Source organism: Dactylosporangium sp. NPDC050688 (assembly GCF_040654515.1).
Taxonomy (GTDB): Bacteria; Actinomycetota; Actinomycetes; order Mycobacteriales; family Micromonosporaceae; genus Dactylosporangium.
In genome coordinates this window covers 67,509-124,751 of the sequence record NZ_JBFAIC010000025.1, presented here as the reverse complement: position 1 = coordinate 124,751, position 57,243 = coordinate 67,509, and the positions used below count along the sequence as shown (strand labels likewise).

The 57,243-nt window shown below is 71.9% G+C and carries 49 protein-coding genes, 1 tRNA gene and 1 pseudogene (1 of these 51 cut by a window edge); 24 read left to right on the top strand and 27 right to left on the bottom strand.

Annotated elements, in window-relative coordinates:
• Together AB0H83_RS24160 and AB0H83_RS24155 are read right to left on the bottom strand one after the other, a co-directional pair.
• Positions 1-804 carry the 5' portion of an NADP-dependent malic enzyme gene (locus AB0H83_RS24160; protein ID WP_360098066.1) on the bottom strand. 315 nt of this gene lie to the left of the window's left edge, so 804 of the gene's 1,119 nt are visible here — the first part of the coding sequence; the start codon lies at positions 802-804; the stop codon falls past the left edge of the window.
• Positions 805-977: 173 nt separating this feature from the next.
• The gene (locus tag AB0H83_RS24155) at positions 978-1,292 is read right to left on the bottom strand and encodes a S24/S26 family peptidase (protein ID WP_360098063.1); all 315 of its coding nucleotides are present in this window, start codon (positions 1,290-1,292) and stop codon (positions 978-980) included.
• Between the two features lie 69 nt (positions 1,293-1,361).
• Between AB0H83_RS24155 and sodN the strand changes: the two genes are divergently transcribed.
• The 3 genes from sodN to AB0H83_RS24140 all read left to right on the top strand — a co-directional run bounded on the left by sodN (position 1,362) and on the right by AB0H83_RS24140 (position 2,980).
• Positions 1,362-1,766 carry a superoxide dismutase, Ni gene (sodN, locus tag AB0H83_RS24150; protein WP_033358451.1) on the top strand — a complete coding sequence of 135 codons (405 nt, stop codon included), beginning with the start codon at positions 1,362-1,364 and terminating at the stop codon, positions 1,764-1,766.
• 72 nt (positions 1,767-1,838) lie between these two features.
• Entirely contained in the window at positions 1,839-2,324 is a 486-nt protein-coding gene (locus AB0H83_RS24145; protein ID WP_360098012.1) for a GNAT family N-acetyltransferase, read from the top strand.
• Positions 2,325-2,548: 224 nt separating this feature from the next.
• Entirely contained in the window at positions 2,549-2,980 is a 432-nt protein-coding gene (locus AB0H83_RS24140) for an ATP-binding protein (RefSeq protein WP_360098009.1), read from the top strand.
• 151 nt (positions 2,981-3,131) lie between these two features.
• Here the strand turns inward: AB0H83_RS24140 and AB0H83_RS24135 are convergent, their stop codons facing one another.
• Both AB0H83_RS24135 and AB0H83_RS24130 read right to left on the bottom strand, forming a co-directional pair.
• Positions 3,132-3,872 carry an FCD domain-containing protein gene (locus AB0H83_RS24135; RefSeq protein WP_360098006.1) on the bottom strand — a complete coding sequence of 247 codons (741 nt, stop codon included), beginning with the start codon at positions 3,870-3,872 and terminating at the stop codon, positions 3,132-3,134.
• 364 nt (positions 3,873-4,236) lie between these two features.
• Positions 4,237-4,632 carry a hypothetical protein gene (locus AB0H83_RS24130; protein ID WP_360098003.1) on the bottom strand — a complete coding sequence of 132 codons (396 nt, stop codon included), beginning with the start codon at positions 4,630-4,632 and terminating at the stop codon, positions 4,237-4,239.
• A gap of 95 nt (positions 4,633-4,727) precedes the next feature.
• Between AB0H83_RS24130 and AB0H83_RS24125 the strand changes: the two genes are divergently transcribed.
• Together AB0H83_RS24125 and AB0H83_RS24120 are read left to right on the top strand one after the other, a co-directional pair.
• Complete coding sequence (locus tag AB0H83_RS24125; RefSeq protein WP_360098000.1) at positions 4,728-5,663, top strand: diacylglycerol kinase family protein; 936 nt, start codon at positions 4,728-4,730, stop codon at positions 5,661-5,663.
• Positions 5,664-6,044: 381 nt separating this feature from the next.
• Positions 6,045-6,302 (top strand): WhiB family transcriptional regulator, encoded by a 258-nt coding sequence (locus AB0H83_RS24120; protein ID WP_033358446.1) that lies wholly within the window; start codon positions 6,045-6,047, stop codon positions 6,300-6,302.
• Positions 6,303-6,414: 112 nt separating this feature from the next.
• Here the strand turns inward: AB0H83_RS24120 and AB0H83_RS24115 are convergent, their stop codons facing one another.
• From AB0H83_RS24115 to AB0H83_RS24095, 5 genes are all read right to left on the bottom strand, one after another.
• Entirely contained in the window at positions 6,415-6,846 is a 432-nt protein-coding gene (locus AB0H83_RS24115; RefSeq protein ID WP_360098060.1) for a zf-TFIIB domain-containing protein, read from the bottom strand.
• Between the two features lie 112 nt (positions 6,847-6,958).
• Complete coding sequence (locus AB0H83_RS24110) at positions 6,959-7,699, bottom strand: CbiX/SirB N-terminal domain-containing protein (RefSeq protein WP_360097996.1); 741 nt, start codon at positions 7,697-7,699, stop codon at positions 6,959-6,961.
• Between the two features lie 137 nt (positions 7,700-7,836).
• Positions 7,837-8,547, bottom strand: coding sequence for a phosphoadenylyl-sulfate reductase (locus AB0H83_RS24105; protein ID WP_360097993.1), 711 nt, complete (start codon positions 8,545-8,547; stop codon positions 7,837-7,839).
• A gap of 154 nt (positions 8,548-8,701) precedes the next feature.
• A complete protein-coding gene (locus AB0H83_RS24100) occupies positions 8,702-10,438 on the bottom strand; it encodes a nitrite/sulfite reductase (protein ID WP_360097990.1) in 1,737 nt (578 codons plus the stop codon).
• Between the two features lie 389 nt (positions 10,439-10,827).
• Complete coding sequence (locus AB0H83_RS24095; RefSeq protein WP_360097987.1) at positions 10,828-12,342, bottom strand: histidine kinase N-terminal domain-containing protein; 1,515 nt, start codon at positions 12,340-12,342, stop codon at positions 10,828-10,830.
• 22 nt (positions 12,343-12,364) lie between these two features.
• On the opposite strand from AB0H83_RS24095, the gene AB0H83_RS24090 reads away from it, so the two are divergent.
• Entirely contained in the window at positions 12,365-12,859 is a 495-nt protein-coding gene (locus AB0H83_RS24090) for a hypothetical protein (RefSeq protein ID WP_360097985.1), read from the top strand.
• On the opposite strand, the gene AB0H83_RS24085 is transcribed toward AB0H83_RS24090, so the two are convergent.
• Entirely contained in the window at positions 12,834-13,862 is a 1,029-nt protein-coding gene (locus tag AB0H83_RS24085; protein ID WP_360098057.1) for an SIS domain-containing protein, read from the bottom strand. The genes AB0H83_RS24090 and AB0H83_RS24085 overlap by 26 nt on opposite strands.
• A gap of 130 nt (positions 13,863-13,992) precedes the next feature.
• Positions 13,993-15,159, bottom strand: a pseudogene (locus AB0H83_RS24080) (MFS transporter); the annotation flags it as partial.
• A gap of 26 nt (positions 15,160-15,185) precedes the next feature.
• Between AB0H83_RS24080 and AB0H83_RS24075 the strand changes: the two are divergent.
• Positions 15,186-15,707 carry a helix-turn-helix domain-containing protein gene (locus tag AB0H83_RS24075; RefSeq protein WP_360097982.1) on the top strand — a complete coding sequence of 174 codons (522 nt, stop codon included), beginning with the start codon at positions 15,186-15,188 and terminating at the stop codon, positions 15,705-15,707.
• A gap of 3 nt (positions 15,708-15,710) precedes the next feature.
• On the opposite strand, the gene AB0H83_RS24070 is transcribed toward AB0H83_RS24075, so the two are convergent.
• The gene (locus AB0H83_RS24070) at positions 15,711-16,217 is read right to left on the bottom strand and encodes an N-acetyltransferase (protein WP_360098054.1); all 507 of its coding nucleotides are present in this window, start codon (positions 16,215-16,217) and stop codon (positions 15,711-15,713) included.
• Positions 16,218-16,219: 2 nt separating this feature from the next.
• Entirely contained in the window at positions 16,220-16,435 is a 216-nt protein-coding gene (locus AB0H83_RS24065; protein ID WP_360097979.1) for a biotin/lipoyl-binding carrier protein, read from the bottom strand.
• Between the two features lie 109 nt (positions 16,436-16,544).
• Here AB0H83_RS24065 and AB0H83_RS24060 point away from each other — a divergent pair, with 109 nt between their 5' ends.
• Positions 16,545-17,588 (top strand): MoxR family ATPase, encoded by a 1,044-nt coding sequence (locus tag AB0H83_RS24060; RefSeq protein ID WP_360098051.1) that lies wholly within the window; start codon positions 16,545-16,547, stop codon positions 17,586-17,588.
• A gap of 4 nt (positions 17,589-17,592) precedes the next feature.
• Positions 17,593-19,446 (top strand): hypothetical protein, encoded by a 1,854-nt coding sequence (locus AB0H83_RS24055; RefSeq protein ID WP_360097976.1) that lies wholly within the window; start codon positions 17,593-17,595, stop codon positions 19,444-19,446.
• Positions 19,447-19,575: 129 nt separating this feature from the next.
• Here the strand turns inward: AB0H83_RS24055 and rsrA are convergent, their stop codons facing one another.
• From rsrA to AB0H83_RS24030, 5 genes are all read right to left on the bottom strand, one after another.
• Positions 19,576-19,860: a mycothiol system anti-sigma-R factor gene (rsrA, locus tag AB0H83_RS24050; RefSeq protein ID WP_033358436.1), complete on the bottom strand. Its 285-nt coding sequence runs from the start codon at positions 19,858-19,860 to the stop codon at positions 19,576-19,578.
• A gap of 5 nt (positions 19,861-19,865) precedes the next feature.
• The gene (locus AB0H83_RS24045) at positions 19,866-20,666 is read right to left on the bottom strand and encodes a sigma-70 family RNA polymerase sigma factor (protein WP_360097972.1); all 801 of its coding nucleotides are present in this window, start codon (positions 20,664-20,666) and stop codon (positions 19,866-19,868) included.
• Between the two features lie 210 nt (positions 20,667-20,876).
• Positions 20,877-21,455 carry an alpha/beta family hydrolase gene (locus AB0H83_RS24040; RefSeq protein WP_360097969.1) on the bottom strand — a complete coding sequence of 193 codons (579 nt, stop codon included), beginning with the start codon at positions 21,453-21,455 and terminating at the stop codon, positions 20,877-20,879.
• Positions 21,456-21,754: 299 nt separating this feature from the next.
• The gene (locus tag AB0H83_RS24035) at positions 21,755-22,201 is read right to left on the bottom strand and encodes a WhiB family transcriptional regulator (RefSeq protein WP_360097966.1); all 447 of its coding nucleotides are present in this window, start codon (positions 22,199-22,201) and stop codon (positions 21,755-21,757) included.
• Positions 22,202-22,368: 167 nt separating this feature from the next.
• Entirely contained in the window at positions 22,369-23,088 is a 720-nt protein-coding gene (locus AB0H83_RS24030) for an SOS response-associated peptidase (protein ID WP_360097963.1), read from the bottom strand.
• A 90-nt stretch (positions 23,089-23,178) separates the two neighbouring features.
• Between AB0H83_RS24030 and aroA the strand changes: the two genes are divergently transcribed.
• A complete protein-coding gene (gene aroA / locus AB0H83_RS24025) occupies positions 23,179-24,489 on the top strand; it encodes a 3-phosphoshikimate 1-carboxyvinyltransferase (RefSeq protein WP_360097960.1) in 1,311 nt (436 codons plus the stop codon).
• Positions 24,441-25,526, top strand: a complete 1,086-nt coding sequence (rsgA, locus tag AB0H83_RS24020; protein WP_360097957.1) for a ribosome small subunit-dependent GTPase A — start codon at positions 24,441-24,443, stop codon at positions 25,524-25,526. Before aroA ends, rsgA begins: the two co-directional genes overlap by 49 nt.
• Here rsgA and AB0H83_RS24015 read toward each other — a convergent pair.
• A complete protein-coding gene (locus AB0H83_RS24015) occupies positions 25,523-26,101 on the bottom strand; it encodes a DUF2087 domain-containing protein (protein WP_360097954.1) in 579 nt (192 codons plus the stop codon). The two genes, rsgA and AB0H83_RS24015, sit on opposite strands and share 4 nt — an antisense overlap.
• A 52-nt stretch (positions 26,102-26,153) precedes the next feature.
• On the opposite strand from AB0H83_RS24015, the gene hisN reads away from it, so the two are divergent.
• From hisN to fabG, 8 genes are all read left to right on the top strand, one after another.
• Positions 26,154-26,972 (top strand): histidinol-phosphatase, encoded by an 819-nt coding sequence (gene hisN / locus AB0H83_RS24010; protein WP_360097951.1) that lies wholly within the window; start codon positions 26,154-26,156, stop codon positions 26,970-26,972.
• Positions 26,973-27,054: 82 nt separating this feature from the next.
• The gene (locus AB0H83_RS24005) at positions 27,055-27,933 is read left to right on the top strand and encodes a hypothetical protein (RefSeq protein ID WP_360098048.1); all 879 of its coding nucleotides are present in this window, start codon (positions 27,055-27,057) and stop codon (positions 27,931-27,933) included.
• Between the two features lie 299 nt (positions 27,934-28,232).
• On the top strand, positions 28,233-31,253 hold the full coding sequence (locus tag AB0H83_RS24000) for an EAL domain-containing protein (protein ID WP_360097948.1): 3,021 nt from the start codon (positions 28,233-28,235) through the stop codon (positions 31,251-31,253).
• A 109-nt stretch (positions 31,254-31,362) separates the two neighbouring features.
• Positions 31,363-32,607, top strand: a complete 1,245-nt coding sequence (locus tag AB0H83_RS23995; protein WP_360097945.1) for a pyridoxal phosphate-dependent aminotransferase family protein — start codon at positions 31,363-31,365, stop codon at positions 32,605-32,607.
• The gene (locus AB0H83_RS23990; protein ID WP_360097942.1) at positions 32,607-33,869 is read left to right on the top strand and encodes an MFS transporter; all 1,263 of its coding nucleotides are present in this window, start codon (positions 32,607-32,609) and stop codon (positions 33,867-33,869) included. Before AB0H83_RS23995 ends, AB0H83_RS23990 begins: the two co-directional genes overlap by 1 nt.
• Entirely contained in the window at positions 33,866-34,249 is a 384-nt protein-coding gene (locus AB0H83_RS23985) for a nuclear transport factor 2 family protein (protein ID WP_360097939.1), read from the top strand. Before AB0H83_RS23990 ends, AB0H83_RS23985 begins: the two co-directional genes overlap by 4 nt.
• A gap of 30 nt (positions 34,250-34,279) precedes the next feature.
• On the top strand, positions 34,280-35,440 hold the full coding sequence (locus AB0H83_RS23980) for a thiolase family protein (protein ID WP_360098045.1): 1,161 nt from the start codon (positions 34,280-34,282) through the stop codon (positions 35,438-35,440).
• Positions 35,441-35,448: 8 nt separating this feature from the next.
• A complete protein-coding gene (gene fabG / locus AB0H83_RS23975; RefSeq protein ID WP_360097936.1) occupies positions 35,449-36,186 on the top strand; it encodes a 3-oxoacyl-ACP reductase FabG in 738 nt (245 codons plus the stop codon).
• Positions 36,187-36,222: 36 nt separating this feature from the next.
• Here the strand turns inward: fabG and AB0H83_RS23970 are convergent, their stop codons facing one another.
• On the bottom strand, positions 36,223-36,909 hold the full coding sequence (locus AB0H83_RS23970) for a DNA starvation/stationary phase protection protein (protein WP_360097933.1): 687 nt from the start codon (positions 36,907-36,909) through the stop codon (positions 36,223-36,225).
• A 102-nt stretch (positions 36,910-37,011) separates the two neighbouring features.
• On the opposite strand from AB0H83_RS23970, the gene AB0H83_RS23965 reads away from it, so the two are divergent.
• Positions 37,012-37,881, top strand: a complete 870-nt coding sequence (locus AB0H83_RS23965; RefSeq protein ID WP_360097930.1) for a hypothetical protein — start codon at positions 37,012-37,014, stop codon at positions 37,879-37,881.
• Between the two features lie 18 nt (positions 37,882-37,899).
• Here AB0H83_RS23965 and AB0H83_RS23960 read toward each other — a convergent pair whose 3' ends face one another.
• Entirely contained in the window at positions 37,900-40,257 is a 2,358-nt protein-coding gene (locus tag AB0H83_RS23960; protein WP_360097927.1) for a tetratricopeptide repeat protein, read from the bottom strand.
• A 13-nt stretch (positions 40,258-40,270) separates the two neighbouring features.
• The gene (locus tag AB0H83_RS23955) at positions 40,271-40,420 is read right to left on the bottom strand and encodes a hypothetical protein (RefSeq protein ID WP_360097924.1); all 150 of its coding nucleotides are present in this window, start codon (positions 40,418-40,420) and stop codon (positions 40,271-40,273) included.
• Between the two features lie 126 nt (positions 40,421-40,546).
• Here AB0H83_RS23955 and AB0H83_RS23950 point away from each other — a divergent pair, with 126 nt between their 5' ends.
• Positions 40,547-41,827, top strand: coding sequence for an adenosylmethionine--8-amino-7-oxononanoate transaminase (locus AB0H83_RS23950; RefSeq protein ID WP_360097921.1), 1,281 nt, complete (start codon positions 40,547-40,549; stop codon positions 41,825-41,827).
• Positions 41,828-41,843: 16 nt separating this feature from the next.
• On the opposite strand, the gene AB0H83_RS23945 is transcribed toward AB0H83_RS23950, so the two are convergent.
• Entirely contained in the window at positions 41,844-43,211 is a 1,368-nt protein-coding gene (locus tag AB0H83_RS23945) for a glycosyl hydrolase family 18 protein (protein ID WP_360097918.1), read from the bottom strand.
• 237 nt (positions 43,212-43,448) lie between these two features.
• Between AB0H83_RS23945 and AB0H83_RS23940 the strand changes: the two genes are divergently transcribed.
• Positions 43,449-46,094, top strand: coding sequence for a ricin-type beta-trefoil lectin domain protein (locus AB0H83_RS23940; RefSeq protein WP_360097915.1), 2,646 nt, complete (start codon positions 43,449-43,451; stop codon positions 46,092-46,094).
• A 368-nt stretch (positions 46,095-46,462) separates the two neighbouring features.
• A complete protein-coding gene (locus AB0H83_RS23935; RefSeq protein ID WP_360097912.1) occupies positions 46,463-49,729 on the top strand; it encodes a GH92 family glycosyl hydrolase in 3,267 nt (1,088 codons plus the stop codon).
• A 70-nt stretch (positions 49,730-49,799) separates the two neighbouring features.
• Here the strand turns inward: AB0H83_RS23935 and AB0H83_RS23930 are convergent, their stop codons facing one another.
• The 4 genes from AB0H83_RS23930 to AB0H83_RS23915 form a co-directional block, all read right to left on the bottom strand.
• Positions 49,800-50,516: a sporulation protein gene (locus AB0H83_RS23930; protein ID WP_360097909.1), complete on the bottom strand. Its 717-nt coding sequence runs from the start codon at positions 50,514-50,516 to the stop codon at positions 49,800-49,802.
• Positions 50,517-51,218: 702 nt separating this feature from the next.
• Positions 51,219-51,292, bottom strand: a tRNA-Met gene (locus AB0H83_RS23925).
• A 141-nt stretch (positions 51,293-51,433) separates the two neighbouring features.
• Positions 51,434-54,421 carry a UPF0182 family protein gene (locus AB0H83_RS23920; protein WP_360097906.1) on the bottom strand — a complete coding sequence of 996 codons (2,988 nt, stop codon included), beginning with the start codon at positions 54,419-54,421 and terminating at the stop codon, positions 51,434-51,436.
• Between the two features lie 49 nt (positions 54,422-54,470).
• Complete coding sequence (locus AB0H83_RS23915; RefSeq protein WP_360097903.1) at positions 54,471-55,496, bottom strand: PDZ domain-containing protein; 1,026 nt, start codon at positions 55,494-55,496, stop codon at positions 54,471-54,473.
• A 56-nt stretch (positions 55,497-55,552) separates the two neighbouring features.
• On the opposite strand from AB0H83_RS23915, the gene AB0H83_RS23910 reads away from it, so the two are divergent.
• Positions 55,553-57,016: a zinc-dependent metalloprotease gene (locus AB0H83_RS23910; RefSeq protein WP_360097900.1), complete on the top strand. Its 1,464-nt coding sequence runs from the start codon at positions 55,553-55,555 to the stop codon at positions 57,014-57,016.
• Positions 57,017-57,243: the final 227 nt, after the last annotated feature.

Below are 57,243 nucleotides of genomic sequence, written 5' to 3'. Positions count from 1 at the left end.
GGCCAGGGCGAAGATCGCCCCGCCGGGTGACATGCCGGCGAGGGCCGCCTCGCCGATGGTGCCGCCGGAGACGCCGATGAGGACGTCGGCGCCGCGCAGGGCGCTGGCGATGTCGCCGGTGATCCCGCCGGCGTTGGTGGTCGCGGCGAGCGCGGCCTTCTCCGGGTTGAGGTCGGTGCGCCCGGTGTGCAGGCAGCCGCGGGAGTCGAGGACCACGATCTCACCGGCGTCGGCTCCGCCGCTGATCAGCATCTTGGTGACGGCGACTCCGGCGGCGCCGGCGCCGCTGACGACGATGCGCAGGTCGCGCAGGTCACGGCCGAGGACGCGGGCGGCGTTGCGCAGCGCGGCGAGCACGACGATCGCGGTGCCGTGCTGGTCGTCGTGGAACACGGGGATCGGCAGGGTCGCCTCGAGCCGGCGTTCGATGTCGAAGCAGCGCGGGGCGGAGATGTCCTCCAGGTTGATCCCGCCGAAGGACGGTGCGAGGGCGGTGACGATCGCGACGATCTCGTCCGGGTCTTGAGTGTCGAGACAGATCGGCACTGCGTCCACCCCGCCGAACTGCTTGAAGAGGACAGCCTTGCCCTCCATGACCGGCATCGCGGCGCGCGGGCCGATGTTGCCCAGTCCGAGCACGGCGGACCCGTCGGTGACGACGGCGACCGCGCGGCCGACCCACGTCAGCTGGTGGACCAGCGACTCGTCGTCGGCGATGGCCTCGCAGACCTGGGCCACACCAGGCGTATACGCCAGGGCGAGGTCCTCGCGGGTGGCGAGCGGGACGCTGGACTGGACGGACATCTTGCCGCCCTGATGCAGGTCGAACACTGGCCCTTCAAGGGCGTGATTGGTCACGGGTGCAGACACGGGGGCTCCTTTGCCACGTCTGACAATGCTGGTGTTTCCGCGGAGCGCACGGGTGGTGAAGCGCTCATGATGCGATTCAGCGGGGGTGACCCGGTATCCGCATCACCTTACGCCGGGTTGCGCCGCAACCGCACCGGTTGTGGCCACCATCGAAATGTCACACGTCCGATGATGTCGGCGGTACCGTACGTGGCCGAATCATCCGATCCGAAGGGATTGTCGCCGGTCAGCCACCATCCGTCGCCGTCGGCCCGGGCCACGCGCTTCACCACCAGCAGACCCGGCCGGCTGCGGAAACACCCGACGACGACGTCGCCGGCACGGGCCGTACCGGCGCGGCGGACAAAAATCCGATCACCGTGGCGCAGCGTCGGCGCCATCGAAGGCCCGTGCACGAGTGCGGTGAACCACGGCAGGCGCATGAAATCCCCGGACTTGGATAGGAGTAGGGTCAGCACTGAGGATCATCGCAAATCACCCTGGAGGGTTCGATGCGACTGTCGCGGCTATTCACCCCGCGCACCGTGGTGAGCGCCCACTGCGACCTGCCGTGTGGTGTCTACGACCCGGCGCAGGCCCGTATTGAGGCCGAGTCCGTCAAGGCAATCAGCGAGAAGTACCAGGCCAGCAGCGACCCCGAGTTCCGCACCCGGGCCCTGCTGATCAAGGAACAGCGTGCCGAACTGGTCAAGCACCACCTGTGGGTGCTGTGGACCGACTACTTCAAGCCGCCGCACTTCGAGAAGTACCCGGAGCTGCACAACCTCTTCAACGAGGCGACGAAGCTCGCGGGTGCCTCCGGCGCCAAGGGTTCGGTCGACCCGGCCGTCGCCGAGAAGCTGCTGGCGAAGATCGACGAGATCGCGAAGATCTTCTGGGAGACCAAGCAGGCCTGACCTGCAGCTGACAGGTTCGCCCCCCACACCGCACACGCGGGTGGGGGGCGTTTCTTTATCGGAGGTACATAGATGAGCGTCGAGATCCACCCGGCCACGGACGAGGACGTGCCGGCGATCGTCGCGATGGTGTACGAGCTCGCCGAGTTCGAGAAGGCCGTCGAGGAGTGCCATCTGACGCCGGAGCAGCTGCGCACGGCGCTGTTCGCCCCGGCGCCGTCGGTGTTCTGCCACGTCGCTCGCGCCGGCGGGGAGACCGTCGGGATGGCCCTGTGGTTCCGGACGTTCTCCACCTGGGAGGGCGTGCACGGGGTGTACCTCGAGGACCTGTACGTCCGGCCGGCGGCCCGCGGCACCGGGGCCGGGAAGGCGCTCGTGGCGGCGCTCGCGCGGATCTGCGTGGAGTCGGGGTACCCGCGGCTGGAGTGGTCGGTGCTGGACTGGAACCCCGCGCGCGGCTTCTACGAGTCGCTGGGGGCGCGGCACAAGTCGGACTGGCTGCCGTACCGGCTCTCGGGCGACGCACTGACGGCCCTGGCAGGCACGACACCGGCGTGACTTCCCCTGCGGCAGGTGCTGTTTCGGGGTCGGCCGACGCTGTTCCGGGGGCAGTCGGCGCGGCCGTCGCGGCGGGCTCTGCTGCGCCGCCGCGTACGGCACCGCGGCGGGGGCCGGGGGACCCCCACAGGACTCGTGGACGTCCGCCGCCGGGCCCACGGTCGTGTCCGCCGCGCCGGGGCGTGCGGAGACGTCGTAGAGTCGCGGGCAAGGGGGTTCATCGCGTGACTCAGGTCGTTTCGAAGAGGTCAGGCGCAGACGGCGACGACGTCGTCCTGCTGGCCGTCCCGGCGTCGCCCGCCTACCTGGGGGTGCTGCGCACCGCGACGGCGGGTCTGGCCGCGCGGCTGCAGTTCACCCTCGACGAGATCGAAGACCTGCGCATCGCCGTCGACGAGGCCTGCGCGATGCTGCTCGCCGTGGCCAGCGAGACCCCTCAGCTGGGCGACACCGTCGAGCTGGCGTGCCGGTTCACGGTCACCGCCGACGCGTTGACGGTCGAGACGTCGGTCCCGCTGGGCTCCCCCAACGAGCGCCTCCCCGGCGGCGAGTCCTTCGCCTGGCAGGTCCTCAGCGCCCTGGCCGACGAGGTCTCCGCAACCGTCGACGGCCTCCAGGCAATCATCCGCCTCACCAAACGCCGCCCGAAGTCGTAGATACTACTGAGAGCGACCGCTTCGAACATCAACTTGCACCGCTGGTCTAGGGTGCGAATGAGGCAGCACGCCAGCACCGGGCAGCCCGTCGTAAGACAGCCCGCTCCACGCCGCTACAGCCGGGGCTTGCGGGCGAAGGTGGCAGCGGGACTTACAGCGGGCGTTCCTTGAGCGCCGCCACGCCGGGCACCGGAGGGCGGACGTGATGCGGCGGCACCTCGGCCGGGCGGACGTTGTCGATGTGGCCGCGGGCGATCTCCATGGCGAGCTCGATGTCCTGGTCGTGGATCGCGGCGAGCAGGGCGCGGTGGTCGCGGTCGATCAGCCGCCACATCGGCGGCGGGGCGTTGTGGGCGGCGGCCTTGCGGTCGCTGACGGTGTAGAGCGGCTGCACGACCAGGCAGAGCAGGGTGTTGCCGGAGGCGGCGGCGACCGCGAGGTGGAACGCGGCGTGGGCGGCGAGGCGCTCGTCGAGGCTCGCGGAGTCCGGGTCGAACATGGCGGCTTCGAGCTCGCGCAGGTGGTGGGGCTCGCGGCGGGCGGCGGCCAGGCCGGCGGCGGGGACCTCGAGCATCCGGCGGACCTCGAGGAAGTCGTCGCCTTTGACGGCGCCGCTGGCGAGCAGGAGGCCGACGCCGTCGGTGAGGGAGTCGCCGAGCGTGCGGGCGTCGGGCTCGGCGACGAAGCTGCCGCCGTTGACGCCGCGGGTGGTGACGATCAGGTGCTGGCTGCTGAGCAGGCGCAGGGCCTCGCGGACGGTGGAGCGGCTCAGGCCTGACTGCTCGCACAACTGCGGCTCGGTCGGCAGTCGTGCGCCCGGCTGGAGCTGGCCGGACATGATCTCGACGCGGAGCCGGTCAGCGAGGACCTGGTAGGCGGGTGCGACCGTCACGACAAATCAGCGTATGCCACACCGGCCACCAGCGGGACCTGCAATGCCGCCCCCACTCCTACATTTTGTCGGAGCTCACTGGATCTCAGGCGTCCGGCGGTATGCCGGAATCGGTGGATGCCGAACGGTGCGCGATTTGTCCGGGTTCAGCGACGCCCAGCGTCGGGCGATTCGTCCGGGTCCGGCCATATGCCAGACGATATGCCAGACGACGAGGGGCTCGTCAGGTTCAGACGTGGGATTCGTCAGGTTCAGCAGTACCGCTTCAGCAGTACCGCGCGTCGTCCGTTTTGTCCGGTCCGGGCCGAACACCGAGCGGACCCCGGACCCCGGACCGCGGGCCGCAGACGCGGACCGCCGGCACTCAGCGGATCCCGAGCGCGATACGCGTCGACGGGGCGAAGAGCAGGATCGCGCCGGCGAGGCCGAGGGCGAACAGCGGGGCGCCGATCAGCGGCTGGCCGTGGGTGAGCATCGTCCAGCCGATCGGCATCTGCAGCATCTGGGCGACGATGCCGGGGCCGCGGGCCCACCGGCGGCGGCGGTGCAGCGCGACCGCGACGGACAGGAACAGCAGGGTCATGAGCGCCAGATAGCCGGTCGTGGACAGAGCGATCTCGGCGGCCGTCCACTCGCCGGTGACGTCGTAGTACACGAACAGCAGCGTCAGCAGGGCGAGCCCGGCGCCCTCCAGGAACAGCAGCCGCACCGCCCATCGCAGGGTCGCCGGCGCCTGCTCGGGTGCTACCGTGCCGCCCACCTGGCATTCCCTTCTCCGCCGACCGCCCGCTGGCGCAGGACTCCGTATCCCGCGCGCCAACCTTATCGCGCTGGCGAGCGGGTACAGTGCCGCCCATGCGAGCCCTCCTGGTCGTCAACCCGAACGCGACGACCACCACCGAGCGCGGCCGGGACATCCTGGTGCGGGCGTTGCGCAGCCAGGTCGACCTGGAAGTGGCGTACACGCAGCGCAAAGGCCACGGGGTCGAGCTGGCGCGTGACGCCGCGCGGGACGGGTTCGACCTGGTCGTGACGCTCGGCGGGGACGGCACCGTCAATGAGGCGGTGAACGGGCTGATGACGTTCGACGCCGGCGCGGCGGCGGGGCGGGCGCAGGAGCGGCCGGCCCTGGCCGTGGTCCCGGGCGGTTCGACGAACGTGTTCGCCCGCGCGTTGGGGCTGCCGAGCGACTGGGCCGAGGGCACCGGCGCGATCCTGGAGGCGCTGCGGGACCGGCGGGAGCGCATCATCGGCCTCGGCCGCGCCGACGACCGGTATTTCACGTTCTGTGCGGGCATGGGGCTGGACGCGGAGGTCGTCAGGCGCGTGGACCAGGCCCGGCGCAAGGGTTCGACGTCGACGCCGTGGCTGTATTTCCGTTCGATCGCGCAGCAGTACGTGAAGACGAACCGCCGAGTGCCGCTGCTCACGCTCGAGCTGCCGGGCGAACCGGCCAGGTCCGGGCTAACGTGGATGCTGGTGCAGAACACTGCACCGTGGACCTACATCGGCGAGCGGCCGGTGGATCCGAATCCGCGCGCCTCGTTCGACACGGGGCTCGACGTGCTGGGCCTGCTGCAGATGCAGGTCGGGAGCACGGCCCGGACGATGGCCCAGCTGGTGCGGGGCGTCGACCCCAAGGGCCGGCAGGTGCTGCGGATGCACGATCTCGCCGGGTTCACGCTCACTGCCGCCAAACCGATCGCTTTCCAGGTCGACGGGGAGTACCTCGGGGAGCGCGACAAGCTGGATTTCGCGTCCGTGCCGGGGGCGTTACGCGTAGTGTGTTGAGTCACCCCCCGGCGCTGTACACCGAAGGGGGAGAAAGTTGCAGAGAGTCGCGACGGAGACACCGCGACCGCATCCCCGAAACCCCTCCGGTCGTTGAGCGAACCGTACTACATTGGTAACTGACTGTTGCGATTCAGGGTCCCCAACCACGATAAAATTGGACAAACAACGCGTGAGCTTGCTCACCGACTTGGATTTTCTTGGTTTGGACCCCTTGACATCGCGGTAGTTCGTGAAAGCATTCACAAGCGAAACGAACACTGAGCGTTGCCCGCAGGCGCGTTACGGATCTTCAGGCTCCGCCTAGCCGAGACGTTACGCGAGATGCATATAGGGAATCATCAACAACGATCCGCGAAAACAACAAGGAGTGTTGCCGCCATGTCGGACTGGCGCCACCATGCCCTCTGCCGCGACGAGGACCCGGAGCTGTTCTTCCCCATCGGGACTTCCGGCCCCGCGTTGCTGCAGGTCGAGCAGGCGAAGGCAGTCTGCCAGCGCTGCTCCGTGACCAGTGACTGCCTGCAATGGGCACTCGACTCGGGTCAGGACGCAGGCGTCTGGGGCGGAATGAGCGAAGACGAGCGTCGCTTGATGAAGCGTCGCGGTGGACTCCGGGTCCGCGCTCACTCCGCATAGCCTTGCCATAACTGCACCAAGACAAAGCACAGACGAAGCGCGAAGCAAAGCGCAGACGCAGACGAAAACGCCCCGGCCGACGCGGCCGGGGCGTTTCGCACGCCTGCGCGCTTCAGTCGAACAGTTCCTCGAAGAGGCTGCCCCGGTGATGCTTCTTGCGCCGCTTGTGATGGCCGTAATGACCGTAGTGACCGTGCTGCTGCGGGTAATGCGACTGGCCGTACGCGGGTTGGCCGTAGCCCGGTTGCTGACCGTACGGTTGCTGACCGTAGGCGGGCTGCTGCGGGTACGCCTGTGTGGCGCCGGGCGGCGGATAGCCCTGCGGCGATCCCGGCGGCGGGAACCCGGGCGTGCCGGGAGGGACACCGGGGGCACCCGGCTGTGGAGCACGCCCACCGCGCCAGGCGTTCTCCGCGTCGACGAGCTTCTCCAGCTCACCGCGATCGAGGAAGATTCCACGGCACTCCAGGCACTGGTCCACCGTGACACCGCTGCGCTCGTACTGCCGCATCTCACCGCGGCACTTCGGGCATGTCATCTGCATACGTCCACCGTAACCGCCGCCATCCACGACGGCGCTCAGGCCGTCGCCTCCGCTGCGCTCCAGCGCCATCCTGAGCCCATGATTCGCAGCCCTCCGCTCCGCTCCGGCCCGCTCATGCGGCGAGATCGACCGTCTCCGGTGCGACCCGGCCGGCCCTGACCACGACGAGCCGGGCCAGGTCCAGGGCCCGTCCAAGCGGCGGCGCGGCCGGCTCCAGCGCGCCCGCGGACACGGCGGAGGCGACGGCGGCCTCGTGGAGCCTGCCGGTGGCCAGGAAGTACGAGGAGATCGCGATCCGGGAGCAGCCCTGGGCGCGCAGGGCGGCCACCGCGACGGCGCCGGTGACCGGCGAGCCGGAGGCGAACGCGGCCCGGCACGGCAGCCCCAGCTGCTGCCCGAGCGCCGCGGCGGCCAGGTCGACGGTGCGCCTGGCCAGGTCGTCGCGGGTACCGGCGGCGACCATGACGACGCCGTCCGGCTCGACGGCCGGCAGCTGGCGGCGCAGCCCGGCGATGAGCAGGGGATCCACGGCACCGCCGACTGGTCCGAGCACGTCGGTGGTGCGCACTCGCATGGTCAGGCCGTCGGTGTACGCGCGGGCGATGACCGCCGGCAGGTCGACGCGGCCGTGGAACGCGGACGTGAGCAGCAGCGGTACCACGACCGCCGAACGGTGCCCGAGCCGCTGCATGTCGAACAGGACCGCGTCGGGGCGGGGTCCCGCGTGGTCGAGGTAGGAGGTCCGCACGTCCAGCCCGGGGCGCTGGGCCGCGACCGCGCGGGCGAGGGCCCTCGTCGAGGCCGCCGCCCGCGGGTCCGCGGACCCGTGCGCCACCAGCAGAACAGCTGTCATGCCGTCACCTCCGCTGCGCTGCGGCGCCGCCCTGACAGAAGCCTGCGCTCACGATGCCCAGCCCTCCGCTGCGCTGCGGGCTGCCCTGACAAAACCTGCGCGCCCGATGACCAGCCCTCCGCTGCGCTGCGGGCTGGTCATCCGGTGTGCAGGCCGCACTCAGTCTTGTCGAACATCGGCCAGCGCCCGCCGCGCGGGTCGCCGCCGGGAGGGGTCCGCCGGGTGCACGGCCAGCAGCCGACGGACGCGTAGCCCTGCCGCATGAGGGCGTTGACCGGCACGTTCCAGCGGGAGATGTACGCGTCGACGTCGGCCTGCGTCCACTGCGCCAGCGGCGACACCTTGAACTTGCCGCGGGCCTGCTCGAAGCTCACGATCGGCGTGTTGGCGCGGCTGGGCGACTCGTCGCGGCGCAGGCCGGCGGCCCACGCGTCGTAGTCATCCAAGGCCCGCTCCAGCGGCTCGATCTTGCGCAGGAAGCAGCACTCGTCGGGGTCGCGGGCGTAGAGCCGGGGCCCGAACTCGGCGTCCTGCTCGGCGACGGTCTGCCGCGGGCGGATCGAGCGGACGGTCACCGGCAGGGTCCGCTGCACGACCTCGCGGACCCGCAGCGTCTCGGCGAAGTGCAGGCCCGTGTCGAGGAAGATGACCGGCACTCCGGGCACCACCTTCGACACGACGTGGGCGAGGACGGCGTCGGCGAACGAGCTGGTCACACAGAACCGGTCGCCGAACTCGCCGGCGGCCCACTCCACGATCTTGTCGGCGGTCTTGCCCTCCAGTTGGGCCGACGCCTCCTTGGCCAGGGCGATGGACTCTTCTCGGGTACGTGCAACGGCTGTGCTCATCGCTTCGCCTCCAACAGGTGTGCCGCGAGCCCCAGGAATTTCAGTGCGAAGACCCGTGCGCAGCTGCGGCACTCCCATGCGCCGTGGGTCTCTTCGTGTGGCCGTAGGTCCTCGTCGCCGCAGTACGGGCAGTACAACGGGGCCATCCGTTCGCTCATCGGAGTTGCTCCTCCGGTGCTCGCATGACCCAGTGGGCGAAGGACTCGCCGGACGAGCGCCCGGCCAGGTAGTGGTTGGTGACCCGCTCGACGTAGGCGGGCAGGTCCGCGGCGGGGGTCTTCAGGCCGCGCAGCTTGCGCCCGAATCCCGCGTGCTGATCGGCGGCCATGCCGAGGCCGCCGCCGAGGTGGATCTGGAAGCCCTCGACCATGTCGCCGGTGGCGTCGTCGCGCACGAGCATGCCCTTGAGGCCGATGTCGGCGACCTGGGTGCGGGCGCACGCGTTCGGGCATCCGTTGAGGTGGATGGAGATGTCGGCGTCGAGCTCGGCGACCTTCGCCTCCAGGTGCTCGACGAGCTCGGCGGCGCGGGCCTTGGTCTCCACGATCGCGAGCTTGCAGAACTCGATGCCGGTGCACGCCATCGTGCTGCGCCGCCAGTTGGACGGCCGGGCCTGCAGGCCGACGTCCTGCAGGCCCCGGACGACGGCCTCGGTGTCCGCCTCGGCGATGTCCAGCACGATGATCTTCTGGTACGGGGTGAGCCGCACCCGGTCGCTGCCGTGCCGCTCGGCGAGGTCGGCGACCTGCGCGAGCTGGGTGCCGGAGCTGCGGCCGGCGACGGGCGCGGCGCCGATGAAGTACTTGCCGTCCCACTGCTTGTGCACGCCGATGTGGTCGATCGGCTTCTCCGGCAGGTCCGGGGCCGGGCCGTCGATGAGGGTGCGCTTGAGGTACTCGGTCTCCAGGACCTCGCGGAAGCGCTGCACGCCCCAGTCGGCGACGAGGAACTTGAGCCGGGCGCGGGTGCGCAGCCGGCGGTAGCCGTAGTCGCGGAAGATCTGGATGACGCCGTGCCACACGTCGACGACCTCGTGCAGCGGCACCCACACGCCGACGCGCTGGGCGAGCATCGGGTTGGTCGACAGGCCGCCGCCGACCCACAGGTCGAAGCCGGGGCCGTGCTCCGGGTGGATGACACCGACGAAGGAGACGTCGTTCGCCTCGTACGGGGTGTCCGGCAGCCAGGAGATCGAGGTCTTGAACTTGCGGGGCAGGTTGGACAGCGACGGGTCGCCGACGTACTTCGCGGTGATCTCGGTGATCGCCTCGGTGGGGTCGAGGACCTCGCTCTCGGCGACGCCGGCGATGGGGCTGCCGAGCACGACGCGCGGGGTGTCGCCGCAGGCCTCGGTGGTCGACAGGCCGACCGCCTCCAGCTCCTGCCAGATCTGCGGGACGTCCTCGACGCGGATCCAGTGCAGCTGGATGTTCTGCCGGTCGGTGATGTCGGCAGTGTCCCGGCCGAAGCGGGTGGAGATCGACGCGATGGTGCGCAGCTGCGCCAGGTTCAGCTGGCCGCCGTCGCTGCGGATGCGCAGCATGAAGTACTTGTCGTCGAGCTCCTCGGGTTCGAGGATCGCGGTGCGGCCGCCGTCGATGCCGGGGCGGCGCTGCGTGTACAGGCCGAACCAGCGGAACCGGCCCCGCAGGTCGGCGGGGTCGATCGAGTCGAAGCCGCCGTGCGCGTAGATCGACTCGATGCGGGCCCGGACGTTGAGGGGGTTGTCGTCCTTCTTGCTGCGCTCGTTGGGGTTGAGCGGCTCGCGGTGACCGAGCGCCCACTGCCCCTCGCCGCGAGGGCGCCCACCGGCTCCGGTCCGTGCACCGCCGCGGGCGGCGGGACGGGGAGCGGGTGCGGCGTTTGCTGCCGGGACGGTGTTCACCGTCATGTCGGCGTCCTCTCAGGGTTGAGAGCACGCGAACCGGCGCCGGCCTATCGCGGAAGATGCGCGATGGATGACGTCAATGTCATGGAAAATCCGGCGCGAAGTCGCGCGCCCGGGAAAAGATTACGGGCGGCGTTCAGCAAGCCGGACACATGGCGCTGCGCACGCGACCGTAGTCGACGTGTCGGCGGCTGACGAGCCGCAGAGAAGCAGCGTGCATAAGGTGCAGTGTTCCACGCCGACCGGTCCTTACGCCACGTCGGCGTGAGGGTTGTCTCAAACCTGCGTCACCAGGACGTAACAAAAATACGACTCAGCCGATAGGAAAAGCAGAGGGCTGCTACCTGGTTCGGAGCGGTGCGTTACCGCACGGTCCCACAGTGCGGTAGATTTCAGCGTTTCGCCAGCGGGACGACCATCACGGCCTCGGTGCCGCCCTCGGCGCGGGTGCGCAGCTCGATCGTGCCGCGCAGCTCCCCCGTGGCGAGGGTCCGCACGATCTGCAGCCCGAGCCGTTCGCTGTTGTCCAGGTCGAACGTGTCGGGCAGGCCCCGGCCGTTGTCGGCGACGGTCACGTGCAGCTGCTTGCGGAAGCGGTGCACGGACACGATGACCTCGGGCGCGCCGGTGCGCTCCCCGCCCTCGTACGCCGGCTCGAACGCGTGCTCGACGGCGTTCTGCAGCAGTTCGTTGAGCACCATGACCAGCGGCGTGGCGATCTCCGCGGGCAGCACCCCGAAGTCGCCCTCGCGGCGCAGCGCCACCACGAAGTCTGACGCGCCGACCTCCACGGCGGCCGCGGCGACCCGGTCCACGATGCCGTCGAACTCGACCGCCTCGTCCGCGGTGTCCGAGGCCGACATCGACAGCGTCTCGTGGACCAGCGCGATCGAGGCGACGCGGCGCACCGACTCCTCCAGCGCGTGCCGGGCGGCCGGGACCCCGACCCGCCGGGCCTGCAGCCGCAGCAGCGCGGCGACGGTCTGCAGGTTGTTCTTGACCCGGTGGTGGATCTCGCGGATCGTGGCGTCCTTCGTCATGAGCTGCCGGTCGCGGCGGCGCACCTCGGTGATGTCGCGGACCAGGACCAGCGCGCCGATCGGCACGCCCGCCGGCATCAGCGGCAGCGCCCGCATGAGCACGGTCGCGCCGCGCGCCTCCAGCTCCTTGCGGGCCGGCGCGTCGCCGCGCAGCGCGGAGTGGACCCGGTCGGTGGCGTCCTTGCCCTCCAGGGGGTCGTCGACGAGCCGGCCGGTGATCTCGGCGAGGCTCTCCCCCACCAGGTGCGCGGCGAGCCCGAGCCGCCGGTACGCCGACTGCGCGTTGGGGCTGGCGTAGGTGACCTTGCCGGACGCGTCGAGACGGACCAGGCCGTCGCCGATGCGCGGGGCGCTGGTGGTCTCCCCCGGGTGCCGCGGCGGCGGGAACGTGCCGTCGGCGATCATCTGGGCCAGGTCGTCGGCGGTGGTCAGGTAGTTGAGCTCCAGCTGCGCCGGGGTCCGGGCGGTGCTGAGGTTGGTGTCGCGGCCGACGACGGCGATGACCTGCGACTCGCCACGCCGGCGGACCGGGATCGCCTCGTGGCGGGCGGGCATGTCGCCGTACCAGACGGGGTCGCCCTCGCGCCAGATCCGCCCCTGCGACCGCACGATGGCCAGGTGCGCCACCTCGGGGCCGCCGGAGATCCGGCCGACCTGGTCGTCCTGGTACGCGGTCGGCGCGGTGGTCGGGCGGACCTGCGCGACGCACAAGAACTCGCCGCGGTCCGCGATCGGCACCCACATGAGCAGGTCGGCGAAGGACAGGTCGGACACGATCTGCCAGTCGCCGGCGAGGCGGTGCAGGTGCTCGATGTCCTCGGGGACGAGGGAGGTGTGCTCTTCGACGAGGTCACGCAGGGTCGACACCGCTACAGACTAAGGTGGGCCGGTGCGCCGCCTGCTGGTTCCCCTCGCTGTCGTGTTGTCGCTCGGCGGGTGCGGGTGGCTGGGCCGCTCCGGTGAGACGAGCAAACCCGACGGTTTCCTGCTGCACGGTTACGCGAGCGTGGCGGGTGCCGCGGCGGGGATCCCGGGCACGCCGTGCCTGGCGCCGGCGTCCGCGCCGGACATCGTCGCCGGCGCGCCGGTGAAGGCGGCCGACGCCGGCGGCAAGGTGATCGCCGTGACGACGCTCGCCTCGGGGGTGCTGGCCGCGGCGCCCGACGGGTACCGCTGCAACTTCGCCTTCGAGCTGCTGAACCTGTCCGGGAGCCGGCCGGTGTACCAGATCGTGGTCGCCGAGCGGCCCCCGGTGTCGTTCGAGACGCGGGCCCTGCGCGAGGGCCGGCCCGCGGTCGTCGACATCCCCGCCGTCACGGCGTCACCGTCTGCGGGGTCGCCGTCCGCGGGGTCGCCGTCTACAGCGTCGCCGTCACCTTCTTGAGGCCGCGCGGCGCGTCGGGGTTCTCGCCGCGGTGCAGGGCGAGGGCGAGGGCGAGGCGCTGCAGCGGCAGGATGTCCAGCAGCGGCGCGTAGCGCTCGTCGACGTCGGGGGTCTGCACCCAGCCGGCGGCGCCGTCGACCGCGGACGGGCCGAAGACGACCACGTCGGCGCGGCGCTCGCCGAGGCGGCCGACGACGTCGCGCATCGAGGTGCCGGCGGGGCCGCCACCGACGACGGCCAGGACGGGAACGTCCGGGTCGGCCATGGCCAGGGGCCCGTGCAGCAGGTCGGCGCCGGAGAACGCGAGGCCGGCCACGTAGGAGGTCTCCATGAGCTTGAGCGCGGTCTCCCGGGCGGTCGGGTACGCGTAGCCGCGGCCGGTCGTGACGATCCGGTCGGCGAAGCGGTACCGCGCGGCGAGGTCCACTGCGCCGGTGTCGGCGAGGACGCGGGTCGCGTGCTCGGGCAGCTTGCGCAGCTCGGCGAGCTCCTCGGCGGGCAGGGTGCCGCCGCCCTTGACGCTCTCGACGAGCATGAGCAGCGCGAGCAGCTCGGCGGTGTAGGTCTTGGTGGCCGCGACGGCGACCTCGTGCCCGGCGACGACGTCGACGTGCAGCTCGGCGACCTGGGCGAGGGGCGACCCGGCGTTGTTGGTGACGGCGAGAGTGTGCGCGCCCTGCTCGCCGGCGACGCGCAGGACCTCGTGCAGGTCGGGTGAGCCGCCGCTCTGGCTGACCCCGACGACGAGCGTGTCGCGCAGGTCGGGGCGGGCGCCGTAGATCGTCATCGCCGACGGCGACGCGAGGCCGGCGGGGATGCCGAGGCGGATCTCGGTGAGGTACGCCGCGTACAGCGCGGCGTGGTCGGAGGTGCCCCGCGCCGTGAAGATCACGTTGCGCGGCTGCCACTGCGCGATCTGCGCGGCGACGGCGGCGATCGTGTCGGCCTGCTCGTCGACGAGCCTCGCGAACACCGCCGGCTGCTCGGCGATGTCCGCCTGCATTCCGGCACCGGGCTGCTCGGTCACGGCTGTCTCCCTTGCGTCGTCTGGTGCGCGTTACTGCTCAAATCTTCGCAGCTTCGCGCACCAGACGCCAGTTTTGCGGGCAAGTTCGCGCATGCGGTGCGCGAAACTACCCTTCCTGCGCAACGAGCGTGCTTTCCGCACGTTCCTGCGCCGTCTCGGGGCCGCCGCGCAGGGCCACCTCGCGGATGAAGACCGCCAGCAGCGGCACCACGACCGTCGCCGCGACCGCCCACAGGAACACGCTGGACGTCGCGCCGGCGATCGAGTCGACGACCGCGGTGCGCACCTGCGCCGGCAGCGCGCCGAGCGTCTCGGGGCCGATGGTGGCGCCGCCGCCACCGCCGGAGAGCTGGTCCGCCGCCTGCGGGCCGACCTTGGCCGCGAGCAGGTCGTGCAGCCGGTGGTTGAAGATCGCGCCGAACGCCGACACGCCGAACGCGCCGCCGATCGAGCGCGCGAACGTCGCGGTGCTGCTGGCCACCCCGAGGTCCTTGAGCTCGACGCTGTTCTGCGCGATCAGCATCGACGTCTGCATCAGGAAGCCCATACCCAGGCCGAGGACGGTCATGTAGACGCCGGACTCGAGCTTCGAGGTGCCGGAGTCCAGCCGCGACAGCAGGACCATCGCCAGGATCATGACGAGCCCGCCGATGACCGGGTAGATCCGGTACTTCCCGGTCTTGGTGATCATCCGGCCGACCAGCAGCGAGGTCACCAGCAGGCCGCCCATCATCGGCAGCAGGAGCAGGCCGGAGTTGGTCGCCGAGGCGCCCTGCACGATCTGCTGGTACAGCGGCAGGAACGTGATCGCACCGAACATCGCGAACCCGACCAGGAAGCCGACGCCGGAGACCAGCGAGAAGTTGCGGTTGCGGAAGATGCCCAGCGGCAGGATCGGCTCCTGGTGGCGGCGCTCCACGAGGACGAACGCGGCGAGTGCGACCACGGCGAGCGCGGCCAGGCCGAGGATCTGCGCGGAGCCCCAGGCGTACTGGTTGCCGCCCCACGTGGTGATCAGGACCAGCGCGGTCACGCCGGCCGACAACAGCGCCGCGCCGAGCCAGTCGATGCGGTGCTCGGTGCGCCGCTTCGGCAGGTCGAGCCGCAGCGCGAGCAGCGCCAGGGCGGCGCCGCCGAGCGGCAGGTTGACGAAGAACGCCCAGCGCCAGTCGGCGTGGTCGGTGATGAAGCCGCCGACGAGGGGGCCGCCGACCATCGCGACCGCCATGACCGCGGCGAACTGGCCCTGGTACCGGCCGCGCTCGCGGGGCGGCGCACATCCAGCGGGTCGCGCTGGAGATGTTCATCGAGGACGGCTACGACAAGACGTCCCTGCGGGAGATCGCGGAGCGGCTCGGCGTCACCAAGGCCGCGCTCTACTACCACTTCCCGACCAAGGACGACATCGTCAAGAGCCTCATCGAGCAGCGCATCGCGGCCGTTGACGCGCTCATGGAGTGGGCCGAGGCGCAGCCGCGCACGGAGGAGACCCGCATCGAGTTCGTGCGGCGCTACTCGGTCCTGCACGACGTGGCGAAGCACGAGCACGTGATCCGCTTCTTCGAGCGCAACCAGACGCTCATCAACACCCTGGCCGCCGGCAAGCTCATGAAGGACCAGATGGAGCGGGTCTTCCGCTTCCTGATGGTCCCCGAGGAGTCCACCGTCCAGCAGCTGCGCCGCGCGATGGCGATCTTCACCGTGCACGCGGGCCACTTCGTGCTGCGCGGCCGCGACGACCTCACCGCCCAGGAGCGCCGCGACGCGACCCTGGTCGTCGCGGAGGACCTGATGCGGCTGGCCGCCGCCGGCGGGGAGTGACGCTCAGGTCGCGGTGGTCGGCAGCTTCAGCCGCAGGCCGAGCAGGTTGACGCCCGGCGCCGGCGTCCAGTCCAGGGCCGGCTCGCGGACGAAGCCGAAGCGCTCGTAGAGCGCGAACGCGGCGGCGTTGCGCTCCCGCGAACAGATCACCAGCGACCCGCAGCCCAGCACGGTCGCCCGCGCCGCGCAGGCGCGCACCAGCGCACCGGCCACGCCGCGCCGCTGCGCGGCCGGGTCGACGGCCAGCATCCGGAACTCCGCCTCCCCCGGCCTGGACAGCTCCGCATACCGGGTGCCGGGCAGCACGAACGCGACGGCGCCCAGCACGGCCGGGCCGTCGGCGGCCACCAGCAGCTCGGCGTGCTCGGCGCGGGTCGCCACGTCGGCGAGCAGCTCGCCGTAGCCGTGGTCCTCGTCGAGCTGGCCGTCGGCGCGGTACGCCGCCACGGTCAGCCGGGCCACCTCGGCGAAGTCGGCCGGCTCCGCGCGGCGGACGATCGGCGTCGTCAGGCTCACCCGATCACGGCGATGAGGTCGCCCTCCTGCACGACGTCGCCCTCGTTGACGGCGATCCGGCTCACGGTGCCGTCGGACTCGGCGATGACGGGGATCTCCATCTTCATCGACTCGAGGATGACCAGCGTGTCACCCTCGCTGACCTCGGCACCGACCTCGGTGGTGATCTTCCAGACGTTGGCCACCATCTCGGCGCGGATCTCGTCGGACATCCCGGTCTCCTTTGACGTCGGACTGCGCTTGGCAGCATATCGGTGGGAAACCCGCTCGCGCGCGGCCATGCGGCGAACGCATCATGGCCGCGTGGAATCGACCGTCACGGTGACCCCGGCGACCCTGCCAGGCGTGCTGCTGCACGTCGCGGTGGTGCGCCCCGTGTTCGTGTGGGGTCAGCCCGGCATCGGCAAAAGCTCCCTGGTCAAGCAGTTCGCGGCGGCGCTGGGCCTGGACTGCGTCACCCTCATCGGCACCCAGCTCGCCCCCGAGGACCTCATCGGCGTGCCCGAGCTGCGCGACGGCCGCAGCCGCTTCGCGCCGCCGGAGTCGATCGCCCGCGACGAGCCCTACTGCCTGTTCCTCGACGAGCTCAACTCCGCCTCCCCCGAGGTGCAGAAGGCGTTCTACTCCCTCATCCTCGACCGGCGCATCGGCGCGTACGAGCTGCCCGCCGGGTCGATCGTCATCGGCGCCGGCAACCGCGCCTCCGACAACGCCCTCGCCCGGCCGATGGCCTCCGCGCTGCTCAACCGGCTCATCCACGTCCACCTGCGGGCCAGCGCCGACGACTGGCTGCTGTGGGCCGTGGGCGCCGGCCTGCACGCCCACGTCACCGGATACCTCACGCAGCGCCCCGACCACCTGTGGTCGAAGCCGCCGAAGACCGAGGAGCCGTTCTCCACCCCGCGGTCGTGGCACATGCTGTCCGACGCCCTGCACTCCTTCGGCGACGACGCCGACGAGGACGTCCTGCGGGTCCTCACCGCGGGCACCCTGACCCCGTCGCACGCGTCGGCGTTCTGCGCGTACGTGAAGACCGTCCGGCACCGCTACGGCCTGGACGCCATCGTCCGGGGCGACGCTTCGTGGCCCCGCGACCCGACGGACCGCGACCTGCTGTACTTCTTCGCCGAGGCGTTCCGGGCCCGGCTCGTCAAGGACCTGCCCGCCGGCCGCGAGCACGCCTCGCCGTCGGTGCGTCGGTTCGCGGTACGGGCCAAGGGGCTGCTCGTCGAGCTCGCCGAGATCTCCCTGGAGTGCGCGCAGCTGGTCATCGCCGCCGACGAGGACGGCATGCCGGTGCTGCCGGCGTGGTTCCTGGTCGAGGTGACCCGGGACCTGCCCCGCCTCGTCGCCGCCCGGACCTGACCCGATGGCCGCCAAGGGCAGGGCCAGGACCGACCCGCGGTTGGAGACCGCCCAGCACGCGTGGTCGGCGGTCGCCGGCAACCCGATGTTCCGGGCCCTCACCTACGACCCGACCGGCGTCGACTGGCGCGAGCTGCGGATGGCCTGGGCGGAGGACACGCCGCTGATCCGGGCCCGCGGCCACGCCCGGGTCCGCGCCGACGGCACCGTGACCGTCAACAAGCACTCGCCGCTGGAGCTCGACGAGTGGGTGTGGGTGTTCGCGCACTGCGCGCTGCACCTGGGCTTCGGCCACCTCGACGAGCCGGGCGCCCGGGTCGACACCGAGCTCGCCGTCGCCCGGTGCGTGGTCGTCGCCCGGTTCCAGCGGGAGCTGCGGCTCGGCCGGGCCCCGGTACCGCTGCCGGACCTGCCCACGGCGCCGGAGGAGCAGCTCGCCGAGCGCTGGCGGGTCTCCGGCATCCCCGACGGCCTGGCCGGCTGCTGCGCCGGCGGGACCGACGCCGACACCGACCCCGCGCCCGTCGAGCCGCGGCGGCCGTCCTGGCGGCCACGCACGGCCACGACCACCGGCGCACCGGCGGCCACCGGGCCGATGAGCTGGCCCGACCGGCTCGCGCTGGGCCTCGGGCAGGCCGCGGCGGCCGCGGTCGACGAGGCCGGCGCGCTGCGGCAGACCGACCGCGGCGGCCGCAAGCCCGACGAGCGGTGGGAGCCGGCCCGGCGGTGGTTCGTGTCGTCGTACCCGCTGCTGGCCGGGCTCGCCGCCGGGTTCACCATCGTCAGCGACGTCGCCGTGGCCCGCGACCTGTCGATCACCATCGCCGCCGTCGACGCGGGCGCCGCCGAGATCTACGTCAACCCGCTCGCCCCGCTCACCGCCGACGAGCGCCGGTTCGTCATCGCCCACGAGATGCTGCACGCCGCGCTGCGCCACGCCGACCGCGTCGCGCACCGCGACCCGTACCTGTGGAACGTCGCCACCGACTACGTCATCAACGGCTGGCTCGTCGAGATGGCCGTCGGCGACCTGCCGGAGGGCGCCCTCTACGACCCGCAGTTCAAGGACGCGGGCGCCGAGGAGGTGTACGACCGCATCGCCACCGACCTGCGCCGGCTGCGGCGGCTCGGCACCCTGCGCGGCCGCGGCCTCGGCGACGTGCTCTGCGACGCCCGGCACCCGCACCGGGGCACCGAGCTCGACGAGTACTACCGCCGCGCCCTCGCCACGGGCCTCGCCTTCCACGAGTCGCACGGCCGCGGCCTGCTGCCGGCCGGCCTGGTCCAGGAGATCCGGGCGCTGGACCACCCGCCGCTGCCGTGGGACGCGCAGCTCGCCCGCTGGTTCGAGGAGCACGTCCGCGGCCCGGCGCCGCGCCGCTCCTACGCGCGCCCGTCCCGCCGGCAGAGCTCCACCCCGGACATCCCCCGGCCCGGGTGGCTGTGGCCGGAGGAGGAGGTCGAGCGGGCCACCTTCGGCGTCGTGCTGGACACCTCCGGCTCCATGGACCGCACCCTGCTCGGCAAGGCCCTCGGCGCGATCGCCTCCTACGCCACCGCCCGCGACGTGCCGGCCGCCCGGGTGGTGTTCTGCGACGCGGCCGCGTACGACGCCGGCTACCTGCCCGTCGCCGACATCGCCGGCCGGGTCAGGATCAAGGGCCGCGGAGGCACGGTGCTGCAGCCCGGGGTCCGCCTGCTGGAGCGCGCCCCGGACTTCCCGGCCGGCGCCCCGATCCTGGTCATCACCGACGGCTACTGCGACACGGTGCGGGTACGCCGCGAGCACGCCTTCCTCGTCCCGGACGCCGCCCGCCTGCCGTTCACCCCGCGCGGCCCGGTGTTCCGCCTCCGCTGACCCCGAACCGGCCGGCCGCCCGGTTCGGCGGCGGTGCCGGGGCAGCCCCCATCGCCGTGGCGGCGGGCATTCGTGCCGTCATGGGCGATGAGTGTGGGGCAGAGGCGCTCCGGGCCGCGGTGCGGCGGCTCAGTCGGTGCGGAGCTCCCGGGCCTCGGCGTTGACGACCAGCTCGGAAAGCTTCAGCCGCAGGCGGTCCTTGAGCTCGGCGGGTGCCAGCTCCGAACCGCAGCAGCGGGCGACGAGCGCCTTGACCTCCTGCTCGATGCCGAACTCGCGCAGGCACGGCGAGCACTCGTCGAGGTGGTCGCGGATCAGCGACCGGCGGTCGTCGGCGCACTCCAGGTCGAGATAGAGATACACCTCGGCGAGGACGTCACTGCAGTCTGTCTCGTGCGGGTCTCCACAGCTCATCGATCTCAGACCTCGCTCGGCTCAGCGGACGGGGTGCGGGTGAATCCCCGATCGGCAGCATAGGTCTCGAGCGAGCGCCGCAGGTTGCGCCGGCCGCGGTGCAGGCGGGACATCACAGTGCCGATGGGCGTGTTCATGATGTCGGCGATCTCCTTGTAGGAGAAGCCCTCGACGTCGGCGAGGTAGACGGCGAGCCGGAACTCCTCCGGCAGCGACTGCAACGCCTCCTTGACGTCGGAGTCGGGCAGCCGGTCCAGGGCCTCGGTCTCCGCGGAGCGCAGACCGCTGGACGTGTGCGACTCGGCCTCGGCGAGCTGCCAGTCGGTGATCTCCTCGGTCGGCGCCTGCACCGGCTGACGCTGGCGACGACGGTAGGAATTGATGTACGTGTTGGTGAGGATGCGGTAGAGCCAGGCCTTCAGGTTCGTGCCCGTCTCGAACTGGTGGAACGCCGCATACGCCTTGAGGAACGTCTCCTGGACAAGGTCCTCGGCGTCGGCCGGGTTGCGCGTCATGCGCAGGGCCGCCGCATACAGCTGATCGATGAAGGGCAACGCGTCGTGCTCGAACCGGATGCGCTGCTGCACCGCGCTCTCGCTACTGACCACTCGTGCGACTCCAACCCTCGACCGTCCTGCCGAGGATACGCCGAGTTGCTGAGCGACTTCAGAGTTTGTGGCGCCCGTCAACCGCTCGCGGGTGATCGGTTGCCAGGACGGGTCGGGCTCCGCGTCGGTCGCCGCCGGCCACGACGGGCTGAACAGCAACTCGCGGACGCGCTGGTCCTCGCGCTCAAGGATGGCCACGAACTTCCCTCCACAGGCGACGCCTCCGCAGCGTCGCACGGTCTGTGTAACAACCGCGCCGGCCCGGCAATTCCTACCCGCCTGCCCCGGCGGCCGGCCATTTGGATCAGGACCGGCCGGCCGCCGGGAACAGGAAGGGCCTGGGAGGTTGCGGAGCGACGTCGGTCCGCGGTGTGGAGGTGTGCCCGAATTGCGCCGGTCACACCCGGTTCAACGAGCGACTCCGGCGGTGGTGACGAAGGCCACCGCGAGCTGCGCGAGCAACTGCGGCGCCTTCGACAGGCTGTGGGTCTCGCCGGGCAGCACCTCGACGTGGACCGTCGGTGACGGCTCGGGCACGCCGAAGGCGTCCCGGTCGCCGTTGAGCACCAGCGTCGGTACACCGGTGCGCAGCTCATCCGACCGGGTGACCTCGGGCCGGCCCGGCGGGTGCAGCGGGAAGGCGAGCGCCAGGACCCGTCCGGCGCCGGCCTCGACCGCGGTGCGGCAGGCGACCCTGGCACCGCTGGAGCGGCCGCCGACGACCAGCGTGTCGATCGCCACCCGGCGGCGCAGCTCGGCGACGACGGCGAGCCAGGCGGCGTCGAGCTGCCTGGCGGGTGCGGGCGGGCGGCGGGCCCCGGCGACCCGGTAGGGCTGGGTCACCATCGCCACCCCGGCGCCCGCGGCGAGCACGGCGGCGCGGACCGCCACCAGGTCCACGGCGTCGACGTCACCGCCGGCGCCGTGGCCCAGGACGAGCAGTGTCCCGGTGTAGCCGGCGGGCACGTCCAGGGAGTAACGCGCCACCCCGAAGGGGGTGTCGAGCTCCTGCCCGGCGACTGAACGCTTCGCCCGCGAACGACTCCGCCGCCCGCCGGAACGACCAACGGAGCCGGCAGCGGCAGCGGAAAGACCAGTGGCACCACCGGCCGAACCGCCGACCGGATCACCCGCGGAACCGCCGACGGAACCGGCAGCGGCAACGGCCGGGCCACCGGCGGCGGGACCGCCGGCAGCCACGTTCGTGAAACCACCGGCGGGCACGCCGGCGGCACTGCCGGCGACGCCGCTGGTGGAACGGCTGGAACGACTGGTGGAGCGGCCGGTCAGCTGGCCGCGCCCACCGGATCCCTCCGGTCGGTGCGCCCGACCCGCTGGATCGGCAGCAGTGGCAGGCACGCCACCGGGCCCATCCGGTGCTCGGGTCCCGGCGTCGCGCCGGTCAGGCTGGGACTGGGCACGTCGCTGCGCCATGCGACGAGCATCGCACGCCGCTCACGCGGCGTGGTGGCTCCCCACACCCCGTGGCAGTCGCCGACCTCCAACGCCCAGGCCAGGCATGCGCCTTGGACGTCACAGGTGCGGCACAACGCGACGGCAGCGTCAGCAGGCTCGCTCGGGGCCGGAAAGAACGTCTCCGGATCAACGGTCTGGCATGCGCCGCGGGTCCGCCAGGCATCATCGCCCTGTTGCTCGCGAACAGCGCGCAACAGACGCGGATCGCGCTTGGCGGCAGCGACCTCATGCGGGCGTGGCATCCTCGCCCGGGTCATACACCCACCTCCCCCGTGGGTCAAACGAACACTAGGCAGGAAAACGTCGGGATGCCCCCATCCGACATTGACCTACCGGCGCTGTGTTCTATCGCACAAACACCTGCAAATACAAGAGTTTTCACGCCGATCGAAGAATTCTGCCGGGGATGAAATGGACGTAAAGCCTAAAAGAGGGTCAGATCGATCGGCTCTACGTCGCCCGGACGCAGGGCCGGCGCCGGCACGCGGTCGAGCAAGTCACGGCCGTCGTTGCGGACGTCACCCACCCGCGCGCCGACCGGCCGCAGCTCCAGCCGCGCGACGTGCTCCGACGGCGTCGGGGCGAGCAGCCGCTCATCGACGGGCGCCTCCAGCCACTCCTCCCACCTCGACGGCGGCAGCACCAGCGGCATGCGGTCGTGAATGAGCGCCAGATCGTCGACGGCGGGCGCGGTGATGATGCTGCAGGTGAGCACGCGACCCTCACCTTTGCCCCAGACGGTCCAGATCCCGGCGAACACGCACGGCTCCTCGTCGCCGAACGTCATGAAATACGCCTGCTTCGTCCTGCCCTCGCCGCGGACCCACTCGAACCAGCCGTCCGCGGGGACCAGGCAGCGCCGCTTCGCGAACGACTGCGCGAACGCCTTGGAGTCCGCGACCGTCTCCGCCCGGGCGTTGATCATGCGGGCGCCACCCTTGAGGTCGGGCGCCCACGACGGCACCAGGCCCCAGCGCGCCGAGCTCAGCACCCGGCCGCCGGCGGACTGGGACAGGCGCACCACCGGGACCTGGTCCGTGGGGGCGACGTTGTAGTCAGGCTCGAGCCCGTCCGTCTCGTCGGCGGCCTCGAAGAGCGCGCTCAGGTCAACGTTGCTGCGGGATGTCGCATACCGACCACACATGCTCAATACGGTACCGACGCGCACTGTGACTCCGCGAACGCTGCATCGTCAACGGTCGCTACGTAACGGCACGACCCGCACACTGAACGTGTGCCGAACCTGACCGCCCCCGCACACCTGCCGTGGACCGCGCCGACCGCCCCGGGACCGGTCACGGCCACCGTGCGGCTCCCGGGCTCGAAGTCGATGACCGCCAGAGCGCTGGTCCTCGGTGCGCTGTCGCTCGGCGCCAGCACCCTGCGCGGGCCGCTGCGGGCCCGCGACACCGAGCTCATGGCGGCCGGCCTGCGGGCCATGGGCTGCCACGTGTCCACGCCCGACGACAACCTGTGGGTGGTGCGGCCCCGCCCGCTGTGCGGCCCCGCCCGCATCGACGTCGGCGGCGCCGGCTCGGTGCTGCGCTTCCTGCCGCCGCTCGCCGCCCTCGCCGACGGTCCGGTCGGGTTCGACGGTGACCGGCGCAGCCGCACGCGGCCGATGGCGCCGCTGGTCGGCGCGCTGCGCAGCCTCGGTGCCCGAGTCGAGTACGGCACCGGACTGCCGCTGACCGTGCACGGCATCGGGCGCCTCGCCGGGGGCGAGGTGACCATGGACGCGTCCGCGTCCAGCCAGCTGGTCTCGGGGCTGCTGCTCGCGGCGCCCGAGTTCGACCGGGGGGCCGTCGTGCGCCACGCCGGGCCGCCGGTGCCGCGCGCACCCCACCTGCGCATGACGGTGCAGATGCTGCGCGCCGCCGGGGCCGGCATCGACGACGGCCGCCCCGACGTCTGGGTGGTCGAGCCGGGCCGGCTCACCGGCCGCGCCTGGGACATCGAGCCGGACCTGCCGGCGGCCGCGCCGTTCCTAGCCGCGGCCCTGGTCACCGGCGGCACGGTGACCGTCGCCGGCTGGCCGCGCTCCGGCATGCAGCCCGGCGAGCGGCTGCTGGAGCTGCTGGGGCGGATGGGCGGCGTGCCCACGCTCACCCGGCACGGGCTCGTGATGCGCGGCACCGGCACCGTGCACGGCATCACCGCCGACCTGACCGACGCGGCCGAGCTCATCCCGGTGCTGGCCGCGCTCGCCGCGGTCGCGGACTCCCCGTCGCACCTGCACGGCATCGCGCACCTCGGCGGTCACGAGACCGACCGGATCGCCGCACTGCTCACCGCGCTCACCGCGCTCGGCGCCGACGTCGCCAAGGACCACGACGGCCTGCGGATCCGGCCCCGCCCGCTGCGCGGCACCACGGTCGCCACCCACGACGACCACCGCCTGGCCCACGCCGCCGCCGTCCTCGGGCTCGCCGTCGACGGGGTCCGCCTCGACGACGTGACATGCACCGCGAAGACACTGCCGGACTTTCCCCGGCTATGGTCAACGATGGTGCACGGTTCGGCTTCCTTTGGAGGGCAAGACTGACGCGCAAGCGCGAGTACGACGAGGACGACGTCCGGGTCCGCCCGAGCCGGTCCTCGCGACCTCGCACGCGCACTCGCCCCAAGCACAGCGACGCGGTCCTCGGGTTCGTCGTCGCGGTCGACCGCGGCCGGTACACCTGCCACGTGGCCGGCACGGACGCCGTCGTCACCGCCATGCGGGCCCGTGAGCTGGGCCGCCACGGCGTCGTCGTCGGCGACAACGTCCAGATCGTCGGCGACGTCACCGGCCGGCCCGACACCCTCGCCCGCATCGTGCGCATCGACGAGCGCAGGTCGGTCCTGACGCGCACCGCCGACGACGAGGAAGGCAGCACCGAGGGCCGCTTCGAGCGGGTCGTCGTCGCCAACGCCGAGCAGCTCGTCATCGTCAACTCGCTGCACGACCCGCCGCCGCGGACCGGCTTCATCGACCGCTGCCTCGTCGCGGCGTACGACGCCGAGATCGAGCCCCTGCTCTGCCTCACCAAGGGCGACCTGGCGGTCCCTGCGGCCGTGCTCGACTACTACTCCGAACTCGACCTGCCGCACGTGCTGTGCCGCCCCGACGAGCCCATCGACGACCTGGTCGCCGCGCTGCGCGGCCGGGTCTCGGTGATGATCGGGCACTCCGGCGTCGGCAAGTCCACCCTCGTCAACCGGCTCGTCCCGGGCACCGACCGGGCCGTCGGCGTGGTCAGCGCCGTCGGTAAGGGCCGGCACACGTCCACCAGCGCTGTGGCGCTGCGCCTGCCGGCCGACAGCGGCGACGATCCCGGCTGGATCATCGACACGCCCGGCGTCCGGTCGTTCGGCCTGGCACACGTGTCGGCGGACAGCCTGCTGCACGGATTCCCCGACCTGGTCGAGGCGTCGACGCGGTGCGCGCCCAACTGCGATCACACCGGCGCCGGCGGCGAGTGCGGGCTGGACAAGCTGGTCGCCGAGGGGGGCGCGGACGCGCGCCGGCTCGCGTCGTTCCGGCGGCTGCTCGCCTCGAAGGAAGGCACCCTCGACCCGCAGGACGAGGGCGGGTCCTAGACGGTGACCGGGCCGCCGGTGCGCCAGTAGGTGCCGTCGGCGCGGGAGAGCAGGTCGCTGTCGACGAGGTACCGGCGCAGTGCGGCGTAGTCGTCGTGCCACGCCCGCAGGACGGCGTTGACCTCGCGCTCGGGGTACCGGACGCCGGGCTCGAACGAGGACGCGATGTGCTCCAGCACGACCTGGCGCTTGCCGTGGGCGGCCGGCAGGTGGGTGAGGCGGCCGTCGACGACGAACGTGCGCAGGATCTGGTCGCGCTGACGGTCGGGGTCCATCGGCTCGGCCGGCGCCGGCGCGGCGGCATGGGCGCGCACGGAGTCCTTGAAGACCTCGACGTCGGCGCGCAGGGCGCCGTCGGTGAGGGCGAGCAGGCCGCCCTGCTGCAGCCGGGCGACCGCGGCGGCCACGGTGCGGGCCGGCAGGCCCGTCACGGACTCGATCCCGGTGAGGCCCGAGGCGCCGAGCACGACGGCGGCGTAGACCCGGAGCCGGTCCTCCTCGGCGAGCAGGCCGCACAGCGCGGCGGGCGAGGCAGCGGGCGAGGCGGCGGGCGAGGCGGCGGGCGAGGCGGTCACAAACGGCGACAGTACTGCCAGAAGATGGCGATCGTCGGCTAAGTTTCCGCGCATGGCGCGCTACGCGGACGACCTGGCCCTCGCTCATCTGCTTGCCGACACCGCGGACGCGATCGCCGTTCCCCGGTTCCGGGCCCAGGACCTGCACGTGTCGACGAAGCCCGACCTGACGCCGGTGACGGAGGCCGACACGGCGGTGGAGAAGGCGCTGCGGGCCACCCTGCAGCGGGCCAGGCCGCGCGACGGGGTGCTGGGCGAGGAGTACGGCGCGACCGAGGCCGCCGCCGGCCCCGGGACGCGGCAGTGGGTGATCGACCCGATCGACGGCACGAAGAACTACGTCCGTGGGGTACCCATCTGGGCGACGCTGATCGCGTTGATGGAGGGCGCCCAGCCGGTGGTCGGGCTGGTGTCGGCGCCGGCGCTCGGGCGGCGGTGGTGGGGCGCGCTCGGTCACGGTGCGTACGCGGGACGGCACACGGCGGCCGCGACGCCGATCCGGGTGAGCGGGGTCGACCGGCTCGCCGACGCGAGCTTCTGCTACTCCTCGCTCGGCGGCTGGGAGGAGGCCGGGCGGCTCAACGCCATCCTCGACCTGACCCGCCGGACCTGGCGGCAGCGGGCGTACGGCGACTTCTACGGGTACATGCTGCTCGCCGAGGGCGCCGTGGACATCATGGTCGAGCCGGAGCTGTCGCTGTGGGACCTGGCCGCGCTGGTGCCGATCGTCACCGAGGCCGGGGGCACGTTCACGGACCTGCAGGGGCATCCGGGGCCGGGCGGCGGGAGCGCGATCGCTACGAACGGTCACCTCCATGAGGACGTTCTCACCCGGTTGGGCAACCCCAGGCTGTCTGGTTTGTCAGGATAAACCGAATGGTCCACATGCCACTGCTCCGAACCGGGTCTATCCTCTCCGGGTGGCATCATGGAGTTGGTTCTTCCTCGGCGCGATGATCGCCGCCTATGGGGTGGCCAACCTGCTGCAGTCCGTCGCCGCCGCCCGCACCGACCTGCACCACGGGTTCCACCCGATGCTGCTGCTGCGACTGGGCCGGCACAGGTCCTACCTGGTCGGCGTCGCCTGCCAGTTCGGCGGCTTCGCGCTGGCCTTCTTCGCCCGGCGCGACCTGCCGCTGTTCCTGGTCCAGTCGGCGATGGCCGCCGGGCTCGGCGTCACCGCCCTGCTCGGGGTGCTGATCCTCAAGTGGCGGCTGCCACGGACCGAGCTCGCGCTGCTGGTGCTGCTCGCCTTCGGGCTCGCCGCGCTGGTCCTGGCCGCGAAGCCGGCACCGTCGCGGCAGCTCGGCACTGCCGGGGTCGCCGGCCTCATCGCCGCGCTCGGCGCCATCGCGGTCGTCGGGTTCTTCGCCGGCCGCCTGCACGGGGCACCGGGCTCCGTGGCGCTCGGCGCGCTGTCCGGCGTGGCGTTCGGCGCGGCGGCGGTCGCGTCGCGCCCCCTCGCCTCGGCCGACAACCTCGGCCAGTTCTTCACCGACCCGCTGTCCTACCTGCTCATCGCCCATTCGCTGGTCGGCCAGCTGCTGCTGGGCCTGGCGATGCAGCGCGGCTCGACCACCGCCGCGGTCGCCGCCATGGACGCGGCCGGCGCCGTGCCCGCCGCCCTGATCGGCCTGCTGTTCCTCGGCGACGGGGTGTGGCCGGGCCGGGAGTGGCTGGTGGCGGCCGGCTTCGTGATCACGCTCGGCAGCGTGATCGGGCTGAGCTTCTACGCCGAGCCGCAGCACCACCACCAGATCACCCGCGAGGCGAAGACCCTCGTGCTCCGGGGCGGCGTCGCCGTCAGCGCCCGCCGGCCCGCCGGCCGCTGAAACCCACCCTGCCCACCCGCCGCTGAACCCGGCCGGCCCGCCGGCCGCTGAACCCGGCCGGCCCGCCCGCCGCTGAGCCCGGCTGGCCCGCCGTACACCGGCGGCCGCAACCGCATCGCCAGACGCATCTCGCCACAGGGGTCACTCCTGCGACCGCGCCGAGCGGTGTCAGCCGTTCGGCGGCACCGTCCGGCAACTCAGCCGACCCGACCCGCACCCCGGTATTCGTTCAGACCTCCACCGCGCGACCGATCTGTCAGACGTAGAGGTCGGTGACGGTGAGCGGGATGGAGGCGGACTTGCTGACACGCACGATCAGCGCCTGGTTCGCGGCCTGGATGGCGCTGCTCACCGTGGCGTTCTACCTCTGGCCGGGCCAGCACATGCTCTGGTGGGGCGCGATCGGCCTGTCCAGCGTGTGCGGGGTGCTCGTCGGCGTGCTGGTGCACCGGCCACGGCGGCGCTGGCCGTGGCTGCTGCTGACCGCCGGCCTGTTCGCGTTCGGCGCCGGCGACTTCCTGTACAACCTGCTCACCGACGGGTTCGGGATGACCAACCCGTTCCCGTCGGTCTCCGACGTGCTGTACCTGGCGATGTACCCCCTCGTCGCGGGCGGCCTGCTCGGCTTCATCCGGTCCCGGACCGGCCGCAACGACCGCGACAGCCTGCTGGACGCCGCGACGCTGACCATCGGCCTGGCGCTGCTGTCGTGGATCTTCCTGATCGACCCGTACGTGCGCAGCACCGAGCTGACGCTCGTGCAGAAGCTGGTCTCCATCGCGTACCCCCTCGGCGACGTGCTGACCCTGGCGGTGTTCGCGCGGCTGATCACCGGCGGCGGGCGCCGCAGCCTGTCGATCATGATCCTCGGCGGCGGCACTGCCGGCCTGCTCGTCGCCGACGTCGTGTACGGGCTGATCCAGCTCAACGGCGCCTGGGAGGTCGGCGGCGCCACCGACCTCGGCTGGGTGCTCTGCTACGGGGCGTGGGCCGCGGCGGCGCTGCACCCGTCGATGGTGGAGCTCACCGAGCCGGCCAGGTCGCAGGCCGCCGACGTCGGGGTGCGCCGCATCGCGTTGCTCGGCGGCGCGTCGCTGATCGCGCCCGGCGTGCTGCTGGTCGAGGCGAGCCTCGGCACGGTGCGCGACGCGGCCGTCATCGCCGTCATGTCCGGTCTCATGTTCGTGCTCGTCCTCGCCCGCCTCGCCGGGGTGATGGGCAACCACCGCCAGTCGATGGCCCGCGAGCGGGAGCTGCGCGAGGCCACGACCACGCTGGTGTCGGCCGCCGACGCCGACGAGACCCTCGCGGCCGTGCGGCGCGCGGTGGACCGGCTGCTGCCGGCCGGCGTGGCGCACACGGTCGTGCTGGTGCGGTCCGAGCGGGTCGACGATCCGGGGCTGGTCCGGGTGTCCGGGCTCGACCCGGAGGTGCGGGAGCTGCTGCGCGGGTACAGCTCGGCGCTGCGCCACCCGATGGGCGTCGAGCGCGACATGCTCTACGTCGGCGCGCCGACCGAGGCGCTGCAGGTGCTGCAGCCGACGTTCGAGGTGCTCGCGTCGCAGGCGGCGATGGCCCTGGAGCGCATGACGCTGACCGACGAGGTCAACCGGCGCAACAGCGAGGCCTACTTCCGGACCCTCATCCACAACACGTCCGACGTGATCCTCATCGTCGACGAGCACGACGTGATCCAGTACGCGAGCCCGTCGGCCGGCACGGTCTTCGGCGACGAGCGGCTCGCCGGGTACGAGCTGTGGGAGTTCGTCGCCGCCGACGAGCGGCCCCGCCTCGCCGAGCTGCTCACCCAGGTCCGCGGCGGGCTGCACGCGCACAACCAGATGGACCTGCGCGCCGAGCGCGTCGACGGCGCCGGGTTGCTGGTCGAGGTCGACTGCCGCGACCTGCGCGACGACCAGACCGTCGGCGGCCTGGTGCTCACCGTGCGGGACGTGACCGAGCGCCGCCGGCTGGAGGAGCAGCTGATCCGCCAGGCGTTCCACGACGCGCTGACGGGCCTGGCCAACCGGGTGCTGTTCCAGGACCGGGTGGAGCAGGCGGTGGCCCGGGCCAAGCGCGACGCGCACCTGGACATGCATCTGGCCCGGGGGCTGGTCGGGGTCCTGTTCATCGACCTGGACGACTTCAAGATCGTCAACGACACGCTCGGCCACGCGGTCGGCGACGCGCTGCTGATCGCGGTCGGCGAGCGGATCACCGCCGCGCTGAGCGACACCGACACGGTCGCCCGCCTCGGCGGCGACGAGTTCGCCGCGCTGATCGAGGCCGACTCGATGGCGGCGCTGGAGCTGGCCGCGGAGCGGATCATCCTCGCGCTCGCCGAGCCGTTCGAGATCGCCGGCCAGGACGTCAACGGCATCTCCAGCGTCGGGCTGTCCACCACCGTCGACGCCAGCTCCGCCGAGGAGCTGCTGCGCCAGGCCGACCTCGCGCTGTACGTGGCGAAGGGCGCCGGCAAGGGCCAGTGGCGGCGGTACCAGTCCGACCTGCACACGGCGGTGCTGGAGCGACTTGAGCTGCGCGCCGCGCTCGACCAGGCGGTCAAGGAGCAGCAGTTCGTCCTGCAGTACCAGCCGATCGTGGACCTGGAGACCGGCTCGCTGCTGGGCTTCGAGGCGCTCGTGCGGTGGAACCACCCGACCAGGGGCATGATCGCGCCCGGCCACTTCATCGAGGTGGCCGAGGAGAGCGGCCTCATCGTGCCGATGGGGCGGATGGTGCTGCAGCAGGCGCTGAACACCGTCGGGCGCTGGCAGCGCTCCACGGCGCCGGGTGCGCTGCGGTACATCAGCGTCAACGTCTCGGTCAGGCAGTTCCGCACCCCCGGCTTCGTCGAGGAGGTCCGGCAGCTGCTGCGGGCCTCCGGCGTGGAGCCCGGCACGCTGCTGCTGGAGATCACCGAGAGCCTCCTGCTGCGCAACGACGAGCAGGTCAGGGCCGACTTCGACGAGCTGCGCGCGATGGGGGTCCGGCTCGCCATCGACGACTTCGGCACCGGGTACTCGTCGCTGTCGTACCTGCAGCACATGCCGATCGACGTACTCAAGATCGACAAGTCGTTCATCGACGGAATGCTGGAGTCCAAGCAGCAGCGGGCGGTCATCACCGCCATCGTCACCCTCGCCCAGACGCTCGACCTCACGGTCGTCGCCGAGGGCGTCGAGGAGCCCGCGCAGGCCGCGGCGCTGCGCGAGACGGGCTGCCCGTACGGCCAGGGCTACCTCTTCGCGCGGCCGCTGTCCGAGCCGGACGCCTTCGCCATGATCCCCAAAGCGGCGCCCTTCGCCGCGATGGCCTGAATCACCCAACCGGACCGCAACCCGGACGGAACCGCAGCGGCTCCGCGCGTCCATCGCAATGGAATGCACCACCCTTCGAGGAAAGGCACCAGGAATGACCGTCAGCCCGATGCACAGCGCCAAGGCCAGCTACATCCGCCGTGACGGGCGGTGGGCCGACCTGGAGCGCCTGCGCACGAGCAGCCCGATGTACGACGCGACGATCGAGGAGATCGCCGGCCGGCGCATCCGGGTCGGCCGGCACTGGCTGTCGGACTTCGCCTCCTGCAACTACCTCGGCTTCGACCTCGAGCCGGAGATCATGGACGCGGTCGACCCGTACCTGCGCACCTGGGGCACCCACCCCAGCTGGTCGCGGCTGCTGGGCAACCCGAAGCCGTACATCGAGATCGAGGAGCGCCTCACCGAGCTGCTCGGCGCCCCCGACACCCTGCTGCTGCCGACGATCACCCACATCCACATGTCGGTGATCCCGATCCTGGCCGGTCAGGGCACGATCTTCCTGGACTCGCAGTCGCACAAGACCATCTACGACGGCGCCATGTACGCCAAGGGCCTCGGCGCGACCGTCGTCCGGTTCCGCGCCAACGACCCGGAGCACCTCGAGGAGCTGCTGAAGGCCGCGCCGGCCGGCGGCGCCCGGCTGGTCGCCATGGACGGCGTCAACTCCATGACCGGCCTCGCCCCCGACCTGGCCCGCTTCGCCCAGGTCTGCCGCGAGAACGACGCGCTGCTCTACGTCGACGAGGCGCACGGCTTCGGCGTCATCGGCGAGCGCACCCCGGACGAGACCTCGCCCTACGGCTCGCGCGGCAACGCGATCGTCCGGTACGCCGGCGAGACCTACGACAACATCGTGCTGGTCGGCGGCTTCTCCAAGGCGTACTCGTCGCTGATGGCGTTCCTGGCGCTGCCGACCTGGCTGAAGAACCACCTCAAGGTCGCCGCCCCGCCGTACCTGTACTCGGGCCCGTCGCCGACGGCGTCGCTCGCCACCGTCATGGCCGGCCTGGACGTGAACGAGAAGCGCGGCGACGAGATCCGCGGCGAGCTGTACCGCAAGACGATGAAGGTGCTCGACCACGTGCGCGCCCTCGGCCTGTACACGCCGAACACCGGCACCACCCCGATCATCGAGCTGCCGCTGGCCGAGGGCCAGGACATCCAGCAGGTCGGGCAGTTCCTGTGGGACCGCGGCATCTACGTCACCCTGGCCGCCTACCCGCTGGTCCCCCGCGACCAGGTCGGCTTCCGCGTCCAGGTGACCGCGGCCAACACGGACGAGGAGCTCGACCAGCTCAACGCGGTCCTGTCGGAGCTCGCCGACCGGCAGCAGCTGCGCGACGCCGCCTGATGGCGAGGCACCGCGCCCCGCGCTCGCTCCCGGGCCTGCTCGTCCCCCTCCGGCAGCGGGACTTCCGCCTGCTGTGGACGGGGATGAGCAGCTCGCTGATCGGCGACGGCATCCTGCTCGTCGCGCTGGCCTGGCAGGTGTACGCGCTGTCCGGCGCGCCCGCGGCGATGTCGGTCGTCGGCTTCGCCCTGTCGCTGCCCCAGGTCGCCACGCTGCTGTTCGGCGGGGTGGTCAGCGACCGGTTCGACCGGCGCAAGATCATGCTCTGCACCGACCTGGTGCGGGGCGCGGTGCTCACCGTCCTGACCGTGCTCAGCCTGACCGGCGTGGTCCAGGTGTGGCACATCGTGGCGCTCGTGGCCGTCTACGGCGCCGCCTCCGGCTTCTTCGGCCCGGCGTTCGACTCGATCGTGCCGCAGCTGGTGCCGGAGGAGGACCTGGTCCAGGCGAACGCGCTGGACCAGGTCGTGCGGCCGGCGGCGCTGCAGATGGCCGGGCCCTCGATCGGCGGCATCCTGATCGCGATCGGGGGTAGCGGGTTGGCGTTCGCGGTCGACGCGGCCACGTTCGCGGCGTCGGCGACCTGCCTGTGGCTGATGCGGCCCGTGATCCGCGAGCAGGACGACGAGGCGGCCGGGTCGGTCTGGGAGGAGTTCAAGGAGGGCATGAACTACGTCCGCCGCAACGTGTGGCTGTGGGGCACCTTTCTCGCCGCGACCTTCGCCTACCTGCTCTTCATCGGCCCCACCGAGGTCCTGCTGCCGTTCGTGGTGAAGCACGAGCTGCACGGCAGCGCCGGCGACCTCGGCCTGGTCCTGGCCAGCGGCGGCATCGGCGCGATCGCGGCGGCCCTGGCCGTCGGCCAGCGCGGCGTGCCGCGGCGCTACATGCCCTTCATCTACATCACCTGGACCCTGGCGACCCTCGCCGTGGCCGGCTACGGCCTGGCGACCACCTCCTGGCACCTCGCCATCGCGTGTGCCCTGGTCAACGGCCTGGAAGCGGCCGGCACGATCGCCTGGGCGACGGCGAAGCAGCGGCTCGTGCCGCAGGAGCTGCTCGGCAGGGTCTCCAGCGTCGACTGGTTCATCTCGATCGCGCTGGTCCCGCTGTCCTACGCGATGGCCGCGCCGGTGGCCTCCGCGATCGGCGTGCAGAGCACCCTCGTCGGCGCCGGTGTCCTGGGTGCGGTCGTCACGTTCGCCTTCCTGTTCCTGCCCGGCATGCGCGCACCCCGGCAGCTGGTGGTGAGCCCGTCGTGAACGACCCCATCGAGATGGTGGACCGGCTCGGCACGGCCTTCATGTCGCAGGACGTGGCCAGGGTACTGGCGTGCTTCGTGCCCGACGACGACATCACCTACGTGGGCAGCGAGGCCGGCGAGTCGGCGACCGGGCGGGGCGCGGTCGAGAAGCTCCTCAAGGACCTGTTCGCCCGGCCCGAGTCCTACAGCTGGCAGGCGAGCGCGGCGACCGTGCACACCGTGCCCGGCGGGGCGTTCGTGCTGGCCGAGGCCGACGGCGCGGAGCACCACCCGGACGGGTCCGTGACGCCGTTCCCCTACCGGGTGACGGGGCTGCTGTCGCGGCGCGCGTCCGGGGTCTGGCTGTGGCGGGCGGTACAGGGCGCGGAGCCTTCCTGATCGCAGACTAACAGTGTTAGTTTTATGGGTATGCGTGCCGTCTACTTCGCCGCCGCGCGGCGGACCCCGATCGGGAAGCTGCGCGGCGGCCTTTCCCACATCCGCCCCGACGACCTCGCCGCGGCCGTGATCCGGACCCTGGTCGAGGGCATCGACCCCGCCCGCGTGGACGAGGTCTACTGGGGCGCGGCCAACCAGGCCGGCGAGGACAACCGCAACGTCGCCCGGATGGCGGTGCTGCTCGCCGGGCTGCCCGAGACCGTGCCCGGCGCCACCGTCAACCGGCTCTGCGCGTCCGGCATGGAGGCGGTGACCGTCGCCGCCCGCACCATCGCCGCGGGCGAGGCCGACGTCGTCGTCGCCGGCGGGTCGGAGTCGATGAGCCGGGCGCCGTTCGTGCTGCCCCGCCCCGACGACGCGCTGCCCAACGCGATGTCGATCGCCGACACGCGGCTCGGCTGGCGCCTGGTCAACCCGCTGATGAAGGACCTGCACGGGCTGCTGTCCATGGGCGAGACCGCCGAGGAGGTCGCCGCCCGCTACGGCGTGTCCCGCGACCGGCAGGACGCGTTCGCGCTGCGCAGCCACCAGCTCGCCGCCGCCGCCCGCGACGCCGGCCACTTCGACGGCGAGCTCGTCGCCGTCGACGGGGTCACCGCCGACGAGGGCATCCGCGCCGACACCAGCCTCGCCAAGCTCGGCGACCTCAAGCCGGTCTTCAAGGCCGGCGGCACGGTCACCGCCGGCAACTCCTCCCCGCTCAACGACGGCGCCGCCGGCCTGCTGCTGGTCAGCGAGGACGCGTTGCACGAGCTCGGCCTGGAGCCGCTCGGCCGGTACGTGGCGGGCGCCTCCGCCGGCGTGCACCCCGACGTGATGGGCATCGGCCCGGTCCCGGCCACCGGGCGGGTCCTCGCCCGCAGCGGCTGGAAGCTCGGCGACGTGCAGTCCGCCGAGCTCAACGAGGCCTTCGCCGCGCAGGCCGTCGCCGTCACCGACCAGCTCGGGCTCGACCCCGACATCGTCAACCCGTCCGGCGGCGCGATCGCGCTCGGCCATCCCCTGGGCTGCTCCGGCGCCCGCATCCTGACCACCCTGCTGCACCGCATGCGGCGCACCGGCGCGACCCGCGGGCTCGCCACCATGTGCGTCGGGGTCGGGCAGGGCTCCGCCGTCCTCGTGGAAAGGTGACTTGAACCGTGACATCGTCCAGATTCGCCGGCAGGACCGCCGTCGTCACCGGCGCGGCGCAGGGCATCGGCCTCGCGACCGCCCGCCTGCTCGCCTCGCAGGGCGCCCGCGTCGCGCTGCTCGACCTCGACGCCACCCGCATCCCGGACGGCGTCGGGACCGCGTACTCGTGCGACGTCACCGACCAGGCCGCGGTCGACCGCACGTTCGACGCCGTCGCCGAGGAGTTCGGCTCGCTGGACGTGCTGGTCAACAACGCCGGTATCACCCGCGACAACCTGCTGTTCAAGATGCCGGTCGAGGAGTGGAACTCGGTCCTCACCACCAACCTCACCAGCATGTTCCTGTGCTGCCACGCCGCGCAGCGGCACATGGTGCCGGCCCGGTCGGGGCGCATCGTGAACCTCAGCAGCCGCTCCGCCCTCGGCAACCGCGGACAGGCCAACTACGCCGCGGCGAAGGCCGGCGTGCAGGGCCTCACCGCGACGCTCGCGATCGAGCTCGGGCCGTACGGGATCACCGTGAACGCGGTCGCGCCCGGGTACATCGCCACGCCGATGACCGCCGCCACCGCGACCCGGGTCGGCAGCACACCGGAGGAGCACCAGCAGGAGGTCGCGGCGCGCACCCCGCTGCGCCGGGTCGGCCGGCCGGAGGAGGTCGCCGCCGTCATCGCGTTCCTGGCCAGCGACGAGGCCTCCTACGTCTCCGGCCAGACGCTGTACGTCAACGGCGGTGCCCGGTAAGCCCTGACGACCACCTGCGCCGGGCCCGGGTCCGCGTCAGCGCTTGCCGCCGGCCCCGGGCTTGGCGACCTCCTTGATCGTGTCCTCGGTGCGCACGAGCGGCGTGTCGACCAGGTGCTCGGCCAGGAACCAGGCCTGCAGCTCGCCGGTGCGGATCACCTCGGAGACCAGCAGGTCGTTGGTGCCGTCGTCGCCCATGTCGGCGACCCGGTCCGCGGCGTCGTGCGCCTCGGTGAGGATCATCTCGTGCGCCTCGAGCAGCCGCGACAGCATCGCCGGCACCTCCTCGGCGCCGTCCGGCGGCCGGGGCACCCGGGTGAGCTCGGCGACGTGCCGCGGGTCGCCGACCGCGATGCCGCCCATGGTCTGCACCCGCTCGGCGAGCGCGTCGACCAGCTCCAGCTGCTCCGCCGCATGCTTGTCGAGCAGCAGGTGCAGCTGGTAGAAGGTCGGGCCGCGCATGAGCCAGTGGTGCTTCTTGTACAGGGCGTACAGGATCTGGGTGTCGGCGAGGACCTGGTTGAGCCGCTCGCAGGAGTACGACCGGGCTTCCGCGGCCAGTGCGACCGGGAACTGCCGGATGGAGCCGAACCGCTGGATCTCCCGGCCCTGCTGGTGCAGCCACGGCTGGCTGCCGGCCTTCTTCTTCGCCGCCGCCCCGGTGCTCTTCGCCGCCGAGGTGGCGGTCTTGGCCGCCGGCATGGCGCTTTTCGCTGCTGGCATGGTGTTTTTCGCTGGTGGCATGGTGGCGCTCTGCCCACCGCCGCCCACGCGAACCTCACCCGGGGGCGGAACCGGAGGGTGGCCCGCGCCGTCAGAGGGGGTATGACCCAGCTGCGCGTGCTCGCCGCCATCCTGCTCCTCCTGGTCGCCGGCTGCGCCGCCGAATCCCCCGGCGGCTCGCCGGGCGGATCGTCCGGCGGCGCCGTCTCCTACGGCCCCGACGAGCTCGTGCTGCGCGTCGACGTGTCCGGCGGCCTGGTCCCGGTGGCGACGACCGTCACCGACGTGCCGGCCGTGAGCGTGTACGGCGACGGCCGGGTCGTCACCAACGGCCCGATGATCGAGATCTACCCGGGCCCGGCGCTGCCGAACGTGCAGCTGCAGCGCATCAGCACCGCCGACGTGGCGAAGCTGGTCGAGCTGGCCCTGGACGCCGGCGTCGGCCGGCACGCCGACCTCGGCATGCCCAACGTCGCGGACGCGCCGACCACCCACATCATGGTCCGCACCGCCGCCGGGGAGCAGGTCACCGACGCCCCCGCGCTCGGCATCGCCGAGGACTCGCTGTCCGGCCCGCAGCGCGCCGCCCGCCAGCGCCTGCAGCGCCTGGTCGAGGCCCTGTCCGACCTGCGCTCGACGCTCGGCAACGGCGCTGTGCCGGAGCCGGTGGCGTTCCCGGCGGCGGGCGTCGCCGCGGTTGCCGAGCCGTGGACCGAGGCGGGCGGCGACCAGGGCCTGCCCGCGCAGCAGCCGGTGGCGTGGCCCGGTCCGGCGCTGCCCGGCGAGGCGGTCGCGGACCGGCCGGGCGTGCACTGCGTCAGCGCCACCGGCGAGGAGGGTCAGCGGATCCTCGCCGCGGCAGGGAAGGCCAACACGCGCACCCCGTGGACGTCGGCAGGCTCGACGTGGCAGGTCACGTTCCGCCCGTTCCTGCCGGGCGAGTCGAGCTGCGCCGACCTGACGCACCGCTAGGCCGCCGCGCCCGGACCGTCAGGGCGCGGCGACCCGGCGGCGGACCTGGTCGGCGTCGGGGTGCCCGAGGTCCTCGAGGATGGCGAGGGCGGCGAGCCAGCACGCGCGGGCCTCCTCCGGCGCGCCGGCCGCCTGGTGCAGGTCGCCGAGGTGGGTCTGGGTCTCCGACTCGCCGTAGCGGTCGCCGATCTCCCGCCACAGGTCGAGGGCCTGGCGGTAGCACTCGGCGGCCGGCTCGTGCTCGCCGAGCTGGTGGTGGATGAAGCCGATGCTGTCCCAGCTGTACGCCTCGCCGGTCCGGTCCCCGATCCGCTGCTGCAGTTCGAGGGCCTGGTGGCAGTGGTCGAGGGCCTCGCGGTGCTCGCCGGCGGCGGCGTAGGACCAGCCGAGGTTGGCCAGCGCCGCGCCCTGCCCGGCCTGGTCGCCGGTGGCGCGCAGCAGCTCCAGGGACCGCAGCAGGTGCCCGATCGCGTCGCGGGGGCGGGCCTGCCGGTCGGCGATGAAGCCCAGGTTGCCGTGGACCCTGGCCCGGCCGGCGTCGTCGCCGATGCGGCCGTACCGGTCCAGCGCCAGCTCCAGGTGGGTGGTGGCGGCGGCGTAGTCGCGCATCCGGATGCAGGCCCGGCCGAGCTGGTGCGCGCTGACCGCCTCGCCCGCGGCGTCGCCGGCCCGTTGCGCGGCGGCGAGCGCGATCCGCTGCACCGCGAGCAGGTCCGGCCAGTGCCCGCGCCGGTCGAGGTGGTCGACGAGTGCCCACGCCAGCCGCCACGCGTGCCCGTCGTGGCCGGTCGCGGCGGCCTCCCGGACGGCGGCGAGGAGGGTGTGGTGCTCCTGCGCGTACCAGGCGAGGGCCTGCGCCTCGGTGCCGGGCGAGCCGGTGGTGCCGACGTCCGGCAGCGGCGTGCGGTGCGGGTCGAGCAGCAGTGCCGCGGTGTGCGCGGTGCGCAGGTGGTGCTCCAGCAACCGCAGCGTCGCCGCGGCCCGCTCGGCCGGGCCGTCCAGGGTGCCGGACAGCTCGGCCGCGTACGCGCGCAGCAGGTCATGCGCGACGAACCGCCCCGGCGCGTGCTCGGTGAGCAGGCTCGCGTGGGTCAGCTCCGCCAGGGCCCGCCGCGCGTCGGCCGCCTCGCCGAGCAGCGCGGCCGACGCGGCCCGGCCGACGTCCGGCCCCGGGGCCAGGGCCAGCAGCCGGAAGAGGGCCGCGGCCTGGGCGCTCAGCCGCTGGTACGACCAGGAGAACACCGACCGCACGTCGGTGGCCGCGGCGGCGTCGCGCAGCATGGCGAGCCGCCCGCGCTCGGCGCGCAGTTCCCCGGCGAGCACGCCGAGCGGCAGGTCCGGGTGCGCGGCGGCGCGGGCGGCGACGACCACCAGCGCGAGCGGCAGCCGGGCGCACGCGTCGATGATCGCCTCGACGGCGGCCGGGTCCTGCCCGACGCGGGCCGGCCCGGCACGGTCGGCCAGCAGCCGCCGGGCCTCGCCGGCGCTGAGCAGGTCGAGCGTGACGGGCACCGCGCCGTCGGTGGCGACGAGGCCGGTGAGCTGGTTGCGGCTGGTGACGACGACGAGGCTGCCGGACCGGCCGGGCAGCAGCGGCCGGACCTGCTCGGCGTGCGCGGCGTTGTCGAGCAGGATCAGGACCCGCCGGCCGGTCAGGAGGCTGCGGTACAGCCCGATCCTGGCGTCGAGCTCCACCGGTACCTGGTCGGGGGCGACGCCGAGGGCGGTGAGGAACGCCCGCAGCGTTTCGTCCGCGGTCACCTCGGCGGTGCCGGGGCCGAAGCCGCGCAGGTTCACGTAGAGCTGGCCGTCGGGGAACCGGCCGGCGACCCGGTGCGCCCAGTGCACGGCGAGGGCGGTCTTGCCGACCCCGGCGGTGCCGATGACGATGACGGTGCCGGCATCGGCGTCGGCGGCCGCGGCGAGCCGGGCGATCGCGGCGTCCCGCCCGGTGAAGGGCTCCGGCGCGGCGGGCAGCTGTCGCGGTACCCCTCCGGCGGCCTGCTCGCCGGACCCGGCCGGAGCGCCGGGCTCGACGGCCTGGTCGCCGGACCCAGCGGCCCGGTCCTCGGCGCGGCTGTGCTCCTCGGCCCGGTCGCGGGCGTCGGCGAGCGCGCCGAGCTCGTCCGGGGACGCTTCGAGCAGCTGGACGAGCGTGTCGAAGCGGTCGGTCGGCGGCAGGATCTTGCCGGTGAAGTAGCCGCCGATGCTGCCGTGGGACCAGCCGGTGCGCCCCGCCAGCTCCCGGTAGGTCAGCGGCGGGTCGCCGCGCCGACGCGCCTGCCGGCGGCGCAGGTGCCGCAGCAGCTCGGCGAGGTCGTCGACGCTGGAGACCTTCGAGGCGATCGCGGGGATCGCCGCGCTGTCGCTGTCCACGGTGGACGGCGGGTCAGCTCTGGACCGGTATGTCCGCGCCCATCAGCCGGTAGTTGGAAATCTCCGGGTCCGGGAACACCTCGCCGGGCCGGGGCTGGATAACCGCGCCGACGCCGAACAGTAGGCCGACGACGACAAAAAGTAAGGATCTGCGGGCCGCCACCTTGACTCCTTACGGGCTCACCATACTGAGGCCGCAGGATACCAACCGCCCCCAGTCATTCGGCCAGGTGGATGCGTTCGCCGGGGCGCGCCCGCCCCGCGGCCCGCCCGCCACTAGGGTCACAGCATGCGTGTCGAGGAGCTGCTGGCGTTGGACCGTGCCCACGTGTGGCACCCGTACGGGCCGATGCCGGGGCGCGCCGAGCCGCTCGTCGCGGCGTCCGCGCAGGGCGTGCGGATCCGGCTCGCCCAGCCGTTCGAGGGGCACGACGAGCTGGTCGACGGCATGGCGTCGTGGTGGTCTGCGATCCACGGCTACCGCCACCCGGTGCTCGACGCGGCCGCCGCCGACCAGCTCGGCCGGATGAGCCACGTGATGTTCGGCGGGTTCACCCACGAGCCGGCGGTCACCCTGGCCGCGCGGCTGGTCGAGCTGACCCCGGCGCCGCTGCGGCACGTGTTCTTCAGCGACTCCGGGTCGGTGTCGGTCGAGGTCGCGATCAAGATGTGCCTGCAGTACCAGCGCTCGCTGGGCCGGCCCGCGAAGCGCCGCCTGCTGACCTGGCGCGGCGGGTACCACGGCGACACCTTCCACCCGATGTCGGTGTGCGACCCGGACGGGGGCATGCACAGCCTGTGGACGGGGGTGCTGCCGGCGCAGGTGTTCGCGCCGGAGCCGCCGGCCGCGTTCGACCCGGCCTATGCGGCGGCGCTGACGGCGCTCATCCACGAGCACGCGCACGAGCTCGCCGCGGTGGTCGTCGAGCCGGTCGTGCAGGGCGCCGGCGGGATGCGGTTCCACGCGCCGGAGTACCTGCGGGTGCTGCGCGAGGCGACCCGCGAGGCGGACGTCCTGCTGGTGTTCGACGAAATCGCGACCGGGTTCGGCCGCACCGGCGAGATGTTCGCCGCCGACCACGCCGGCGTCAGCCCCGACGTCATGTGCGTCGGCAAGGCGCTCACCGGCGGCTACCTGACGCTCGCGGCGACCCTGTGCACGGCGGAGGTCGCCGACGGCATCTCGCAGGGCAGCGTCCCGATCCTGGCGCACGGCCCGACATTCATGGCCAACCCCCTGGCGTGTGCGGTGGCCGGCGCGTCGCTGGACCTGCTGCTGGCCGGGGACTGGCGGGGCGACGTCAAACGCATCGAGACGGTGCTGGCCGCCGGGCTGGAGCCGGCGCGCGGCACGCCCGGCGTCGCCGACGTGCGGGTGCTCGGCGGGATCGGCGTCGTGCAGCTCGACCACGAGGTCGACATGGCCGCGGCGACCCGGGCGGCCGCGGCGCACGGGGTGTGGCTGCGGCCGTTCCGGGATCTGGTCTACACGATGCCGCCGTATGTGACGACCGCCGACGAGCTGTCCATGATCTCGTCGGCGGTCGTCGCGGCGGCTGCGGCCGGATGAAGGGCCGGGTGAGCGGCTACCGGCCCTGCAGCGACTTCACGTTGTCGCCGAAGGACCAGCCCTTGGAGCCGTCCCAGTTGATCGACCAGGTCATCAGGCCCTTGAGCTGGGTGTTGTACGCCTGCGACACCAGCGACGGGCTCATGTAGCCGCCGCCCGCGCCAGTCTGCGCGGGCAGGCCCGGGACCTGCTTGTCGTAGGGCACCCGGATGGTGACGCCCTGGATCGTCAGGCCGCTGTTGAGGCAGTTCGTCTGCACCTGGAAGCCCTGCACGGTGCCGGCCGAGTAGGAGTCACCGGAGCAGCCGTACATGCTGCCGTTGTAGTACTGCATGTTCAGCCACCACAGCCGGCCGTTGTCGACGTACTTCTTGATGATCGGCAGGTACGAGCCCCAGATCGAGCCGTAGGTGACGCTGCCGCCGGTCACGTAGGCCGTCTCCGGCGCCATCGTCAGGCCGAAGTTCGACGGCATCTGCGCGAGCACGCCGTCGATGATCCTGATGAGGTTCGCCTGCGACGTCGACAGCGTGTTGATGTTGCCGCTGCCGGTCAGGCCGGTCTCGATGTCGATGTCGATGCCGTCGAAGTTGTACGTCTTGAGGATCGGCACGATCGTCGCCACGAACCGGTCGGCGACGGCGCTGGAGCTCAGGTCGATGCCGGCGGCCGCGCCACCGATCGACATGAGGATCGTCGCGCCGGCAGCCTTGGCCGCGCACATCTCGGCCGGCGTGGCCACCTTGACCCCGGCGTCCATCCCGTTCTCCCACAGCACCGTGCCGTCGGAGCGGATGACGGGGAAGGCCGCGTTGATCACGTTGTAGCCGTGCTGCTTGATCCGCGCGTCGGTGATCGGGATCCAGCCGAGGCCGGGGTGCACGCCGTTGGACGCGCCGTCCCAGTTCTCCCAGTACCCCTGCAGCACCTTGCCGGCGGGGCGGGACTTCACCGCGCAGGTGCTGCCGCCCGGCGACGTGGAGGTGGACGGGCTGCTGCTCGGGGTCCGGCTCGGGGACGGGCTGCTGCTCGGGGTCCGGCTGGGCGTCGGGCTGGTGCTCGGGGTGCGGCTCGGCGTCGGGCTGGTCGTGCCGCCGGTGCACGCGCCGAGGTCCGTCCACAGCGACGGGGTCGCCGCGGGGTTCCAGCCGGCGCCCACGTACGCGGTGTGGGTGACGAGGGCCTGGTACAGCCGGCCGCCGTAGGTGACCTGCGTCCCGACGGTGTACGTGTTGCCCTCCGCCCAGGCGGGCGCCGAGCAGGTGACCGCCGCGGCGGCGTTGCTGGCCGCTTCCGCCTGGTTGACGGTGGCCATGACCATGCCCGCCACGAGCGTCACCGCCGCACCGGCGATCAGGGCAAAGGTTCGACGTTGCGCTCTCATGGCGCCGCCCTCCACATCGATGGGATCGATGGCCAGGGACTGTATCAGTTAACTTTCTTTAACAAAAGAGCTACCTCTATGTACGCAGGTCATTGTGGTGCGCAGTTTAAGGCTCCGTTACGGTTCGATGATTTCACCCCATGAGCGGTTCTGTTGATTTGCGTGTGACATCGTTAGCATACCCATCAACATTCACCAATTGGCCCGCCCGCCAGCAGGATGCCAAGGAGAACCCTCATGTCCCCATCACGCCACCGGCGACGGCTGCTCGGCGCAGCCCTCGCCGCGCTGCTCGGTTTCGGGACGGCGGTGTCCGCCGCGCCGCCGGCGACGGCCGCGCCCGCCCAGCCGGCGCCGCTGAACACCCCGTGGACCAGCCAGGCGCTCGCCGGCCAGCCGCTGCCGGAGTACCCGCGGCCCCAGATGACCAGGCCCGACTGGCTCAATCTCAACGGCGAGTGGCAGCTGCGCCAGTCGGCCACCAACGACACCCCCGTCTTCGGGCAGACCCTGCCGGAGCGGGTCAACGTCCCCTTCCCCGTGGAGTCGGCGCTGTCCGGGATCAAGCGGGCCCCGAACGACAACCGGCTCTACCTGTTCTACCGGCGCACGTTCACGGTGCCCGCCGGCTGGGCCGGGCGGCGCGTCCAGCTGCACTTCGGCGCGGTCGACTGGCAGGCCACCGTGTGGGTCAACGGCGTGCAGGTCGGCGGGCACACCGGCGGCTACGACCGCTTCGAGTTCGACATCACGCCGCAGCTCAACGGCGGCACGAACGAGCTGGTGGTGCGCGTCTACGACCCGACGGACACCCCGGGGCTCAACATCGCCCGGGGCAAGCAGGTGCGCAACCCCGGCGGCATCATGTACACGCCGTCGTCGGGCATCTGGCAGACCGTCTGGCTGGAGCCGACACCGACCTCGTCGATCTTCAGCGCCGACCTGTACCCCAACCTCGCCAACAACACGTTGCGAGTCAGGGTCTTCACCCGCGGCGACGTCACCGGCCACTCGGTGCTCGCCGAGGCGATGGACGGCACGACCGTGGTCGGCACCGCGACCGGCGGCTTCACCGACTTCAGCGTCCCGGTGACCAACGCGCGCCGCTGGTCGCCGGACGACCCGTTCCTGTACAACCTGCGGATCTCGCTGCGCAACGCCGCCGGCGCGACCGTCGACACCACGACGCACTACTTCGGCATGCGCGAGGTCGGCAAGGCCGTGGTCAACGGCCGGCTCGTGCCGACGCTCAACGGCCAGTTCGTGCTCCAGACCGGCGTGCTCGACCAGGGCTTCTGGCCCGACGGGCTCTACACCGCCCCGACCGACGCGGCCCTCGCCGCCGACCTGGGCAAGATCAAGGACCTGGGGTTCAATCTGGTCCGCAAGCACATCAAGGTCGAGCCGCAGCGCTGGTTCTACCACGCGGACCGGCTCGGGCTGCTCGTCTGGCAGGACATGCCGAGCATGGGCGAGGCGCCCGGCACCGCCGCGCAGCACGCGCAGTGGGAGACCGAGGTCGGGCAGATCGTCGACGAGCACCGCTCATCGCCGGCGGTCATCGCGTACGTGCCGTTCAACGAGGGCTGGGGCGAGTGGAACCTCGCCGACACGACCCGGGTCGTGCAGAACGTGAAGAACCAGGACCCGACCCGCCTGGTCAACGCGCACAGCGGCTTCAACTGCTGCTCGTCCAAGGGCGACCCCGGCAACGGCGACATCATGGACTGGCACTGGTACGTCGGCCCGAACTCCCCCACCCCGACCAGCACCAGGACCGCGGTCCTCGGCGAGTACGGCGGGCTCGGCGTGCGCTCGGCCGGGCACGAGTACAGCCCCAACGGCCAGTACTTCATCTACGAGTCGCATCCGAACGGCACGTCGGCCACCGACCGGTACGTGAGCCTGCAGAGCCAGGCGCTCAACCTGATCTACACCCGGGGGCTGGCCGGGCTGGTCTACACGCAACCCTTCGACGTGGAGGGCGAGGTCAACGGCTTCTGGACCTACGACCGGCAGGTGCTCAAGTTCGACCAGGCCCGGGTCCGCGCCGCGAACCAGCAGCTCATCGCGGCCTCGAAGCGGCTCAACACCGCCGCCCCGCCGCCCGGCCGCAACGTGACCGGCCCGGGTGGCAAGTGCGTCGACGTGGCTGCCGACGACACCGGCAGCAACGGCGCCGCGGTACAACTGTGGGACTGCCAGCTGCACGCCGTCGACCAGCGCTGGTCGTGGGACGGCCAGGCGCTGCGCACCCTCGGCCGCTGCCTCGACGCAACCGGCAACGGCACCGCCAACGGCACTGTGATCCAGCTGTGGGACTGCAACGGCGGCGGCGCCCAGCAGTGGGTCCCGCAGGCGAACGGCTCGCTGCGCAACCCGCAGTCCGGCCGCTGCCTGGACTCCCCCAGCGGCTCGACCGCCAACGGCGCCCGGCTGCAGCTGTGGGACTGCAACGGCAGCGGCGCCCAGGGCTTCCGCCTCGGCGGCGGCTCCCCCGGCGCGACGTTCGTCAACGGCCCGGCCGGCCAGTGCGTCGACGTGGCCGCCGACGACACCGGCGGTAACGGCGCCGCGGTGCAGCTGTGGGGCTGCCAGACCTTCGCCGTGGACCAGCACTGGGCCTGGGACGGCCAGGCGCTGCGCACCCTGAACCGGTGCATGGACGCCACCGCCAACGGCACCGCCAACGGCACCGTGATCCAGCTGTGGGACTGCAACGGCGGCGGCGCCCAGCAGTGGGTCCCGCAGGCCGACGGCTCGCTGCGCAACCCGCAGTCCGGCCGCTGCCTGGACTCGCCGAACGGCTCGACCGCCAACGGCGCCCGGCTGCAGCTGTGGGACTGCAACGGCAGCGCCGCGCAGACGTTCCTCAAGCAGTAACGCCGGCGCACGGGGCGGGGGTCACCAGTGGTGGCCCCCGCCTCAGCAGATGCCGGCCCAGGGCCTCCACGACGAACCCGCCGCAGAACCCCACGCGGCCCAGTACGGGTCGCGGCGCAACCCCGCACGGCTCGATTTGTCAAGAGTTGACAAAACTCGATGTCGGCGCGAATCTCCGTATGGACGTCCGCACCTCCGCCCCCAGCCCCGCCCGAACCAGAGCGCCGCCCCGCCAGGCGTGCGCGTGTCACCCCGATCGCCCCGGCAGCTGGCGACCCCCGGCGATGACGCGTGCCCTGACAACGTTGACCACATCGGCGACGGGCCGCGGCGGCGCGACAACCCTTACCGAAACGGCAGGTTGCCGCATGATCATCCGCCACCCCCGTACCGCACCACGCAGGCGCACCTGGCTCGCGGCGGCCGCGCTCGTCGCGGGCCTGCTGACCGCCGTCGCCGACGCCGCACCGGCGGGCGCCGCGCCCGGCGACTTCGTCACCGGCTTCGAGGCCGGCGATCCGCAGCCCACCTGGCAGAACAGCGTCGAGAGCAGCGTCAACATCGGCGGGTACTGCTGCGGCCTGACCAGCATGGAGAGCGCGCCGCGCAACGAGACCGCGCACGGCGGCACGGCCGCGCTGATGTACTCCGGCAACGACACCAGCGCCACGTCGTCCTACTCGTACAACCGGGTCTTCGACGTCGACATCCCGATCGGCGCCACCAGCACGCTGTCCTACTGGGTGTACCCGCAGTCCGGCGGGCACCTGGACGTCGCCGTGGACCTGATCTTCACCGACGGCTCCAGCCTGCGCGACTCGGGCGCGGTCGACCAGTACGGCGTGCGGGTCCACCCGACGTTCCAGGGCACCGGGACGCACCTGGCGTTCAACACGTGGAACTACGTCACGTCCAACATCGGCAACGTCGTCGCCGGCCGGACCGTCGACCGGATCCTCGTCGCCTACGACCAGCCACTGAACACCGGCACGTTCCGCGGCTACTTCGACGACATCGCGATCCTCGCCGGCGGCGGCACCGGCGGCCGGCTGTCGGACTACGTCGACACGCGGCGCGGCTCCAACTCCAGCTTCAGCTACTCGCGCGGCAACACGTTCCCCGGCGCGACGGTGCCGAACGGGTTCAACTTCTGGACGCCGGTGACCAACGGCAACAACGACAGCTGGCTGTACGAGTACAAGGCAACCACGGTGCAGGGCTTCGCGATCAGCCACGAGCCGAGCCCCTGGATCGGCGACTACGCGCAGCTGCAGGTCATGCCGATGACCGGCGGGGTGAAGTCGACCCCGGACGCGCGCAAGTCGACCTTCAGCCACGGAAACGAGGTGGCGAAGGCGCACTACTACAAGACGCAGCTGGACACGTACGGGATCACCGCGGAGATCACCCCGACCGACCACGCCGGCGTGATGCGCTTCCGCTTCCCGTCCGCGGCGGAGTCGGTGATCCTCTTCGACACCGTCGACAGCGCCAGCGGCTCGCTCAGCGTCAACAACGCCGCGCAGACCATCTCCGGCTCGATCAACCACCGCGGCCAGCAGCTGTACATCTCCGCGACCGTGGACAAGGCGGTCGCCGCGTCCGGGACCATCACCGGCCAGGGCGCCACCAGCTGGATCCGGTTCGCGACCGCCGCCAACGAGCAGGTGACCCTGAAGATCGGCACCTCGTTCATCAGCGTCGCCCAGGCCGCGGCGAACCTCAGCCAGGAGGTCGGCGCGAAGAGCTTCGACACGGTCCGCGAGGAGGCCGCGACCCTGTGGGACGCGACCCTCGGCAAGGTCCGGATCGAGGGCGCCACCAGCGACAACCAGGTCACGTTCTACTCGAACATGTACCGGTCGTTCATGTACCCGAACAACCGCTCGGAGATGGTCGGCGGGGTCCGCAGGTACCACAGCCCCTACGACAACACCGTGCACGACGGGCAGATGTACGTGAACAACGGCTTCTGGGACACGTCCCGCGCGGTGTGGCCGCTGTACACGCTGCTCACCCCGACGAGGACCGGTGAGATGCTGGACGGTTTCGTCAACGCGTACAAGAACTTCGGCTGGACGCCGCGCTGGACCGGGCCGGGCTCGATCGACATCATGGTCGGCACCAACCAGGACCTGGCGTTCGCGGACGCGTACGTGAAGGGCGTGCGCAACTTCGACTACCAGGCGGCGTACGCGTCGATGGTGAAGAACGCGAGCACCTACTCCGGCGCCGGCAACAAGGGCCGCAAGGCGATCCAGACGTCGGTGTTCAAGGGGTACGTGGCCACCGACGTGCTCGGCGAGTCGGCCGCCTGGACCCTGGAGGACGCCACGAACAACTTCGGCATCTCCCAGATGGGGCAGGTGCTCGGGTACACCGAGGACGCGGCGTACTTCCGCAACCAGGCGCTCGACTACGTGAACCTGTTCTCGCAGTCGGTCGGCTTCTTCCGCGGCAAGCAGAGCAACGGCGCCTGGCGCACCACCGACGCGAACTTCAGGCCCAACGAGTGGGGTTGCGAGTTCACCGAGGGCGCGCCGTGGCATTACGCGACGGCGGCGCCGCAGGACCCGCAGGGCATGGCGAACCTCTACGGCGGGCAGGCGCAGCTGGCGGCGAAGATCGACGCGGTGCTCGCCGCGCCGCGGGACTTCCTGCCCGGCTGCTACGGCGGCACGATCCACGAGATGTCCGAGGCGTACGACACCAACATGGGCCAGTACGCGCACTCCAACGAGCCCATCCACCACATGCTGTACATGTACAACTACGCCGGCACCCCGGCCAAGACACAGAACCAGGTCCGCCGGGTGCTCACCACCCTCTACAACTCCGGTGCCGGCACCGGCAACGGCTACCTCGGTGACGAGGACAACGGTGAGATGTCCGCCTGGTACGTGTTCTCCGCCCTCGGCTTCTACCCCGCGCGGATGGGCTCCACCGACTACACCATCGGCGCGCCGCTGCACCCGAAGGCGACCATGACCCTGGAGAACGGCCGGACGTTCACCGTCACCGCGCCCGGGGTCAGCGACGTCAACCGGTACATCCAGAGCGCCACCCTCAACGGCGTCACGTACACGAAGAACTACCTGACGCACGCGGACCTGACCGCGGGCGGCACGCTGAACTTCGTGATGGGCCCGAACCCGTCATCCTGGGGCACCGGCGCCGGCAACATCCCCGGCTCCATCACCTCGGGCACGGCGGCACCGAAGCAGCTGGTCGACAAGGCCACCGGCAGCACCGTCACCGTCACCGGCGAGAACCTGCCGAACGAGGGCCGGGCCGCCCTCGTCGACGACACGTCGATGACCAAGTGGCTGGTGTTCGCGAACACCGCGACCCTCACCTGCCAGCTGACCGCGGCGGCGACGGTCCAGCAGTACACGCTGACCTCCGCCGACGACGTCCCCGGCCGGGACCCGAAGAACTGGGTCGTGCAGGGCTCCAACGACGGGGTCACCTGGACGACCGTGGACACCCGCACGAACATCGACTTCGCCGACCGGCGGCAGACCAGGGCGTTCGTCATCCCGAACACAACCGCCTACAGCCGCTACCGGATCCAGGTGACCGCCAACCACGGCGCCGCCGAGACCCAGCTGGCGGAGTTCGAACTGCTCGCCTGACGTTTTCCTCGGGGCGGTCGCCGTTCTCGGCCCTCGGGGTCGAGGGCGGCGACCCGTCTTTCCCCGGTCCTCAGCGTGCGCGGGACGGACTGAGGCAGTCCTCGATCAATACGGCCAGGTCGGCGGTCTCGTCGTCGTGACGCACGGCGAACTGGTGCAGCCCGGCGTCGGCGCCGCGGGTGTCTTCGGTGTCTTCGGTGCCTTTGGTGTCTTCGGTGCCTTTGGTGTCGAGCAGGACGTCGACGCCGACGGGGTTGGCGACGAACGTGAGCCGGACCAGGTCCGGCGCGTGCGGGACGACGCAGTCGAACCATTGCAGGAACGGGTCGCTCTGCCGGACCCCGGGCACGGTGCCCTGCCGGACCTCGCAGTGCGGGAACGCCCACCCGAGCTGCCGCGCCGCGTCGAGCACCCGCCATTGCCCGGCCGTCGGGTGTACGGTCACCGCCGTCACCCCGACGTCGTGCGCCCGCCCACCGGTGGTGACAGTGGTGCGCAGCCGGACCGCGACCGCCGGCAGGTATCCACCGGCGAAGTGCGTGAACGGCGTCTCCCACGGCAGCGGCTGCTCGAACGGGATCGACCGGCTCCGCCCGGCCCGCAACGTGAACCCGGCGGACACCTGGCAGCGAAGGAAGTCGACCTCGACCCCGCTGACCACGGTCATGAGTGTCACGGTCACCCCGTCGACGGCGACATCGCTGCGCCCACCGCCGAGGTGCACCTGCCCCGCGGCCATCGTCCCGGGCCGCACGCCGCGCTCGTCGAGCATCGCCGATCCGAACATGTCAGATGCTCCTCGCACGTACCGTGACGGGAACCGACACTAACACGTGCCACTGTATGGTTGCTCCTCCGAGCGGCTGATCTACCAGCTCAGCACGTGCCCTGCTCACGGACGCCGAAACGGCGCCGCCGGAGTGACGCTGTTGCACGCCACGCCCACGGACCGACCCAGCCGGCTCGGTCACTGACCGGCCCAGCCGGCTCGGTCACAGCCCGGCCCAGCGACTCAGTCACTGGCCAGCCCAGCCGGCTCGGTCACTGGCCAGGCGACGACGACGGGCTGGGCCGGGCCAGGCGCCGGGCCGGGCCAGGCCGAGCGACGACGACGGCGACGGCGACGGGCCGAGCGACGGCGACGGGATCAAACGCGGCGGGCCACCGCGACGGGTCACGGGTCGGGTGCGGCGGGTGGTGCCGCGTTGCGGGCCGGCGGGACGCAGGTCTCGCCGACCCGCCGTTGCGACCAGCATTCCCCGCCGCACCACGGGCCGTGCCGAAACCTGGTGACTTCACCCGGCAACGACGCCGCGACGGCGGGCTTTCCCTGATCGGCACCGCCGACGGCCGGCCGCAGAACCGCACTGTGGGCGAGGCCGGCATCGATCCCGACCCGATGCCGGAGCGCAGCCGTCGCGGACACCTGCCCTCGCACCGAAAGCAAAACGCGGCCCTCCGGAGGAGGGCCGCGCCTTCGTGCTATTTGTAGCGGGGACAGGATTTGAACCTGCGACCTCTGGGTTATGAGCCCAGCGAGCTACCGAGCTGCTCCACCCCGCGTCGGCTTGTCCAGGTTAGCGCACCCCTGTCACCACATCCAAATCGCTTACGGGTGACCGTGTCCGCCGTCACGCCGGCGCCCGTGGGCGGGTGCGGAAAGGGCCGCCGCACCGGGGTGCGACGGCCCTTTTGCGCGCTCGGTCAGCCGGACGGAGCCGGGGTCGCCGGCAGCGATGGATTGACACTTGTCGACGCGCTGGGTTGCGCGCCCGGTGAGGCGCTCGCCGACGGGGCCGGCGTGGCCGCCTTCACCGCCGCCTCGTACCGGCCGATCGCGTCCTGCAGGGCCTTGAGCGCCCGGCCGTACGCCTCGAAGTCGCCGGCGACCTGGGCGGCCTTCAGGTCGACGATCGCCTTGTTCATGGCGTTGATCGCCTCCTGCACCTGCGGCGACCCGGTCGGGTTGCCGCCCGGTGGGGTGCCGGGGTCGGTGTTGTCGCCGGTGCCGGGCACGGGCGCCTGACCGGTCGCCTGTTTCACCAGTTCGGCGAGGCCGTCGGCGAGGGTGTTGGCGTACGCCTTGTAGTTCGGCCCGTAGGCGACGAGGACCCGCTGCAGCGTCGGGAACGTCTTGTCGCTCTTCGTGCGCAGGTAGATCGGCTCGACGTACAGCATGCCGTCGGCGACCGGCAGGGTGAGCAGGTTGCCGTACATCACCTCGGAGTTGCTGGAGCTGAACTGGGTGATCTCGCGTCTGGCCTCGGCGATACCGGTCATCGTGCTGTGCATCTGCGCCGGGCCCTGGACCGCGGTGTCCGGCGGCAGCTCCAGGATCTCGAACACGGGCTTGCCGTCCACGTAGGACGCCGACATCAGCGCGGCCAGGTTGCCCCGACTGCGCGGCGCGAGCGCCGTGGTCAGCTGGAACCGGGATTTGTCCTGGTTGGGCAGCTTGGCCACGATGTAGTACGGCGGCTGGTCCGCGGTCGGGTTCGCCGGGTTCTTCGGCACCTCCCAGAAGTCCTGGCCGGAGAAGAAGCCGTTGGGCGTGGTGACGTGGAAGCGGCTGAGCAGGTCACGCTGGACCTTGAACTGGTCCTCCGGGTAGCGCAGGTGGTTGTGCAGCGACGCCGAGATCGCCGACCGCGGCTTGACCAGCTTGTTGTTGAACGCCTTGTTCCACGCCTTGAGAATCGGGTCACTCTCGTCGAACGCGTAGAGGGTGACCTCCCCCGTGTACGCGTCGACCGTCGCCTTCACCGAGTTGCGCAGGTACGACACGTCCTGGCGCGGCTCGGGGAACATGCGGCTGTTGGTCGAGGAGTCCTGGATCGCGGTGTTCCAGTCGATGCGCTGCGAGTACGGGTACGTCGCCGACGTGGTGTAGCCGTCCACGATCCACTGGATTTTGCCGTCGACGACCGCCGGGTACGGGTCGCTGTCCAGCGTCAGGAACGGCGCGACCTTGCGGACCCGGTCCTCGGGGTTGCGCACGTACAGGACCTTCGAGTTGTCGTTGAAGACGCCGGAGAGCAGGAAGTTCGTCTCGCGGAAGTACGCGGAGTACAGCAGCCGCCGCCAGTAGGAGCCGACCGCGACGCCGCCGGAGCCGTCGTAGCTGGAGTACTGGTCGCCGGCGTTGGCGGTGGGACGGTCGAACTCGGCCCCGCCGCCGCCGCTGCCGGCCCGGCCGGTGATCGCGTAGACGTCGCCCATCTGCTCGCCGTAGTAGATCCGCGGCTGGTTGACCGGGATCAGGTCCGTCGACGACGCGCACTGCTGGCCCTGGTCACCGACCGGCTTGGTCTGCTCGGTCAGGAAGCCCGACACGTAGAACGGCTGCCCGTTGCACACGACCTCGTTGGCCGGCGCGGCCACGAAGCCGTAGCCGTGGGTGTACACCGTGTGACGGTTCTGCCAGTTGTTCTGCTGCAGCTGCGCGTAGTTGATCTCACGGACGCCGACGACGTAGTCCTGGGTCTTGCCGCCGATGGTGTACCGGTCGATGTCGAGCTTCGGGTTGAACTCGTAGAAGCCGCGGACCTGCTGCTGTTGCGTGTAGGTCTCACCGACGACGGTCGGGTCGAGCAGGCGGATGTTGGTGACCGTCTCGTCGACCGACGGCAGGTTCGTCGGGGGTTTCTCCGCCCTCGACGCGTACGGTTTGACCTGCACTGTGTTCAACCCGTAGGCGAGCCTCGTGGCGTCGATGCTGCGCTGGAAGTACTCAGCCTCCTTCTGCAGCTGGCTCGGCTTGACGGTGAACGACTGCACGGCGGCCGGGTAGATGCCGCCGACCGCGACCGCGGACAGCGCCAGCAGGCCCAGCGCCAGCCCCGGCCAGACCAGGTTGCGCATGAACGCGTTGGAGAACACCAGGATCGCGATCGCCACGACGATCGAGATCCAGGCGAGGATCTCCTTCGCCGGCAGCAGCGCGTTGATGTTGGTGTAGCCGGCGCCGTACAGGTCCTGGGTGGGGAACTTGTCGAGGAGGAGTCCCCGGCGGTCCAGGTAGTACGCGGCGGCCTTGAGCAGCACGAACGTGGCGACGAGCGCGGTCAGGTGGGCGCGCGCGGCGGTCGTCATCCGCTCGCCGGCGCCCTGCAGCCGGACCCCGCCGAACAGGTAGTGCAGCGCCAGGGCACCCAGCAGCGAGAAGACCACCGCGGTGAAGGCGACGCCCAGCACGTACCGCCAGAACGGATACTCGAACACGTAGAAGCTGAGGTCCACCTTGAACTGGGCATCGGTCTGCCCGAACGGCGTGCTGTTGCTGAACAGCAGCCACTCCTGCCAGTGCCCCTGCGCGGACAGCCCGGAGAACAGCCCGATGAGCCCGGCGACGGCGACGACCCAGATCGTCATGTGCGGCAGCAGGAACAGCCGGTAGCGGTCCAGGGCGTGCTGCTCCGCGGAGTGCGGCCGCAGCAGCGGGCGGGTCCGGTACGCCAGGTAGAGGTTGCCGGCGATGACGAGCCCGACCGCCGTACCGAAGATCAGGAACATCCACAGGCGGGTCGTGAGCACCGTCGAGAACACGCCGGTGTACTTGACCTCGGAGAACCACAGGTAGTCGGCCCAGGCACCGACCACCCGATCGAAGAGGGTGAAGAGCAGGAAGACGACCGCCAGCACGACGATCGTGACCCGACCACGTCGGCTCACCCTGGTCATCGGATTACGCATTACCACGGTCGGCTCCGCCCGTTCGCGTATGGAAACCCGTTCAGCGTAATCACTTGCTGCACACGGGTGGTGTACGACCGGCCCGCAACTGCTCGAGCGCGGCGAGTGCCTCGTCGGCGGTGCTGACCTTGATCAATGGCAGGCCCGGCTGGGCATTGGCGACGGCCTCCGCGCAGTTGGCCGCCGGGGTGAGGAAGACCTTGGCCTTCGCCGCCTTCGCCGCGACCAGTTTCTGCGGGATGCCGCCGATCGGCCCGACGTTGCCTTCCTCGTCGATGGTGCCTGTGCCGGCGATGATGATCCCGCCGGTCAGGTCCTCTTCCTTGATGGTGTCGATGATGCCGAGCGTGAACATCAGCCCAGCCGACGGCCCGCCGATGCGGTCCAGCTGGATCGACAGCTCGAACGGGTGCGGCTGGGAGGACTTGACCGTGACCCCGAGGCGCGGGTTGCCGTCGTCGCCGGCCTTCGTGGCGATGGCGGCGGAGCGCTTCTCGGTGCCGCGGGTGAACTCGACCTGCCGCTCGGTGCCGGCCGGCTTGGCCCGCACCAGCTCCGTGAGCTTCGGCAGCGACGTCACCGGCGTGCCGTCGATGCTGGTGATGACGTCGCCCTTCGCCAGCTGCCCCTCGGCCGGGAAGCCGGCGGACACCTCGTCGACCGCGACCAGGACCGGGTAGCCGAGCTTGCGCAGCGCGACCGTCTCCGCCGAGGACTGCGACGCCTGGAAGTCCTTCTTGTTGTCTTCCTCGACCTGCTGCTCCGAGCGGTCGGGCGGGTAGATCAGCTCACGCGGCACCACCGCGCGCTCATCCTGCCACCAGCCGATCATCGCCTCGAGCAACGTCATCTGCGGCTGCACCGACACCGTGGTCATGCGCAGCTGCCCCGCCGACTTCGTGACCGGCGCCCCGCTGACGTTGATGATCGGCTTTCCGTCGTCGCCGGCGCCGAGCGTGTTGTACGTCGGTCCAGGGCCCATTTCGACGTAGGGCACCTTCAGCACGGTCGTCTGCCAGGACAGCAACAGCAGCAGCAACGCGCCGACCAACACGGTCACGCCACGACGTCTCATGGCGGCGAGCCTAGCGCTCCCAGTATTCGTGCATCGGAAGCGAGTACCTTTGGGACATGCCCGCAGACATCCCGTTCGGCTTCGGTCCGCCCGGCGGCGAGGTGCCGGATCCCAACGATCCGCGCCAGATGCAGCAATTCCTGAGCCAGCTGCAGCAATTGTTCGCCACGCCCGGCGGCGGCCCGGTCAACTGGGATCTGGCCCGTCAGCTCGCCCAGGCGCATCTGACCGGCGGCGGACCCGCCGGCGGCCTGGCCCAGTTCCCGGTTGGCTTCGCGATGCCCGGCGCCGTGGTTACGCCACCAGCGAACACGGCCGACCCTGACGCCGCGAAGCCGGTCGGTGACCCGTCGGTGACCCCTGCCGAGCGGGCCGCGGTCATCGAGGCGCTCCGCCTCGCCGACCTGTGGCTGGACCCCGAGTCGGCGCTGCCCTCGGGGGTCCGGTCGACCGCCGCCTGGAGCCGCGGCGAGTGGCTCAACACCACGCTGCCCGTCTGGCGCAAGCTGTGCGACCCCGTCGCCGCGCGCATGGTGTCGGCGATGACGGAGCTCGTGCCCGAGGAGATGCGCGCCCAGATGGGCCCGATGACCTCGATGGTCGCGTCGCTGGGCAGCGCCCTGCTCGGCGGCCAGCTGGGCACCGCCCTGGGCTCCCTCGCCGCCGAGGTCCTCTCCGCCGGCGACATCGGCCTGCCGCTGGGCCCGGCCGGCACCGCCGCGCTGATCCCCGCCAACATCGCCGAATACGGCCGCGGCCTGGAGATCCCCGACGACCAGGTGCGCCTGTATGTCGCCCTGCGCGAGGCCGCCCACCAGCGGCTCTTCGGCCACGTCCCATGGCTGCGCGGCCACGTCTTCGCCGCCGTCGAGTCGTACGCGGCCGGCATCCACGTCGACCGCGAGGCGATCGAGGAGGCGATGAGCCGCATCGACCCCGCGACCCTCGGCAGCGACCCGCAGGAGCTCGTCCTGGAGGGCATCTTCACCCCCGAGGACACGCCGCAGCAGCGCGCCGCCCTGGCCCGGCTGGAGACCGCGCTGGCCCTCATCGAGGGCTGGGTCTGCCACGTCGTCGACCGCGCCGCCGGCGACCGGCTCCCCGACGTGGTCCGCCTCTCCGAGGCTTTCCGGCGCCGCCGGGCCGCGGGCGGGCCGGCCGAGCAGACCTTCGCCGCCCTGGTCGGCCTCGATCTGCGCCCACGCCGCCTGCGCGAGGCGACGGCCCTGTGGGCCGCGCTGGCCGAGCACCGCGGCGTGGCGGGCCGCGACGCGCTGTGGGACCACCCCGACCTGCTGCCCGACGAGGAGGCGTTCGCGGACCCGGACCTGTTCGCCCGCACGCAGCTGGACCTCAGCGATCTCGGTTTCAACGACGAGACCTTCGCCGGCGGGGCGTCTCCCGGTGCGGCCCCGGACGCCGGCTCGCCCGGCGCGACCGGCGGCGGAACGCCCGGGGACGGGACCTCGGCGGACGGGCCGGACGAGGCGCCGGAGGAAGGCGACAATCCGCCGAAGTAGGTCCAGCCGGCCCGGATAGCGACGCCCGCAGACGCAGGCCCGGCCCGGGAGCGACGGCCCGAAGGCGTAGGCGGAGCGACGGCCCGAAGGCACAGACGCAGCCGACCCGGAAAGCGACGGCCCGAAGGCGCAGGCGGAGCGACGGCCCGAAGGCACAGACGCAGCCGACCCGGAAAGCGACGGCCCGAAGGCGCAGGCGGAGCGACGGCCCGAAGGCACAGACGCAG

Coding starts and splice junctions, on each gene's coding strand:
- AB0H83_RS24155 (WP_360098063.1), bottom strand. CDS start 1,292: ATGCGCCTGCCGTGGTTCACCGCACTCGTGCACGGGCCTTCGATGGCG.
- sodN (WP_033358451.1), top strand. CDS start 1,362: ATGCGACTGTCGCGGCTATTCACCCCGCGCACCGTGGTGAGCGCCCAC.
- AB0H83_RS24145 (WP_360098012.1), top strand. CDS start 1,839: ATGAGCGTCGAGATCCACCCGGCCACGGACGAGGACGTGCCGGCGATC.
- AB0H83_RS24125 (WP_360098000.1), top strand. CDS start 4,728: ATGCGAGCCCTCCTGGTCGTCAACCCGAACGCGACGACCACCACCGAG.
- AB0H83_RS24120 (WP_033358446.1), top strand. CDS start 6,045: ATGTCGGACTGGCGCCACCATGCCCTCTGCCGCGACGAGGACCCGGAG.
- AB0H83_RS24115 (WP_360098060.1), bottom strand. CDS start 6,846: ATGCAGATGACATGCCCGAAGTGCCGCGGTGAGATGCGGCAGTACGAG.
- AB0H83_RS24110 (WP_360097996.1), bottom strand. CDS start 7,699: ATGACAGCTGTTCTGCTGGTGGCGCACGGGTCCGCGGACCCGCGGGCG.
- AB0H83_RS24105 (WP_360097993.1), bottom strand. CDS start 8,547: ATGAGCACAGCCGTTGCACGTACCCGAGAAGAGTCCATCGCCCTGGCC.
- AB0H83_RS24100 (WP_360097990.1), bottom strand. CDS start 10,438: ATGACGGTGAACACCGTCCCGGCAGCAAACGCCGCACCCGCTCCCCGT.
- AB0H83_RS24085 (WP_360098057.1), bottom strand. CDS start 13,862: ATGCAGGCGGACATCGCCGAGCAGCCGGCGGTGTTCGCGAGGCTCGTC.
- AB0H83_RS24075 (WP_360097982.1), top strand. CDS start 15,186: ATGTTCATCGAGGACGGCTACGACAAGACGTCCCTGCGGGAGATCGCG.
- AB0H83_RS24065 (WP_360097979.1), bottom strand. CDS start 16,435: ATGTCCGACGAGATCCGCGCCGAGATGGTGGCCAACGTCTGGAAGATC.
- AB0H83_RS24055 (WP_360097976.1), top strand. CDS start 17,593: ATGGCCGCCAAGGGCAGGGCCAGGACCGACCCGCGGTTGGAGACCGCC.
- rsrA (WP_033358436.1), bottom strand. CDS start 19,860: ATGAGCTGTGGAGACCCGCACGAGACAGACTGCAGTGACGTCCTCGCC.
- AB0H83_RS24035 (WP_360097966.1), bottom strand. CDS start 22,201: ATGACCCGGGCGAGGATGCCACGCCCGCATGAGGTCGCTGCCGCCAAG.
- AB0H83_RS24030 (WP_360097963.1), bottom strand. CDS start 23,088: ATGTGTGGTCGGTATGCGACATCCCGCAGCAACGTTGACCTGAGCGCG.
- rsgA (WP_360097957.1), top strand. CDS start 24,441: ATGGTCAACGATGGTGCACGGTTCGGCTTCCTTTGGAGGGCAAGACTG.
- hisN (WP_360097951.1), top strand. CDS start 26,154: ATGGCGCGCTACGCGGACGACCTGGCCCTCGCTCATCTGCTTGCCGAC.
- AB0H83_RS24005 (WP_360098048.1), top strand. CDS start 27,055: ATGATCGCCGCCTATGGGGTGGCCAACCTGCTGCAGTCCGTCGCCGCC.
- AB0H83_RS23995 (WP_360097945.1), top strand. CDS start 31,363: ATGCACAGCGCCAAGGCCAGCTACATCCGCCGTGACGGGCGGTGGGCC.
- AB0H83_RS23990 (WP_360097942.1), top strand. CDS start 32,607: ATGGCGAGGCACCGCGCCCCGCGCTCGCTCCCGGGCCTGCTCGTCCCC.
- AB0H83_RS23980 (WP_360098045.1), top strand. CDS start 34,280: ATGCGTGCCGTCTACTTCGCCGCCGCGCGGCGGACCCCGATCGGGAAG.
- AB0H83_RS23970 (WP_360097933.1), bottom strand. CDS start 36,909: ATGCCAGCAGCGAAAAGCGCCATGCCGGCGGCCAAGACCGCCACCTCG.
- AB0H83_RS23965 (WP_360097930.1), top strand. CDS start 37,012: ATGACCCAGCTGCGCGTGCTCGCCGCCATCCTGCTCCTCCTGGTCGCC.
- AB0H83_RS23950 (WP_360097921.1), top strand. CDS start 40,547: ATGCGTGTCGAGGAGCTGCTGGCGTTGGACCGTGCCCACGTGTGGCAC.
- AB0H83_RS23945 (WP_360097918.1), bottom strand. CDS start 43,211: ATGAGAGCGCAACGTCGAACCTTTGCCCTGATCGCCGGTGCGGCGGTG.
- AB0H83_RS23940 (WP_360097915.1), top strand. CDS start 43,449: ATGTCCCCATCACGCCACCGGCGACGGCTGCTCGGCGCAGCCCTCGCC.
- AB0H83_RS23935 (WP_360097912.1), top strand. CDS start 46,463: ATGATCATCCGCCACCCCCGTACCGCACCACGCAGGCGCACCTGGCTC.
- AB0H83_RS23930 (WP_360097909.1), bottom strand. CDS start 50,516: ATGTTCGGATCGGCGATGCTCGACGAGCGCGGCGTGCGGCCCGGGACG.
- AB0H83_RS23920 (WP_360097906.1), bottom strand. CDS start 54,421: ATGCGTAATCCGATGACCAGGGTGAGCCGACGTGGTCGGGTCACGATC.
- AB0H83_RS23915 (WP_360097903.1), bottom strand. CDS start 55,496: ATGAGACGTCGTGGCGTGACCGTGTTGGTCGGCGCGTTGCTGCTGCTG.
- AB0H83_RS23910 (WP_360097900.1), top strand. CDS start 55,553: ATGCCCGCAGACATCCCGTTCGGCTTCGGTCCGCCCGGCGGCGAGGTG.